51 protein-coding genes are annotated in these 55,541 nt (G+C 65.7%); 31 read left to right on the plus strand and 20 right to left on the minus strand.

Annotated features, from left to right (window positions below):
- Nucleotides 1-177 precede the first annotated feature (177 nt).
- A complete protein-coding gene (locus I8J29_RS18750) occupies nucleotides 178-1,155 on the plus strand; it encodes an ABC transporter substrate-binding protein (protein ID WP_240546308.1) in 978 nt (325 codons plus the stop codon).
- Between the two features lie 106 nt (nucleotides 1,156-1,261).
- The gene (locus I8J29_RS18755; protein ID WP_208849041.1) at nucleotides 1,262-1,582 is read left to right on the plus strand and encodes an antibiotic biosynthesis monooxygenase family protein; all 321 of its coding nucleotides are present in this window, start codon (nucleotides 1,262-1,264) and stop codon (nucleotides 1,580-1,582) included.
- Between the two features lie 299 nt (nucleotides 1,583-1,881).
- On the opposite strand, the gene I8J29_RS18760 is transcribed toward I8J29_RS18755, so the two are convergent.
- Nucleotides 1,882-2,616: an SDR family oxidoreductase gene (locus I8J29_RS18760; protein ID WP_208849042.1), complete on the minus strand. Its 735-nt coding sequence runs from the start codon at nucleotides 2,614-2,616 to the stop codon at nucleotides 1,882-1,884.
- Between the two features lie 146 nt (nucleotides 2,617-2,762).
- Between I8J29_RS18760 and I8J29_RS18765 the strand changes: the two genes are divergently transcribed.
- From I8J29_RS18765 to I8J29_RS18785, 5 genes are all read left to right on the plus strand, one after another.
- Complete coding sequence (locus I8J29_RS18765) at nucleotides 2,763-3,602, plus strand: helix-turn-helix transcriptional regulator (RefSeq protein WP_208849043.1); 840 nt, start codon at nucleotides 2,763-2,765, stop codon at nucleotides 3,600-3,602.
- Between the two features lie 31 nt (nucleotides 3,603-3,633).
- A complete protein-coding gene (locus I8J29_RS18770; RefSeq protein ID WP_208849044.1) occupies nucleotides 3,634-4,593 on the plus strand; it encodes a D-2-hydroxyacid dehydrogenase in 960 nt (319 codons plus the stop codon).
- 283 nt (nucleotides 4,594-4,876) lie between these two features.
- Complete coding sequence (locus I8J29_RS18775; RefSeq protein WP_208849045.1) at nucleotides 4,877-5,290, plus strand: MarR family winged helix-turn-helix transcriptional regulator; 414 nt, start codon at nucleotides 4,877-4,879, stop codon at nucleotides 5,288-5,290.
- Nucleotides 5,291-5,350: 60 nt separating this feature from the next.
- Nucleotides 5,351-6,478 carry a Gfo/Idh/MocA family protein gene (locus I8J29_RS18780; protein ID WP_240546316.1) on the plus strand — a complete coding sequence of 376 codons (1,128 nt, stop codon included), beginning with the start codon at nucleotides 5,351-5,353 and terminating at the stop codon, nucleotides 6,476-6,478.
- Between the two features lie 285 nt (nucleotides 6,479-6,763).
- On the plus strand, nucleotides 6,764-7,789 hold the full coding sequence (locus I8J29_RS18785) for an ABC transporter substrate-binding protein (protein WP_338113221.1): 1,026 nt from the start codon (nucleotides 6,764-6,766) through the stop codon (nucleotides 7,787-7,789).
- Nucleotides 7,790-7,903: 114 nt separating this feature from the next.
- On the opposite strand, the gene I8J29_RS18790 is transcribed toward I8J29_RS18785, so the two are convergent.
- Nucleotides 7,904-9,358 carry a serine hydrolase domain-containing protein gene (locus I8J29_RS18790; protein WP_208849047.1) on the minus strand — a complete coding sequence of 485 codons (1,455 nt, stop codon included), beginning with the start codon at nucleotides 9,356-9,358 and terminating at the stop codon, nucleotides 7,904-7,906.
- Between the two features lie 189 nt (nucleotides 9,359-9,547).
- Between I8J29_RS18790 and I8J29_RS18795 the strand changes: the two genes are divergently transcribed.
- From I8J29_RS18795 to I8J29_RS18820, 6 genes are all read left to right on the plus strand, one after another.
- Nucleotides 9,548-10,165 carry a hypothetical protein gene (locus I8J29_RS18795; protein ID WP_208849048.1) on the plus strand — a complete coding sequence of 206 codons (618 nt, stop codon included), beginning with the start codon at nucleotides 9,548-9,550 and terminating at the stop codon, nucleotides 10,163-10,165.
- A gap of 95 nt (nucleotides 10,166-10,260) precedes the next feature.
- Complete coding sequence (locus I8J29_RS18800; RefSeq protein WP_208849049.1) at nucleotides 10,261-10,959, plus strand: M50 family metallopeptidase; 699 nt, start codon at nucleotides 10,261-10,263, stop codon at nucleotides 10,957-10,959.
- 55 nt (nucleotides 10,960-11,014) lie between these two features.
- Complete coding sequence (locus I8J29_RS18805) at nucleotides 11,015-11,917, plus strand: aldo/keto reductase (protein WP_208849050.1); 903 nt, start codon at nucleotides 11,015-11,017, stop codon at nucleotides 11,915-11,917.
- 182 nt (nucleotides 11,918-12,099) lie between these two features.
- Complete coding sequence (locus I8J29_RS18810; RefSeq protein WP_208849051.1) at nucleotides 12,100-12,621, plus strand: DinB family protein; 522 nt, start codon at nucleotides 12,100-12,102, stop codon at nucleotides 12,619-12,621.
- Nucleotides 12,622-12,730: 109 nt separating this feature from the next.
- Nucleotides 12,731-13,600, plus strand: a complete 870-nt coding sequence (locus I8J29_RS18815) for an AraC family transcriptional regulator (protein WP_240546317.1) — start codon at nucleotides 12,731-12,733, stop codon at nucleotides 13,598-13,600.
- Between the two features lie 263 nt (nucleotides 13,601-13,863).
- On the plus strand, nucleotides 13,864-14,571 hold the full coding sequence (locus I8J29_RS18820; protein ID WP_208849053.1) for a tyrosine-protein phosphatase: 708 nt from the start codon (nucleotides 13,864-13,866) through the stop codon (nucleotides 14,569-14,571).
- A 122-nt stretch (nucleotides 14,572-14,693) separates the two neighbouring features.
- Here the strand turns inward: I8J29_RS18820 and I8J29_RS18825 are convergent, their stop codons facing one another.
- A complete protein-coding gene (locus I8J29_RS18825; protein ID WP_208849054.1) occupies nucleotides 14,694-16,127 on the minus strand; it encodes a cytochrome P450 in 1,434 nt (477 codons plus the stop codon).
- A gap of 184 nt (nucleotides 16,128-16,311) precedes the next feature.
- Here I8J29_RS18825 and I8J29_RS18830 point away from each other — a divergent pair, with 184 nt between their 5' ends.
- Complete coding sequence (locus I8J29_RS18830; RefSeq protein WP_208849055.1) at nucleotides 16,312-17,148, plus strand: RMD1 family protein; 837 nt, start codon at nucleotides 16,312-16,314, stop codon at nucleotides 17,146-17,148.
- A 143-nt stretch (nucleotides 17,149-17,291) separates the two neighbouring features.
- Here the strand turns inward: I8J29_RS18830 and I8J29_RS18835 are convergent, their stop codons facing one another.
- Complete coding sequence (locus tag I8J29_RS18835) at nucleotides 17,292-17,615, minus strand: 2Fe-2S iron-sulfur cluster-binding protein (RefSeq protein ID WP_208849056.1); 324 nt, start codon at nucleotides 17,613-17,615, stop codon at nucleotides 17,292-17,294.
- Nucleotides 17,616-17,776: 161 nt separating this feature from the next.
- On the opposite strand from I8J29_RS18835, the gene I8J29_RS18840 reads away from it, so the two are divergent.
- Nucleotides 17,777-18,157, plus strand: coding sequence for a hypothetical protein (locus I8J29_RS18840; protein WP_208849057.1), 381 nt, complete (start codon nucleotides 17,777-17,779; stop codon nucleotides 18,155-18,157).
- Nucleotides 18,158-18,415: 258 nt separating this feature from the next.
- Nucleotides 18,416-20,785 carry a glycoside hydrolase family 3 N-terminal domain-containing protein gene (locus I8J29_RS18845; RefSeq protein WP_208849058.1) on the plus strand — a complete coding sequence of 790 codons (2,370 nt, stop codon included), beginning with the start codon at nucleotides 18,416-18,418 and terminating at the stop codon, nucleotides 20,783-20,785.
- 137 nt (nucleotides 20,786-20,922) lie between these two features.
- Here the strand turns inward: I8J29_RS18845 and I8J29_RS18850 are convergent, their stop codons facing one another.
- Both I8J29_RS18850 and I8J29_RS18855 read right to left on the minus strand, forming a co-directional pair.
- Entirely contained in the window at nucleotides 20,923-22,002 is a 1,080-nt protein-coding gene (locus tag I8J29_RS18850; RefSeq protein WP_208849059.1) for an ABC transporter substrate-binding protein, read from the minus strand.
- A 102-nt stretch (nucleotides 22,003-22,104) separates the two neighbouring features.
- Nucleotides 22,105-22,941, minus strand: coding sequence for a helix-turn-helix transcriptional regulator (locus tag I8J29_RS18855; RefSeq protein ID WP_208849060.1), 837 nt, complete (start codon nucleotides 22,939-22,941; stop codon nucleotides 22,105-22,107).
- Nucleotides 22,942-23,139: 198 nt separating this feature from the next.
- Here I8J29_RS18855 and I8J29_RS18860 point away from each other — a divergent pair, with 198 nt between their 5' ends.
- Entirely contained in the window at nucleotides 23,140-24,126 is a 987-nt protein-coding gene (locus tag I8J29_RS18860; RefSeq protein ID WP_208849061.1) for an aldo/keto reductase, read from the plus strand.
- A gap of 251 nt (nucleotides 24,127-24,377) precedes the next feature.
- Here the strand turns inward: I8J29_RS18860 and I8J29_RS18865 are convergent, their stop codons facing one another.
- Nucleotides 24,378-27,305 (minus strand): S-layer homology domain-containing protein, encoded by a 2,928-nt coding sequence (locus I8J29_RS18865; protein ID WP_338113224.1) that lies wholly within the window; start codon nucleotides 27,303-27,305, stop codon nucleotides 24,378-24,380.
- A 304-nt stretch (nucleotides 27,306-27,609) separates the two neighbouring features.
- Here I8J29_RS18865 and I8J29_RS18870 point away from each other — a divergent pair, with 304 nt between their 5' ends.
- The 3 genes from I8J29_RS18870 to I8J29_RS18880 are packed head-to-tail and all read left to right on the plus strand — an operon-like array spanning nucleotide 27,610 to nucleotide 30,291.
- Nucleotides 27,610-28,677, plus strand: coding sequence for an ABC transporter substrate-binding protein (locus I8J29_RS18870; protein WP_208849062.1), 1,068 nt, complete (start codon nucleotides 27,610-27,612; stop codon nucleotides 28,675-28,677).
- Nucleotides 28,670-29,272 carry a hypothetical protein gene (locus I8J29_RS18875; protein ID WP_208849063.1) on the plus strand — a complete coding sequence of 201 codons (603 nt, stop codon included), beginning with the start codon at nucleotides 28,670-28,672 and terminating at the stop codon, nucleotides 29,270-29,272. The genes I8J29_RS18870 and I8J29_RS18875 overlap by 8 nt, the downstream gene beginning before the upstream one ends.
- Nucleotides 29,185-30,291 carry an AraC family transcriptional regulator gene (locus tag I8J29_RS18880; RefSeq protein WP_208849064.1) on the plus strand — a complete coding sequence of 369 codons (1,107 nt, stop codon included), beginning with the start codon at nucleotides 29,185-29,187 and terminating at the stop codon, nucleotides 30,289-30,291. The genes I8J29_RS18875 and I8J29_RS18880 overlap by 88 nt, the downstream gene beginning before the upstream one ends.
- Nucleotides 30,292-30,464: 173 nt before the next feature.
- Here the strand turns inward: I8J29_RS18880 and I8J29_RS18885 are convergent, their stop codons facing one another.
- From I8J29_RS18885 to I8J29_RS18895, 3 genes are all read right to left on the minus strand, one after another.
- A complete protein-coding gene (locus tag I8J29_RS18885) occupies nucleotides 30,465-31,172 on the minus strand; it encodes a histidine phosphatase family protein (protein WP_208849065.1) in 708 nt (235 codons plus the stop codon).
- A gap of 103 nt (nucleotides 31,173-31,275) precedes the next feature.
- A complete protein-coding gene (locus I8J29_RS18890; RefSeq protein ID WP_208849066.1) occupies nucleotides 31,276-31,722 on the minus strand; it encodes a VOC family protein in 447 nt (148 codons plus the stop codon).
- Between the two features lie 156 nt (nucleotides 31,723-31,878).
- Nucleotides 31,879-32,238, minus strand: coding sequence for a DoxX family protein (locus I8J29_RS18895; protein WP_240546310.1), 360 nt, complete (start codon nucleotides 32,236-32,238; stop codon nucleotides 31,879-31,881).
- 169 nt (nucleotides 32,239-32,407) lie between these two features.
- Between I8J29_RS18895 and I8J29_RS18900 the strand changes: the two genes are divergently transcribed.
- On the plus strand, nucleotides 32,408-33,019 hold the full coding sequence (locus tag I8J29_RS18900) for a TetR/AcrR family transcriptional regulator (RefSeq protein WP_208849067.1): 612 nt from the start codon (nucleotides 32,408-32,410) through the stop codon (nucleotides 33,017-33,019).
- A 639-nt stretch (nucleotides 33,020-33,658) separates the two neighbouring features.
- On the opposite strand, the gene I8J29_RS18905 is transcribed toward I8J29_RS18900, so the two are convergent.
- The 4 genes from I8J29_RS18905 to I8J29_RS18920 form a co-directional block, all read right to left on the minus strand.
- Entirely contained in the window at nucleotides 33,659-34,630 is a 972-nt protein-coding gene (locus I8J29_RS18905) for an aldo/keto reductase (protein ID WP_208849068.1), read from the minus strand.
- A gap of 82 nt (nucleotides 34,631-34,712) precedes the next feature.
- Nucleotides 34,713-35,567, minus strand: coding sequence for an NAD-dependent epimerase/dehydratase family protein (locus I8J29_RS18910; protein ID WP_208849069.1), 855 nt, complete (start codon nucleotides 35,565-35,567; stop codon nucleotides 34,713-34,715).
- Between the two features lie 57 nt (nucleotides 35,568-35,624).
- The gene (locus tag I8J29_RS18915) at nucleotides 35,625-36,563 is read right to left on the minus strand and encodes an aldo/keto reductase family protein (protein ID WP_208849070.1); all 939 of its coding nucleotides are present in this window, start codon (nucleotides 36,561-36,563) and stop codon (nucleotides 35,625-35,627) included.
- 287 nt (nucleotides 36,564-36,850) lie between these two features.
- The gene (locus I8J29_RS18920) at nucleotides 36,851-37,195 is read right to left on the minus strand and encodes a DUF3243 domain-containing protein (RefSeq protein WP_208849071.1); all 345 of its coding nucleotides are present in this window, start codon (nucleotides 37,193-37,195) and stop codon (nucleotides 36,851-36,853) included.
- Nucleotides 37,196-37,414: 219 nt separating this feature from the next.
- Here I8J29_RS18920 and I8J29_RS18925 point away from each other — a divergent pair, with 219 nt between their 5' ends.
- A complete protein-coding gene (locus tag I8J29_RS18925) occupies nucleotides 37,415-38,686 on the plus strand; it encodes a serine hydrolase domain-containing protein (RefSeq protein WP_208849072.1) in 1,272 nt (423 codons plus the stop codon).
- Between the two features lie 253 nt (nucleotides 38,687-38,939).
- Here the strand turns inward: I8J29_RS18925 and I8J29_RS18930 are convergent, their stop codons facing one another.
- A complete protein-coding gene (locus I8J29_RS18930; protein ID WP_208849073.1) occupies nucleotides 38,940-39,770 on the minus strand; it encodes a hypothetical protein in 831 nt (276 codons plus the stop codon).
- 164 nt (nucleotides 39,771-39,934) lie between these two features.
- Here I8J29_RS18930 and I8J29_RS18935 point away from each other — a divergent pair, with 164 nt between their 5' ends.
- Nucleotides 39,935-40,645, plus strand: a complete 711-nt coding sequence (locus I8J29_RS18935; RefSeq protein ID WP_338113226.1) for a response regulator transcription factor — start codon at nucleotides 39,935-39,937, stop codon at nucleotides 40,643-40,645.
- On the plus strand, nucleotides 40,642-42,042 hold the full coding sequence (locus tag I8J29_RS18940; protein WP_208849075.1) for a sensor histidine kinase: 1,401 nt from the start codon (nucleotides 40,642-40,644) through the stop codon (nucleotides 42,040-42,042). The genes I8J29_RS18935 and I8J29_RS18940 overlap by 4 nt, the downstream gene beginning before the upstream one ends.
- A 280-nt stretch (nucleotides 42,043-42,322) precedes the next feature.
- Here the strand turns inward: I8J29_RS18940 and I8J29_RS18945 are convergent, their stop codons facing one another.
- Both I8J29_RS18945 and I8J29_RS18950 read right to left on the minus strand, forming a co-directional pair.
- Nucleotides 42,323-43,312 carry a LysM peptidoglycan-binding domain-containing protein gene (locus tag I8J29_RS18945; protein ID WP_208849076.1) on the minus strand — a complete coding sequence of 330 codons (990 nt, stop codon included), beginning with the start codon at nucleotides 43,310-43,312 and terminating at the stop codon, nucleotides 42,323-42,325.
- A 316-nt stretch (nucleotides 43,313-43,628) separates the two neighbouring features.
- Complete coding sequence (locus I8J29_RS18950) at nucleotides 43,629-44,201, minus strand: NAD(P)H-dependent oxidoreductase (protein ID WP_208849077.1); 573 nt, start codon at nucleotides 44,199-44,201, stop codon at nucleotides 43,629-43,631.
- Between the two features lie 120 nt (nucleotides 44,202-44,321).
- Here I8J29_RS18950 and I8J29_RS18955 point away from each other — a divergent pair, with 120 nt between their 5' ends.
- Both I8J29_RS18955 and I8J29_RS18960 read left to right on the plus strand, forming a co-directional pair.
- Nucleotides 44,322-44,759: a MarR family winged helix-turn-helix transcriptional regulator gene (locus I8J29_RS18955; RefSeq protein ID WP_208849078.1), complete on the plus strand. Its 438-nt coding sequence runs from the start codon at nucleotides 44,322-44,324 to the stop codon at nucleotides 44,757-44,759.
- Nucleotides 44,760-45,006: 247 nt separating this feature from the next.
- On the plus strand, nucleotides 45,007-45,411 hold the full coding sequence (locus I8J29_RS18960; RefSeq protein WP_090647252.1) for a VOC family protein: 405 nt from the start codon (nucleotides 45,007-45,009) through the stop codon (nucleotides 45,409-45,411).
- 766 nt (nucleotides 45,412-46,177) lie between these two features.
- Here the strand turns inward: I8J29_RS18960 and I8J29_RS18965 are convergent.
- Entirely contained in the window at nucleotides 46,178-46,840 is a 663-nt protein-coding gene (locus I8J29_RS18965) for a GntR family transcriptional regulator (RefSeq protein WP_208849079.1), read from the minus strand.
- A 251-nt stretch (nucleotides 46,841-47,091) separates the two neighbouring features.
- Between I8J29_RS18965 and I8J29_RS18970 the strand changes: the two genes are divergently transcribed.
- Complete coding sequence (locus tag I8J29_RS18970) at nucleotides 47,092-48,210, plus strand: mandelate racemase/muconate lactonizing enzyme family protein (RefSeq protein ID WP_208849080.1); 1,119 nt, start codon at nucleotides 47,092-47,094, stop codon at nucleotides 48,208-48,210.
- Nucleotides 48,211-48,411: 201 nt separating this feature from the next.
- Here the strand turns inward: I8J29_RS18970 and I8J29_RS18975 are convergent, their stop codons facing one another.
- Entirely contained in the window at nucleotides 48,412-49,062 is a 651-nt protein-coding gene (locus tag I8J29_RS18975; protein ID WP_208849081.1) for a GntR family transcriptional regulator, read from the minus strand.
- Nucleotides 49,063-49,252: 190 nt separating this feature from the next.
- Complete coding sequence (locus tag I8J29_RS18980; RefSeq protein WP_208849082.1) at nucleotides 49,253-50,332, minus strand: ABC transporter substrate-binding protein; 1,080 nt, start codon at nucleotides 50,330-50,332, stop codon at nucleotides 49,253-49,255.
- A 396-nt stretch (nucleotides 50,333-50,728) separates the two neighbouring features.
- Here I8J29_RS18980 and I8J29_RS18985 point away from each other — a divergent pair, with 396 nt between their 5' ends.
- The 4 genes from I8J29_RS18985 to I8J29_RS19000 all read left to right on the plus strand — a co-directional run bounded on the left by I8J29_RS18985 (nucleotide 50,729) and on the right by I8J29_RS19000 (nucleotide 55,336).
- Nucleotides 50,729-51,760 (plus strand): FecCD family ABC transporter permease, encoded by a 1,032-nt coding sequence (locus I8J29_RS18985; protein WP_208849102.1) that lies wholly within the window; start codon nucleotides 50,729-50,731, stop codon nucleotides 51,758-51,760.
- Nucleotides 51,761-52,795, plus strand: coding sequence for a FecCD family ABC transporter permease (locus I8J29_RS18990; RefSeq protein WP_208849083.1), 1,035 nt, complete (start codon nucleotides 51,761-51,763; stop codon nucleotides 52,793-52,795).
- A 297-nt stretch (nucleotides 52,796-53,092) separates the two neighbouring features.
- A complete protein-coding gene (locus I8J29_RS18995) occupies nucleotides 53,093-54,634 on the plus strand; it encodes an MDR family MFS transporter (protein ID WP_208849084.1) in 1,542 nt (513 codons plus the stop codon).
- Between the two features lie 36 nt (nucleotides 54,635-54,670).
- On the plus strand, nucleotides 54,671-55,336 hold the full coding sequence (locus tag I8J29_RS19000; RefSeq protein WP_208849085.1) for an acyl-CoA-like ligand-binding transcription factor: 666 nt from the start codon (nucleotides 54,671-54,673) through the stop codon (nucleotides 55,334-55,336).
- The last annotated feature ends 205 nt before the right edge of the window (nucleotides 55,337-55,541 follow it).

A 55,541-nucleotide genomic window follows, 5' to 3' on the forward strand; every position in this document is an offset into this window, starting at 1 on the left:
GCTTACGAAAGATATTCGCCGGCCAGCGGCGGAATCATTCTTTTCCGGCGCGGCGGCGGGCCGATTTCTTGCCTTGACAGGATTGAGCCTCGACTCTATATTGATAATAATAATCATTATCAATTAAAAAGCATCGAGAGGGGTTTGGCAGTGACAGCTATGAGAGGGACCTTATTTATGGGGCTGGCCTTGGCCCTCGCCGTCATGCTCGCGGGGTGCGGCGCGAACGGGCAGTCGAACGGGACGGCCGCCGCGGACAAGCCGGCTAACGGAAACGCGGCGGCGCCGGAGAACGGGCAGGCGCGGACGGCCGGGGAGAAGGCGGCCAAAAATTACACCGACGCCAAGGGCAGAGAAGTCGAGGTGCCCGTCGATCCGCGGCGGATCGTCTACGTCGGCAGCGACCCCGGCGATCTGCTGGCGCTCGGCGTCCAGCCGCTCGGGGCGTCGCTCAGCGTCATCGCCTCGCAGGTGGCGTACCCGGATTTGCTCGCGGGAATCGAGGACGTCGGCTATCCGGCGAACACGGAGAAGGTGCTTGCGCTCGCGCCGGATTTGATCCTGTTCAGCGATTGGGACGAGAAGGCGCTCGAGCCGCTCGCCAAGATCGCCCCGACCGTCGTCATGGGCGGCGACGGCACGTTCGAACGGATGGGCCAATTCGCCGAGCTGCTCGGCAGGCAGCAGGAAGCCGCGGCCTACAAAGCGGATTACGACGCGAAGGCCGATCAGGTCAAGGAGCGGCTGAAGGACCGGATCAAGCCGGGCACGACGGCGACGGTGCTGCTGCAGCTGGGCAAGGATCTCTACGTCATGGGGCATCAAGGGCTGTCGGTCTCCCTGTACGACATGCTGGATCTGAAGCCGTCGGGCGGCGTGAAGCAGTTGATCGACAAGGACGAGCGCTTCAGTCTCGTCTCCGAGGAAGTGCTGCCGAGCTTCGCGGGCGACGAGCTGTACGTGCTGACGGATGAAGCCGAAGAGACGGCGACGGCGACGAAGGCGCTGCTGGGGAGCCGCGTCTGGTCCACGATTCCGGCCGTGCGGAACGGGCGCGTCACCGTCATGAACAGCCGCTGGAATTTCGACGACCCCGTGACGAGGGAACGGCTGCTGGACGAGCTGGGCAAGGTCATGGCGGAGAAGGCGGAGTAGCCGGCGAGGGGGCTAGCGGTCGGTGCTGGAACGGATCCCGCTTTCAAGGGTATACTGATTAGCGGCAAGGACTAGCAACCCCCAGGAGGGAAAGGAGCCGCGAACCATGTCCGATACGTTGATCGCCGTCGCCCTGTATCGCCCGCATCCCGGCAAGGAAAGCGAGCTGCGCGGCATCGTGCTGGAACACGAGCCGGCGCTCCGCGCGGAAGGGCTCATCACGGAGCATCCGCTGCTTCGGATGGAGGCGGAGGACGGCACCGTCATGGAGATTTTCGAGTGGAAGTCGGAAGAAGCGAAGGACCAGGCGCATCGCTCGCCCGTTGTTTGGCCGCTCTGGGAACGGATGATGGCCGTGGCCGAGATGACGAATCTCGCTTCGCTGAAAGAAGCGCAGAAGCCGTTTCCGGTGTTCAAGCGGCTGTAGGCCGCGCAGGCGGCAGAACCGGAAGAGAAGTGCCTGTAACGGCTGTAGGCGTGCAGCAACGCAAGAATAGCAAGAACGCTAATACGCAAGAACGCAAGAATAGCCATGCTCCCCCGAGGAGCGTGGCTCTTCTTCATGATCGGGCGACCTGCCCGCACAAGGCGCGGACGGATGCACGCGGGCGGTCGATTTTTCGGCACCCTCGCTCCGCTCCCCGCGTGCGTCGCGGCGGCGCGTGAAGACTGTCAACTTCACGCGCCCCGATCAGCCTGCCGCCCCGCGGCGCCTTCGGCGCCGGCTTAGCCGCCGTTCAACTGCCGGAAGATCTCGTCGCGTTCCGCGCGCGAGGCTTGCGAGGTGAGCGCCGACCAGCCGTAAGGTACTTCCCGCCGGCCGTCCGCGAGGCCCTTCATCGCTTCGTCCGCGAACAGCGCGAGCGGAATGCCGTCGCCGTTCGTGCCCGGAATGCCGATGTCGGTGTCCGTGTGCGGCGGGCAGATTTCGAGGACCTCGATGCCTTGCGGCTCCAGCTGCTTGCGCAGCGTCAGCGTGAACGCATGCAGCGCCGCCTTCGTCGCGCTGTAGACGGGAGCCGCCGCGAGCGGGACGTGGGCGAGCCCGGACGTGACGTTCAGCACCGCCGCGTCCGGCCTGCCCGCCAGATGCGGAGCGAACAGCATCGCCAGGTGGATCGGCGCGGCGAGGTTCGTGGCGAGCTCGCCTTCCGCTTCCCGCCACGCCTCCGGGCCGTCCAGCTTCAGATAGCGCATCACGCCGGCGTTGTTCAGCAGGACGTTTACGTTCGGATGCGCGCTCGTGACGCGTTCGTACAGCGCGACGCGGCCCTCTTCTTTCGAGACGTCGGCTTCATAGGCATGCAGACCCGGCAGGGCCGCTTGCGCTTCGGCCAGCTTGTCCGCCCGCCGTCCGCAGACGATGACGGTATTGCCCGCCGCGATCAGCCGCTCGGCCAGCGCAAGGCCGATGCCGGTCGCGCCGCCGGTGATGAGAATCGTGTTTCCGTTCATATTCATACGTAGATTGCTCCTTCTCGCGTAAATTGATTTCTTGGGCCGCTTCCCCTAAGCTAGTGTAAAGCGGAATAAAAACGGCAAGAAGGCGGCTGGTTATACGGGTATAATCACTCCCCCCCTTGCGCGCGGAGAGGAGCGGCGAGACGATGGACAAAACGGCGGAAGCGGTCCGAAACCGCGAGCTGGCCCATTTCCTTCGCAACCGGCGGGAGCGCATCACGCCCGCGGAGGCGGGTCTTCCCCAGGCCGGACGGCGGCGGACGCCGGGCCTTCGCCGGGGCGAGGTCGCCCAGCTCGCGGGGGTCAGCCTGGAATGGTACACCTTCCTCGAGCAGGGGCGGCCGATCCAGGCGTCCGCGGAGGTGCTCGAGAGTCTGGCGATCGCGCTGCGGATGGATGCCGCGGAACGGCGGCATATGTTCCTGCTTGCGCACAAGCAGCCGCCGCCGGAGAAGCCGGCGGCGCAAAGCGAGGTCGGCTCCGGCGTGCGCCTGCTGCTGGACGAGCTGGCGGCGAGTCCCGCCTGCGCGATGGACGCCCGGATGAACATCGTGGCCTGGAACGCCGCGATGCGGGTGCTGTACGGCGATCTCGACCGGACGACCGAGACGGAGCGCAACCTGCTCTGGCACACGTTCCTGTCCGCCGATTTCCGGCGCCTGAAGGGGGACGAATGGGACGAGCACGCGCGGCGGACGGTCGCCCAGTTTCGCGCGGAGATGGCCCGCCATCCCGGCGACCCGTGGTGGAGCGGGCACGTCGCGGCCGTGTCCGAGGCCAGCGCCGAGTTCCGGGACCTCTGGGAACGGCACGACGTGCTCGACTACTCGAACGCCCGCAAAATCATGCATCATCCCGTCGCCGGACCGCTCGCGTTCGAATACGTGGCTTTCCAGCCGCTCGACGCGCCCGATCTGCAAGTCGGCATCCATGTTCCGCTGGACGAAGAGACGAAACGCAAGATTCGCAAGCTGCTCGCGCTTTAACCATCTTCGATTGGCCAAGGAGGAATGCCCCATGACAACGATGCTTTGCCTGTACCCGCTCAGCCCGGAGCAGGAAGCGGCCGTGCGCGCCGCCGCGCCGGGCGTATCGATCACGTTCGGACGCCCGGGCGGCCAGGACGACGAGGCGTACCGCGAGGCGGAAATCATTTTCGGCTGGGACGCGAAGGTGAAGGAGGTCGCCCTGCAAGAGGGGACCAAGCTGCGCTGGATCCAGAGCTGGTCCTCGGGCATCGACAGCCTGCCGCTCGACCGGCTGGAGGCGCGCGGCGTGCGGCTCACCGACGCGAGCGGCGTGCACGCCCGCTCGGTGTCGGAGACGGCCGTCGCCATGATGCTCGGCCTGTCGCGCGGCATCGCGGCCGCCGTCCGCAACCAGCGGACCGGCGCCTGGGAGAGCCCGGAGACGCTGGCCGAGATGAACGGCGGCACCGTCGCGATCGTCGGCGCCGGCGAGATCGGCCGCGAGGTGGCCCGGATCGCGCGCGCGTTCGACATGCGCGTGCTGGCCGTCCGCCGTTCGGGCGGCGCCGTGCCGGAGGCGGACGCGGCGTACGCGGCCGACCGGCTGGACGAGGCGCTGCGGGAAGCCGACTACGTCGTGAACATTTTGCCGCTGACGAACGAGACGGCGCATCTGTTCCAGGCGGAACGGTTCGCCGCGATGAAGCGCGGCGCGTACTTCATCAATGTCGGGCGCGGCGGGACGGTGCGGACGGAGGACCTCGTCGCGGCGCTCGAGCAGGGCGTCATCGCGGGCGCGGGACTCGACGTGTTCGAGCAGGAGCCGCTGCCCGCGGACCATCCGCTCTGGGCGCTGCCGAACGTCATCCTCACGCCGCATAACGCCGGCGGCCTGACCGCGCGCAACGTGGAGCGGCTCGTCCGGCTGGTCGCCGCCAACCTGGGCATCTACTTGTCCGGCGAGCCCGAGAAGCTGCGCAATCTCGTGGATTACGGCAAGAGATATTGAACGTTTGCACGAATACGTTGATTGCGGAGGCGCCCGGGCCTAGCTCGGGCGCCTTTGCCGCGTCCCCGGAGATCTCTGTCGGCGCGCGCGGCAAGCATGCCGGCATATTCGTGCGCTTCGGCACGCGGGCACGCGGGCAAGCGAGGCGGAGAACGGCATGCGGACGCCGGGCGGAAGCGGGCGAGCGGGGGATCCGCTTTACAAGCCGCGTGCCCTATGCTATAACTGGTATGAATTATTATTTAGTCGGCTAACTAACAGTCGCGACAAGGAGGCTTCGCAAATGGAAGACGAAATCCGGGAGCTGCTTTACAAAGTAGCGGGCCAGCTGCGCCGAACCTACGACGAGCTGCTGCGCGAGGTCGACCTGCACGTCGGGCAGGATCAGCTGCTCTGCCAGCTGTGGCGGGAAGAAGGCGTGACGCAGGCGCAGCTGTGCGAGCGGCTGAACGTTGAGCCGCCGACCGTCACGAACATGTTGATCAAGCTGGAGAAGAAGGGGATCGTGTCGCGCAAGCGGGATGAAGCCGACGGCCGGGTAAGCCGCGTGTACGTCACGCCCGAAGGACGTGCCTTGCTGAAGCCAGTGGAAAGCATCTGGCACAGCGTAACCGAGAAGCTCCTGGCGGATTTTCCGTCCGAAGAGCGTGCGCGGTTGGTGGCGATGCTGCGGCGGATGGACCGGAATCTGGAGTGAATCTTTTTAGTTTATTATTTGGCTGGCTAATTATATCGCGAACAGGAGCGTGAATGATTGATGCATAATTCTGCGATCGGAGTCGGTATTATCGGCGGTTCGATCAACAACGGCTGGGCGAAAGGGACGCACGTCCCGGCGATCCGGGAGCTGCCCGGACTGACGCTGGCGGCCGTGGCCACGAGCCGGATCGAGAGCGCGGAGGCGAGCGCCCGCGAGTTCGGCGCGGCGCATGCGTTCGCGGACGCGGGCGAACTGGCGCGGCATCCGGGCGTGGATCTCGTCGTGGCCAGCGTCAAGGTGACGGAGCACGACGAGGCCGTGAAGGCGGCGATCGGAGCCGGCAAGCACGTCTATTGCGAATGGCCGCTGGCATCCGACACCGCGCGGGCCGAGGAGCTGCTGCGCCTGGCCGCGGAATCCCCGCGGCTTCATGCCGTCGTCGGGCTGCAGGCGAGACAGGCGCCGGAGATTAACTACGCGAAGGACCTCGTCGCGGACGGCTACGTCGGACGGGTCCTGTCCGTCAATCTGCGCGTCAACGCGGAAATCATGGGCGGCTTCGCGTTCGCTTCCAGCCGCTATACGCTCGACAAATCCGCGGGCGGCAATTTGTTCGCCATTTACGGCGGCCATACGCTCGACGCGCTGACGTACATGCTCGGCGATTTCACGGAGCTGTCCGCGACGGTCGCGAACCGATATCCGCAAGCGGAGATGATCGGAGGGAACGGAGAGCTCGCCGACAAATCGTCCGACGACCAGATTCTCTTGCACGGCAAGCTGGCTGGCGGTGCGATGGCGAGCATCCACATCCAAGGCGGCGTACGGCACGAGATTGGCCTCGCCCTGGATATTTTCGGCGATCGCGGCACGCTCGCGCTGCGCAATGCGAAGGGCAGCATCCAGATGGGCCCGTACCAGCTGCTCGGCGCGCGAAGGAACGGGCTGGACCCGTCGTCCCCGCTTGAGCCGCTGGCCGTGCCGGCGGCCTACCTCCGCGTGCCGGAGTCGCTTATCCGCCAAGGCGGCCCCGTCGTCAACGTGGCAGGGGCGCTCGGCAGACTGGCCGAGGACATCCGGGAGGGTACGTCCCGGCTGCCGACGTTCGCGGACGCGGTGAAGGTGCACCGCCTGCTGGACGCGGTCGCAAGGGCGGCCGAGACCGGCGAACGCCAATTCGTATAGGACCCGGCTTGCGGGAAGCAAAAGAGACCTGCCGCGTTGAAGCGGCAGGTCTCTATTGGCTATGCGGCCGTGAACGTCCCCGGGCATAGCCCCATTCGCAGCGGTCGCTGCAGGACGTCCGAAACGGACAAACGGGGAGAAATGAATTGACAGCCTTTAATTGATAATGATAATCTTTATCAATGTCAGCCGATTCCAGAACTTCCGCGCGTCCGGCAATTGCCTGCGGCGCCGGCGGCACGGATCGCGCTGCATTTAATCGTCATACCTGGTGGGAGGGTTACCGTGTTCAAGAGAAACCGATTGATCGGCATCGTTCCGATGCTGCTGCTCGTCCTGCTGCTGGCGGCATGCGGGAACGCGAACAACGCGCCGGAGAACGCCGCGGCGCCGGCCGGCGAAGAAACGTCCGCACCGGCGAATGAGACGTCCGCGTCCGATGGCGGCGAAGCGTCCGGGGAAGGCGCCTCCGCGAAGCGCGTCTTCAAGCACGCGCTGGGCGAAACCGTCATTCCCGCTCATCCGGAGCGGGTCGTGACGCTGCAATACGTCAGCCAGATGCTGTCCGTCGGCGTGAAGCCGATCGGGGCGCTCGATTATTTGCTCGACGGCCAGGATCCGGCCTTCCAGGGCATCGAAGAGGTCGGCAGCTCCGAATCGGTCAACTACGAGAAGATTTTGTCGCTGAAGCCGGACCTTATCATCGCGGCGGACCTGGAGCAGGCCGACTACGACAAGCTGTCCAAGATCGCGCCGACCGTCAGCGTGCCGTGGATGGGCTACGACGTCTTCGGCCACGTGAAGGTCGTCGGCGACATCTTGAACCGCCAGAAGGAAGCGGCCGCATGGCAAGCCGGGTTCGACGAGAAGATCAAGGCGGCGAAGGAGCAGATCGCCGGCGCGATCGGCGCGGACAAGACGGTGGCGATCTACCGGATCGATCCGAAGGAGTTCTACGTCTACGGCGTGCGGAACATCGGCTTCACGCTGTACAAGGCGCTCGACCTGAAGCGGCCGGCGCTCGTGCAGCAGGAGATCGACAAGGACCCGAACCTGTGGGCGATTCCGATCTCGCTCGAGCTGCTGCCGGATTACGGCGCGGATTACGCGTTCGTCACGCTGCTGCCGGGCGAGGACGCCGAGAAACGCTTCGAGGAGATTAAGTCGAGCGCGCTGTGGAAGAACATCCCCGCCGTCAAGAACGGCCATGTGTTCCAGATCAGCATGGATACGTGGCTCGGCTATACGCCGCACGACATCGAGACGCAGCTGCAGGAGGCCGTGAAGCTGCTCACGCAGCCGCAGCCTTGACGGCGCGGCGGATCGCGCATCACGCGAACAAGGACAACCCGGCATCCGGGTTGTCCTTGTTTTGATTCGGCCGTCCGCGGGCTTGACCGCCCGCAGGCTTGACCGTCCGCAGGCTTACGCCAGCGCTGCGGCTTGGCCGCGGATCGTCAGCACCTTGTCCGGGTCCCAGCCGACGTTCGCCGTGAACGTCAGCTCGAGCGCGTCGCCGTCCAGCCGGCAGGCGAGCGCGTACGTGAACGGCGTCTCCACGAGCATCAGCCGGATGTCCAGCGTATCGTCGTTCCGCCAGGCGAAGCTGCCTTCGACGCGCTGCTCGGCGCCCTGCTTCACGTCTCCGACGCGCAGGCGGCTCGCCGTCCACGCGCCGCGTCCGAGCTTCGCCGTCTGCTCGCCGAGCTCGTCGTTGCCGATCGTGAGCTCCGCGCCCTGCTCCGAGAAGCGCACCGCGAGCGAATCGAGGCGCAGCTCGTTCGGCTCGAGGCGGAAGACCCGGCCGTCCAGCCGCGCTTCGGCCGGCGAGGACGCTTCGGCCTGCGGCGGGTCGAGCCGCAGCGCCGCGAGCCGTTCCTCCAGCGCCGCTTGCGCCGCGGCGTCCGGAGCGGGAGCGGCGTCCGCCGACAGCGCCGGCAGCAGCTCGGCCCAGGCGGCGTCCAGCACGGCCTGCATGTCGGCGACGCCGGACGTAATCGCGAGCACCGCCTCCTGCTCGGGCAGGACGACGCAGAATTGGCCGAACGCGCCGTCGCCGCGGTACGCGCCGTGGCGGCAGCGCCAGAATTGGTAGCCGTAGCCCTGCGTCCAGTCGTTGGCCCGGCCGTCGTCGTTGTCGATCTGGAAGCTCGTCGCCTCGTCGATCCACGCCGCCGGCAGGATTTGCTCGCCTTCCCAGACGCCGTGCTGCAGATACAGCTGGCCGAACTTGGCGATGTCCTCGGTCGTGACGTTCAGGCCCCAGCCGCCGACCTCGATGCCGCGCGGACACGTCTCCCACGTGCCCTCGGTCAACCCGAGCGGCGCGAACAGGCGCGGCTTCAGGTACGCGAGCAGCGATTGGCCCGTGACCTTGCGCAGGATGGCGGACAGCATGTACGTCGCCGCGCTGTTGTACGCGAAGTGCGTGCCCGGTTTGTGCTCGACCGGTTCCGCCAGGAACGCGCGGACCCAGTTCTCGTCCTTGCGCAGGCTGCCGGTCACGTCCGCGGCATGGCCCGTGCCCATCATGAGCAGATGCCGGATCTGCATCGCGGCGAGGTTGCCCGTCACCGTCTCCGGCGCCTCGTCCGGAAAGAAGCCGACGACCGGGTCGTTCACCGTCAGCAGCCCCTCCGCGGCCGCGAAGCCGATCCCCGTCGACGTGAAGCTTTTGCTCAGCGAGAACAGCATATGCGGGTATTCCGGCTTGTACGGCGCCCACCAGCCTTCGGCGGCGACTTGTCCGCGGCGAAGCAGCATGAAGCTATGCAGCTCCAGCTTCCGGTCCCGAATGGCGTCCAGGAAGCCGAGGACCGCTTGCGGCGCGATGCCCGCCGCCTCCGGCGTCGATCTTGGCAGACGTGTTTGGTGTTCCATGGTCCGATTCCTCCCAATACGAATAGTGTCGTGCGGGTCAATTGGCATGAATGCGGTTGCATAAAGCGGATGCGACGGTCGGCGGTACGCGAGAGAACGGTGCGGGGACGGTTCGTTTGCGGTTTCTAGCAAGAATGTTATCGTAATAGGGTAACCGTGTAAAGCGGACTTCGGGAGGGATTTGGGGATATGCGATTGTATCGGGTAATTGCCGGGCAAGAGGGAAGCCGCGGGCTGCCGGATTTTCTGAATAGCCATTACGTCAGCTGCGGCTTGCCCGGCTTAGGCGATCTGGGGCTGGTCGGCCGGTCGGAGCTGCAGGCGAAGCTGCGGCAGGCGCACGGCTTGGACGGGCGCGAGCTGGAGCGGCGGCTGGAGGAACACTGGAATTTCGCGCACGCGCTCGAGGACGGGGATTACGTCGTGGCCGGCGACGGGGAACGGCTGTATCTCGGCGACCTCGGCGATTACTATTATCTCGAGGAATTCGACAATGCCGAGGAACGGAGCGGGCACCGGCGCGGCGTGACGTGGCTGCGCCGGCTGGAGCGCGGCCAGCTGCATCCGGAGCTGGCGGCGTTCCTCGGCGAGGACGGGGAGACCGGGCTCTTCGGGCGTTCCGTCGCCCGCGAGGAGCTGGAGCGGCTGCTGTCGCCCCCGTCCGCGGCGGAGGGCGCGCCGCTCGTCGACGAAGCGACGCTGCGCGAAGCGCTGGACGTGCTGAAGGCGGCGCTGCGCAGCGACGATCCGGAGCGGCGGGAACGGGCGGCGGCCGCGATCGTGCGGGCGGCGACGCTGCGGGTATAGCGGCTGGACCGGGGCTTCCCGGTCCGCGGTCCGGCGGCTTTGCCCGCGCCCGCGTGCTATAATGGGAGAAAAACCAAACGGAACGGAGCTGACGCATGAACTGGAAATTCGCCGGTTACATTGTCGTGGCGCTGATCGTCATTCATCTGCCGTTCGTCGGCCTTTTCTTCAAAATCGCCAACACGCTCGTGCACGAGTCGGCCCATGCCCTGACGTCGCTGGCGATGAAAGGGCAGGTCGGCCAGATTCAGCTGTACGCCAACACCGAAGGCGTCACGTACACGGCGTCGCCGAGCAAGCTCGCCTCCGTGGTGACGAGTCTCGCGGGCTACGTCGGCTCGTCCTTGTTCGCCCTGCTGCTCGCCGTGCTCTGCGCGAGGCGCAAGCATGCCGTCATCCTGTGGCTCTTCCTCGTCCTCGCGGTCGTCAACGCGCTGCTCTGGGTGCGCAATCCGTTCGGCATCGGCTGGCTGCTCGTCTTCACCGTCCTGCTGGCTTTCGCGCTCTGGCGGAGAGGCAGCTGGGCCTCCGCCTTGGCGATCGGTCTGTTCGTGTTCGTGCTGGCCGAATCCGTGTCGAGCAGCTTCGCGATTTTGTGGCTTAGCCTGTACGCGCCGGCGGGCGCCGGAGACGCGGCGAACCTGGGCAGGGACACGGTGCTGCCGACCGCGTTTTGGGGCTTCTTCTTCCTCGTCCAGGCCTGCGCGTTCGGCTTCGTCAGCGCCCGGACGGTACTCTGGCGCGGCAGAGGCAAAGGCGGGGGCGCCGCGTTCCCGCGGCAGCTGTCCTCCTAGCCCGGCCCGGTATTTTCGCTTTCTCCTACATCGACTTAAAGGAGCGTGACCATTCATGAAGATGAACGAAATCGGCCGTTCCGGCCTGCGCGTCGGCGAGATCGGCCTCGGCTGCATGTCGCTCGGCACGGAGGAACGGACGGCGGCCGCCATCCTTCACGAGGCGCTCGAGCGGGGCGTCAACCTGCTCGACACCGCCGATCTCTACGACGGCGGGCGCAACGAGGAGCTCGTCGGCAAGGCGATCCGCGGCCGCCGCGACCGGGTCGTGCTGGCGACGAAGGTCGGCAACCGGCGCGTGCCGGGACAGGACGGCTGGGTATGGGATCCGTCGAAGGCGTATATTTTGGCCGCGGCGAAGGACAGCCTGCGCCGGCTCGGCACGGACTACATCGATCTGTACCAGCTGCACGGGGGCACGATCGACGACCCGATCGACGAGACGATCGAAGCGTTCGAGCAGCTGAAGACGGAAGGCGTCATCCGGGCGTACGGCATCTCGTCGATCCGGCCGAACGTCATTCGCGAATATGCCGCGCGGTCCGGCATCGCCAGCGTGATGAACCCGTACAGCATCGTCGACCGGCGGGGCGAAGAGACGGTCTTCCCGCTGCTGGCGGAGAAGGGCATCGGCGTCATCGCGCGCGGACCGCTCGCGAGCGGCGCGCTGGCGGCCGGCCGGCAGCCGTCCAAGGGCGTGCCCGACTACGAGCTGGCGGAGCTGGAAGCGCTCCGCGCCGGGCTCGGGACGCTGGAGGCGGAGGGCCGCGGCCTGACGCAGCTGGCGATCCGCTTCACGCTGAGCCAGCCGGTCGTGGCGGCCGCCGTGCCGGGGGCCAGCTCGCGCGAGCAGCTGCTGCAGAACCTGGCCGCGGCGGACGCGCCTCCGCTGACGGAGGCGGAAGCGGCGGCGATCCGCGGCATGAGCAAGGCGAACCGGTACCGGCTGCACCGCTAGGGCGGGCTTCGGGGGTTCGCGTTTCGCCGGGACGGCCGGTCCGGGCGGCTGCGGCGCAAGGACAACGGATGCGGGCTAGGCGGAACGAATACGCGGGCAGGGGGGCTGTGACAGCGAGGGCAAGCGGGCTGCGCGGCCCCCTTTATGCGCGGCAGGGAATCAGGAGGGAGAGGGGCGGAACGATGAATTTCAAGCTGGAGGAAGCAGTTGAGGTGCTGGAGCGCACTCCGCGCACGCTGGAGACGTGGCTGTCCGGGCTGTCGGAGGGCTGGCTGCGGAGCAACGAGGGCGAGGGCACTTGGAGCCCCGTCGAGGTCGTCGACCATCTCATCGAGGGCGAGCGGACGAATTGGCTGCCGCGGCTGGCGTTTCTGCTGGAGGAGGGCGAAAGCAAGCCGTTTCCGCCCTTCGACCGGTTCGCCCATCTGGGCCGGGGCGAGCAGTCGCTAACGCGGAAGCTGGCGGAATTTCAGGCGGCGCGCGCGGAGAGCCTCGCCAAGCTGAAGACGCTGCTCGATCCCGAACGCGACTTGGAGCGGACGGGGCGGCATCCGTCGTTCGGCGCGGTGAAGGCGCGGGAGCTGCTGTCGACGTGGGTCGTGCACGATCTGACGCATATCGCCCAAATCGTCCGGGTCATGGCCGAGCGGTACCGTGCGGACGTCGGGCCGTGGACGGCGTTTCTGGGGATTTTGAAGAAATAAAGGCCGCTCCCGTCCGCGACCCGTCACGATCGGGCAAGGAATGTCGGATGGCCGCGGACGAGACCTGTTAATCTGGGATGGAAGGAGGCGGCAGAACGTGGAGCAGCCGATGAACATGAACGGCGCGCTGCGCTACATCGAGGAGCGACTGGCGGACGAGATCGACGTGAAGGAAGCGGCGCGGCGGGCGTACTGCTCGGAGTACCAGTTTCTGCGGATGTTCTCGTTCCTGGCGGGCCTTCCGCTGTCGGAATACATCCGCCGGAGACGCTTGACGCTGGCGGCGTTCGAGCTGCGGGGCGGCGGCGCGAAGGTCATCGACGTGGCGCTCAAGTACGGGTACGGCTCGCCGGACGCGTTCGCGCGGGCGTTCCAGCAGCTGCACGGCGTCACGCCGTCGGAGGCGCGGAGCGGCGCCGGAACGGTGAAGGCCTACTCGCCGGTCTCCTTCCAGTTAACGGTGCGGGGAGGCAGCGAAATGAACTATCGGATCGTGGAAAAGGACGCATTCCGCATCGTGGGCATCATGAAGCGGGTGGCGGTCGTGTTCGAAGGGGTCAATCCGGACATCGCGGCGATGTGGCAGAGCTTGGACATGGCGACGATCACGGCGCTGAAGGACGTGTCGAACGTCGAGCCGCGGGGGCTGATCAGCGCGTCGGCGAATTTCTCGGAGGACCGGATGGAGGAACGCGGCGGCCTGGATCATTATATCGGCGCCGCGACCACGGAGCCGGCGCCGGACGGCATGGCGCGGCTGGAGGTGGCCGCTTCGGACTGGGCGGTATTCGAGGCCGTCGGGAAGTTCCCGGAGACGCTTCAGGAGGTATGGGGACGCATCTATTCGGAATGGCTGCCGTCGGCGGCGTACGAGCTGGTGCCGGGACCGGAGATGCTGTGGAACGAGGGGAAGGACACGTCGTTGCCGGCATTCCGCAGCGAGATTTGGATTCCGGTGCGGAAGAAGCAGGCGCGATAAGCATGAAACAAGGAAGAGCATCCGCGGCGGCCGACGCTTCGGATGCTCTTATTTTGCGCTTCCGGCGATTCGCGCCCGCCCTCCGTCCAAGGACGTCAGTCCTCCTTGGGCAGCCGCGCCTTCGCCAGCAAGCGCGACGGCCCGGCATGCCGCGCCGATCTCCTTCGCACGCCGGAATCGTCCGTTTTGCGCGGCCGCCCGTCCGTTGCCGATAGCGGGAGCCTTTGCTACGATGGGAAAAACGGAAGAGCGGGGGACCCGAAATGATCGATATTCATTGTCACATACTGCCCGGCGTGGACGACGGCGCGAAGGATCTGGCGGAGGCGGTCGCGATGGCCCGCATCGCGTACGAGGACGGCATCCGGGACATCGTCGTCACTCCGCATTTCAACAGCGTCTACATGACGACGGCGGACACGATGCGGCGGAAGCTGGACGAGCTGCGGACGGAGCTGGACCGGCAGCGCGTCGCGATCCGGCTGCATCCGGGCAACGAGCTGCGGATCGAGAGCAAGGCGTTCGTCGAGCGGCATGCCGCCCGGGGCAGCTTCGCTTATTTGGGCACGCCGGCGAAATTCCTGCTCATGGAGGAGCGCTGGACGGACTACGATCCGGATACGCCGGAGATTGTCGCGCGGCTGCTGGACGCGGGCGTGACGCCGGTGATCGCGCACCCGGAGCGGCATTTTTTCTTCCGCGAGAATCCGGAGCTGCTGCCGACGCTGATCGAGCAGGGCATCTGGACGCAGGTGTCCGCGGACAGCCTGGTCGGCAACTTCGGCGCGGAGGCACGGGAGTACGGCCGCAAGCTGATCCTGGACGGCCACGCGCACACGCTCGCGACCGACGCCCATAACGTGACCCGGAGGCCGAACCTGAGCGCGGGGATGGCGGTGTTCGAGGAGCTGGCCGGCGCGGGGGCGCGGGCCGAGCTGGAGGTGCGGATGCGGAGCATTCTCGAAGCGTAAGCGCGGGGGGCGCGGAGAAAGGCCGAGAGCGCGGAACGCAAAGAAGGGCCGAGAGCGAGGAACGCAAAGAAGGGCCGGGAGAACGGCGCGCATGCGCGCCGTTCTCCCGGCCTTTGCCGTTTTTACGGCGCCGGCGCGGAGCCGCGCGCCGCTTCCGCCTCCGGCCGTTCCGGCGCGGAAGCATCGGCCCCCGCCGCGGGGCCGGCCGCGGTCCGGCGGCGCGGAATCATCATCCGCCCGCCCTTGATCCGCAGCGAGACGAGCGGCTCCGGCACGGCGTCGCCCTGTCCCGGCGCGGAGGCGAATTCGAAGCGTTCCGCCAGCGCGGCGAGAATCAGCACCGCCTCCATCAGCGCGAACTGCGAGCCGATGCAGCCGCGCGAGCCGCCCCCGAACGGGAAGTAGGCGAAGCGCGCCCAGCTCGATGCGCCTCCGTCCGCGAACCGGTCCGGCCGGAACGCCGCGGCGTCGCCGAACACCGCGTCGTTGCGGTGAATCGCGTACGGGCTGATCAGGAAGCTGCTCCGGGGCGGGAATCGGTCGCCCAGCATCTCGAGCCCGCGATCCGCTTCGCGCAGGATCGCCCACGCCGGCGGATACAGCCGGAGCGTCTCCTGGATGACGTGCCGCGCGTACGGCAGCTCCCGGTACAGCTCGCCCGCCGGGAGAGCCGCGCCGCTCTCGCGTTCGCGGAGGCGCACCGCGTCCAGCTCGCGGCGCAGCGCGGCGGCGGCTTCGGGCGCGCGCTCCAGCGCGTACCAAGCCCAGACGAGCGCGTTGGCCGTCGTCTCGTGGCCGGCGAGCAGCATCGTCATCATTTGGTCGCGGATCTCCTCGTCCGCGATCGGTTCGCCGTCCTCGTCCTTCGTGTCGAGCAGCAGGCCGAGCAGGCTGTCCGCGTACGCGTCCGGCGCGCGCCGGGCGGCGGCGATGGCGCCGTAGATCATCGTTTCGAGCGTGCGGATCGCGCGGCGATGGGCCAGGTTGCCCGGCGTCGGCCAGCCGAAGGGGAGAATGAGCGGCGAGAAGATCGTGGCGGCCGTGCGCCGGATCGTCACGTCGACGGCGTCCGCGAGCGCGGCCTTGTCCGCTTCGACTTCGGTGCGGAACATCGTCTTCGCGATGATCTCGAGCGTCAGCTGCATCATGACGTCGTGCATCGGCGCCGGCACGCCTTCGCGCAGCGACTCCGCGGCCTTCCGCGTCTCGGCGAGGACGGTCTCGGCGTAGGCGTTGATCCGCTCCTTGTAGAACACCGGCGTCAAATACCGCTTCTGCCGGCGGTGCGCGGTCCGGTCCGCGGTCAGGAGGCCGTCGCCGATCGTGCGCCGCAGCACGCCGGCGCTCCGGCCCTTGCGCAGCTTGTCCTCCTGGTGCACGAGGAGCTCCTGGACGAATTCCGGCGCATTGACGATGAACGTCGGCTGGAACGAGCTGGTCCGGAGCGACACGACGTCGCCGAGCGGCAGGGCGTCGACCAGGAAGCCGAGCGGGTCCCGCTGGAACCGGAAAAAATTCGATACGCGGGACGAGGGAATATCGACGACGCGCGTCATATGGGGTAACGCCTCCTTCGGGCGGCCGCTTCTCTCGAACGGCGGTTCTTGTCCCCTGAGTCTAGCACGTTTACCGAAGCGGCTTCAAACGGCGGCCGCCGTTTGCCGCTAAAGGGGCGCATAATCGGGAAGAATGGAAGCATAGGCTACATTAAACGCTTGTCTGGAAAGAGTGATCCGATACATGACGGCCATTACGTTCAAAGCCTACGCGGTCGCGAACGAAATCGACTTGAACAAAATCGCCATCCACTGCGGCATCCCGAAGAAATACACCTGGGAGCAGCCGCTCGTGTTGAAAGGGGAGACCCTGCAGCAGATCGTGCGGAAGAAGACGGACGACGCGCAGCAGGTGCTCGTGTTTTCCTTCGGGAGCGTCGTCTTCGTCAATCAGGCGCACCCGGGCGACATCGCGCGGTTCCTCGCGTACGTCCGCACCTTCGAGCCCGAGATCGACATCGAGCAGCGGGACCGGTATGCCGACGATTACAGCCTGCATACCGGCGAAGCCGACCATTTCGAGCTGACGGACGAATACGTCGTCGTGCCGGAATACGAAGCGTTCCACCCGGAGCTGATCGCCACCGTGCTCGCCAAGTCGGTCGCCCTCGAGAAAATCGAGGAGCAGCTCGGCAAGATCCACGACCGGCTCGAAACCATGATCGACCGGCTGGAAAAGGGCCGGCTGCGGATCGGCAACAAGGAGCTGGCCCGCACGACCGCCAACATCATCCGCCACGAGTACAACACGCTCGCGTACATCATGATTTTGGATAAGCCCGACATTACGTGGGCAAGCAGCAGCGCCGGGGAATTCTACGACCGGATGCTGGAGTTCTTCGAGCTGAACGACCGGTACAAGATCATGAAAAGCAAGACGGAGGTGCTCTATCACCTCATGGAGGGCTTCTCGACGATCAGCCATTCGATCCGGGGCCTTTTCGTGGAGTGGATCGTGGTCGCGCTGATCGTGATCGAGGTCATCCTCTCGGTCCTGCAGATCGCGGGCGTGCTGCCGTAGGACGGCCCGGCCGGGCGTAAAGCCGATAGGCCGCGGTAAGCCGCGGTAAGCGCAGCCTGCCCCGCCGCGCGGGCATGACGAAGAAGCCCGGAATGCCGCAAGCGGCGCTCCGGGCTTCTTTCGTTTCTTCCCCGCGGACGGAATTAGTCCTGCGGGCGCGGCCCCGCGTCCAGTCCCGTCGACTCGACCGTCTTGATCAGCTTGACCGTCAAGTCGCCGTGCACGTTGATTTGGCAGGACAGGCGGATCGCCGGATCCGTGATGCCCTTGTTGCCGCGAACCGTCGCTTCCGCTTCGCCGATCTCGCCGGCGCTGCCGCCGACGACCTCGACCGCGCACGTCGTGCAGCGGGCATTGCCGCCGCAGCGGTGCAGCACGTCGACGCCGCCGTCCTCCAGCGCCAGCACGAGCTTTTGGCCTTCCGCGGCCGTTACGGCTTCGCGGCCTTCGATTTGTACCGTTGGCATGAGCGTTTCCTCCTCGTTTTGGCTTGTTCTCATTGTCACTATTCACCGGATTGCTTGTCCATTAAACCATGCCCGCGCATAGTTCCTCAAGAGGCGGAACACACTAGTGGCGATATTGGCACGACATGCCAACAAACGGACAAGCGGAGGGAGCAGGCGGTATGGCGGAAAGATCGGTATTCGCGTATTTCAACACGCCCGATCAGGCGAAGGAAGCGGTGGAGCGGCTGAAGCCGCTGAAGCTGGTCGATTACGCGATCGAGCGGATCGACGGCTACGCGGGCCCGGGCTACCAGAGCCTGGACCGGCTCGGCGGGACGATAACCGGCGACTTCAAGGGGCTCGGCAATTTGACGCTCGGCGGCGACTTCGACAGCCTTGACGCAGGCATTCTCGCGGCGGCCAGCGTCAGCGCGAGCGGCTACGGCTCGGGCGGGCCGGACAACCGGGTCACCGGCAGGGACATCATGCTCGTGGCGATCGTGGAGGAAGCGGACTACGAAGAGGCGGACCGCATCGTGCGGGAGTCGGGGGCGCTGTAAGGCGGCGGGGTCGGGCACGGTACGGCCGGGCGGCTCGCGCCCGGCGCTGAAGCCGGATACGACGGCGATGCGGCGAGCGAGTTGAGTGTACGGAAGAAACGGAACGCCGGGCGGCCGCAAGCCGCCCAACGGAGCCGGCCGAGACCGATTGGTCTCGGTCTTTTTGCCATGCGCCGCGGCCGATTTCCATCGGAACAACAACTTTTTCAATTCCTGGGCGTCTAAGATGGAGAATTTGTAAATCGGGAGTTGAAGCAAGTGCACAGCAAGCAGGCCAACATCAAGGTGGGGAACATCAAGCAAGAGAACATCAAGCAAGCGAACATCAAGCAAGCGAACATCAAGCAAGCGAACATCAAGCAAGCGAACATCAAGCAAGCGGCGATCGGCATGGCAGCGGGGATTCTGGGCGCAGTCTTCCTGTGGGCGGGGAGCGCCGGCGCGGAAGAGCGGTTCTCCGATCTGCGGCATGCGCAGTGGGCGGCGGACAGCATCGCCTACTTGGCGAACCGGGGGACGGTGGCCGGCTACGGCGGCGGGCAATTCAAGCCGGACGGGGCGGTGACCCGCGCCCAGGCGGTGGCGTTCATGGCGCGGGAGCTCTACCCGGACGAAGTGCCGGAGAAGGATCCGGCCTACGCGGACGTTCCGCCGACGCACCCGTTCTACCGCGAAATCGCCGTTGCCTCGGCCAAGGGGCTGGCCGGCGGATTCCCGGACGGCTCCTTCCGCCCCGACGCGCCGGTCAGCCGCGCGGAGACCGCGGCCTTCCTTGCCCGGGCCTATGCGCTTCAACCGGGCGAGGGCACGGCCGAGCCATCGGACATCGGGTCGCACTGGGCGGCGGCGCCGATTCGCGCCTTAAGCTCCAATGGCCTCATCGGCGGCTATGCGGAAGGCACGTACCGGCCCGACCGGCCGGTGACGCGCGCGGAATACGCGGTCTTCCTGACCCGGGTGATCCGGTTCGAGCGGGACGCGGCGATCCGGGCGAAGGATTGGGACAAGCTGATTTCCTACATGACCGTCAAGGAGCAGGCCGGCCAGATGCTGATGCCGGATATCCGGATGTGGAACGGCCAACCGACCACGACCGTGCACGACGGTCTGAAGGCGATCGTTCGCGAGCAGTCGCCGGGCGGATTCATTTTGTTCGATAAAAACATCGTCAATGCGGAGCAGGTTGCGACCTTCACGCATCGGCTGCAGGCGGAGGCGGGGGACATTCCGCTGTTCCTCGGCGCGGACCAGGAGGGCGGCGTGATCAAGCGGATCCCCGGCGGCACGAATCTCCCCGGGCAGATGGCCCTGGGCGCAACGGGCGACGCGGCGCTGGCGGAGACGGCGGGCAAGCTGACGGGCGAGGAACTGAGGGCGCTCGGGCTGCAGCTGAACTTCGCCCCGGACCTGGACGTGAACCGCAACCCGGATAATCCGATCATCGGCATGCGGTCGTTCGGGTCGGACCCGGACCTGGTGGCGCGACTCGGTCTCGCGTCGATCAAAGGGCTGCGGGAAGCGGGGGTCGTCGCGGCGGTGAAGCATTTTCCGGGGCATGGCGACACGGCGGTCGATTCTCACCTGGGCTTGCCGGTGCTGCCGTACGGCCGCGACCGGCTGGAAGCGGTCGAGCTTAAGCCGTTCCGGGCCGCGATCGAGGGCGGCGTAGAGATGATCATGACCGCCCACATCGCGTTCCCGGCCATCGACGACGAGCGGGTCGTCTCCGCGAAGGACGGAACCGAGGTTCCCGTGCCGGCGACGCTATCGAAGAAGGTGATGACCGGACTGCTGCGGGAGGAGCTCGGCTTCAAGGGCGTCGTGATCTCCGACGCCTTCACGATGCAGGGAATCGCGGAGCATTTCGGCGAGGCGAACGCGGTCAAGCGCGCGGTCGCGGCGGGCGTGGACATCATCCTGATGCCGCAGGACCCGGCCGCCGCCCGGCAAACGCTGGTCGACGCGGTCAAGGACGGTACCGTTCCGCGCGAGACGATCCATGCGGCGGTCAAGCGGATTCTGGCGCTGAAGGACCGGTACGGGCTGTTCGAGCGCGGCGGCGAGAGCTTGTCCGCGAAGCTGGCGGCCGTGCGAACCGTCGTCGGCTCCGCGCCGCACCGCGAAGCCGAACGGGAAATCGCGGAGCGCGCGGTCACGCTCTTGGCCGGCCGCGACGGGAAGCGGCCCGACGCGATTCAGCCGGGGGACCGGGTGCTGATCGCCGCGGCAGACCAGGAACAGGCCGGGCAGCTGAAGCGTCAGCTGGCGGCAGCGAATCCGGAGCTGTCTCTGCGAATCGAGACCTCGGTGCTGGGAGCGGGCGGCGCGGCCGGCCTTCGGGCGGCGATCGACGGCGCGGATTACGTCATCGCGGCCTCCTATCAGTTCCGCAATAACGCCAGCCAATTCGGTTGGGCCGATTACCAGGCCGTCATCGACGAGCTGAACGCGCGCGGGAAGCGGTACGCGCTGTTGTCGCTGGGCAATCCGTACGAGCTGCTGCATCTGAAGAACGTAAAATCCGGCCTGGCGCTGTACGGGAAGCAGGAGCCCAATACGGCGGCGGGCGTCAAAGCGCTGCTCGGGCTGCTGGAGCCGGCGGGCACGCTGCCCGCGGCGGCGACTTGACCGGCATGCGGCGCGCCGGCTGTCCGCCTTCAAGCCGCGGCCGATACGACGTTAACGATTAAGGCGCTAAACGAAATAGGCCGAAGCCGCACCGTTCCGGTGCGCTTCGGCCTGTTTCGGGCTTGCGGGACTTGCGGCTACGGCGTTTGTTCGCCGGTCAGCGCGTCGAGCACGGCCTTCACGCCGTAGGTCTGGCCGATCGGGCCGTAGCCGAGTCCGAGCGCGCCCTTGAAGCCGTAGACATGCTTGTCCTTTACGGCCTTCAGCGTGTTCCAGACGCCGCTCTTCTCCCATTCGTCGGTCGCCGCGGGCATCGACTTGTCCTCGTAATTGAAGTAACCGAGGAAGAGGTAATCGGGATTCACCTTCGCCAAGCCCTCGAGGCTGATCTCCGCGCCGTCCGCGGTCATCGCCTCGGAGGCCGGCGGCTTCAAGCCCATGCCGTCGTAGTATTCCGGCATGTACTTCGTGCCCTGCAGCCAGACGGTCTTGTCGCGGACCTGCACGAACGCCACCGAGCCGTTCAGGCCGGCCAGCTTCTCTTTCGCCGCCTTCAGCAAGTCGTTGAACCGCGCGACGTATTGGGCGGCCGTGTCTTCCTGGCCGAGGATTTCGCCGAACTTGGCGACGAGCGCGGGCCAGTCCGTCCAGACGTCCGTTGCCTGCTCGTCGATCATGACGGTCGGGGCGATCTTGGCGAGCTCCGCCGCGATGTCCTTGTTGGTGGCGTTGCCGGCGATGATCAGATCGGGCGCGTACGCCAGCAGCTTCTCCATATTGACCTGCGTGTTCTCGCCGACCGTCTCGATTTCCTCGAAATTCGCGGCGAACGGCTTGTATTCTTCGGTTTTCAGCGAGGACTGGGCTTCCGTGAACGGCAGCGAGAGGCCGATCGAAGGCAGATGGAACACGAGCATCGGCTCGATGTAGCCCCAGTGGACGACGGCGACCCGTTTCGGCTGCGCTTGGATGGTTACGTCGCCATTCGCGGTCTGGATCGTGCGGGGGAACGCGGCTTTGTCCGTGCCGCTGCCGTTGGAAGCCGCGTTGTTCTTGGCCGCGTTGCCCTCCGTGCCGGTACCGGCGGACGTATTTTCGGAGGCATTGCCGGCCGCGCCCGATTTGCCGGCGTTATTCGCGCCGGAGCAAGCGCCGACGACCAGCATCAGGCAAATCAGGCTGATCAAGAAGGGAAGAAGGTTGAATCGAACGGACATGACGGGCATCCTTTCTATGCGCAAGGTTAACGATAACGATTCTCATTATCATTAACACTGTACCATCCGCCGTCCGGGATGAGAATAGACCATTTCCTCCCGTCACGATGGACGATTTCCCGATGGGCGCGGCCCGGCCTGGCCCGGCGGCACGCCCTTGTACTTCTTGAACAGCCGGCTGAAGTAGTAGGCGTCGGGGTACCCCACGCTCCGCGCCACGGCGGCGACCGTGAATTGACCCGTCAGGAGCAGCTCGTGCGCCCGGTTGATCCGGTAGCGGATCACGTAATCGATCGGGCCGACGCCGACGTAATCGCGGAAGAGGGACGAGAAATATTTCGGCTTCAGTCCGTAGCGCGACGCCAGCAGCTCCAAGGTGACCGGCTCGGCATAGTGCGCATGGACGTACCGGATCGCGTCGTCGAGCATGGGGTAGCTGCGGCGGTTCCGCTCGTGGCGCTCCGCCTGCAGCGCTTTGTTCAGCAGCCGGTAGAAGAGCGTCTTCTTCTCCAGCAGCATCATGCTGTCGGGGGACGAATCCGCTTCGATCAGCCCCTGCAGGAGCAGCCGAAGCTCGGGATCGGGCGCGGCATGGAGCAGCGACACCTCCGTCAAGAGCGGCGCGCGGCCGTGCGCCGGGTCCGCGGGCATGTAGTGGACGAGGCCGTACTCGAACCCTTCCGGTCCGGTTCGGATGAACAGCCGCTTGCCCAGGCCGCCGAGCAGCGCCCTGCCGGGCTCCAGCCGATGCGTCTCGCGTCCGTCGAAGGTAAAGTCCGCCTGTCCGCGCAGGCCGACGATCAGGGCGCATTTCTCCGTCGGCCGGTTGAGGTGCCCGTCATAGACGAGCTCCGGCTCCAGCGTCGTCCGGTAGACGCCGTGGACGTCCAGCGGCGAGCGGGCGAACGCCTGCGCCAGCGCTTCGTAGGAGGCCGTCATGTCATCACGCTCCGTCATGCCCGGGGATCGCGCCGCCGGGCGGGGTTTGTCCCAGTATACCACGCTTCTGCCGTGTAGTTATTGTAAAGACGGTCCGCGGGGCGGGCGGCGCTTTGCGCGAGGGCGGAGGGAGAGGTAAACTATTCCTATACGGCAACCGGACAAGGCAAAACCCAAACCGAAGGAGGATGCGGCGATATGGAAAAGCGTACGCTTGGCAAGGAAGGATTGACGGTATCGGCACTGGGGCTGGGCTGCATGGGGATGTCGGACTTTTACGGCGGACGGGACGACGACGAATCGCTCCGCACGATTCACCGGGCGTTGGAGCTCGGCGTCACGTTCCTCGACACGGCGGACATGTACGGCGTCGGACGGAACGAGGAGCTCGTCGGCCGGGCGATCCGGGGGCGCCGCGGCGAGGTGACGCTCGCGACGAAGTTCGGCAACGTGCGCGACGCGAGCGGCAAGAGCCTTGGCATCAGCGGCAAGCCGGACTATGTCCGGTCCGCTTGCGAAGCGAGCCTGCGGCGGCTCGGGGTCGACCATATCGACCTCTATTACCAGCACCGGGTCGATCCCGATACGCCGATCGAAGAGACGGTCGGCGCGATGGCCGAGCTGGTCCGCGAGGGCAAGGTGCGGTACCTCGGCTTGTCCGAGGCGTCGCCGGCGACGATTCGCCGTGCCCATGCCGTTCATCCGATTACGGCGCTGCAGACGGAATATTCGTTGTGGAGCCGCGACGTGGAGGACGAGATCCTGCCGCTCTGCCGCGAGCTCGGCATCGGCTTCGTGCCGTACAGCCCGCTCGGGCGCGGCTTCTTGACCGGTCAGATCCGGTCGTTCGAGGATCTGGCGGAGGACGACTACCGCCGCCTGTCGCCACGCTTCCAAGGCGAGAACTTCGCGAAGAACCTGGCGCTCGTCGACCGGATCAAGGAGATCGCCGCCGAGAAGGACTGCGAGCCGTCGCAGCTGGCGCTGGCCTGGCTGCTCGCGCAGGGCGGCGACATCGCGCCGATTCCGGGCACGAAGCGCGTGAAGTACCTGGAGGAGAACGCCGGCGCGCTCGCGGTCCGGCTGACGGACGCGGACCTCGCGCGCATCGAGGAGACGGCGCCGAAGGGCGCCGCGGCCGGCACGCGGTACCCGGAAGCGGGCATGCGGACCGTCAACCGGTAGGCGTGCGGGGCGCGGGCATGCAGGCCGGCGGCGCGTCGCCGTGACGGCAACCGGCCGAGTGCCGGATGATGGATGTCAACATAGACGGGCGATGGCAGCGGCGAACGGCAACGGCGAGCGGCAAACAGCAGACGGCAATGACAACCGGCAAACGGCAATAGCAAGCAGCAGCGAAAAGAACTAGCGCGAAACGCAAAAAGACCCTCCTGCGCGGAGGGTCTTTTCGTTGCCTGCCTAAACGATCAGCATCGTTAAATATTCAGCGCGTCCAGCAGCGCGTAGACGATCTTCGCGGCCTCGGCGCGCGTCAACGTGCCGTCCGGCCGGAAGGCGCCGTCCGGATAGCCGTCGACGATGCCCGCTGACGCGGCTTGGCCGATCGCTTCCGCGGCCCAGGCCGGGATGCCCGCCGCGTCGGCGAACGTCTTGTCCGCGCCGCCCGGGGCGATGCCGCCGGCCTGCAGGACGCGCGCGGCCATGACGGCGATTTCCGCGCGCGTGATGCGCTGCGACGCCTGGAAGACGGAGCCGCCGCTTGCGGCGAAGCCGGTCACGTAGCCGGCGTCGGCGGCCGCCTTCACCTGCGCCTTGGCCCACGCCGGGATCCGGGCGTCGTCGGCGAAGCCGGTCGTTCCCGCCGCGGCCGGAAGGCCGAGCGCGTCCGCGAGCAGCTTCACCCACTCGGCGCGGGTGACCGGACGTTCGGGACGGAACGTGCCGTCCTCGTAGCCGGAGACGACGCCGAGGCCGATCAGCCGGTCGGCGTACGGCTTGGCCCACGAGGCGCCCAGATCCGCGAACGTTTGGGGCGCGTAGCCGAACACTCCGAAGGCCGCGGCATGCTTCGCGGCGACCGTAATGGTCGCGCCGTCGGCTTTGCCGCCGAGGAAGATCCATTTCTTGAGCGTGTCGTTGTAGTAGTAGACGGCCGGCTGGAGGGCCGAATCCTTCGCGTAGTTAAACGTCAGCTCCACCGGCTTGCCGAACGTCGCGCCCGCGGTGCTCGTCAGCTCGACGATCGGGCCGAGCGCCTGCAGGCTGCCGAGCGGCGGCTGCTCGGCGGCGGCCAGGACGCGCGCGCCGACCTTGCCGCCGGACGCGACGGCGCCTGCCGGCACCTTGAAGGCGACGACGTCCTTCAGGCTGCCTTCGGCGCCCTTGGCGGGATCGACGTCGACGGTCACGGACGCTGCAGGCGTCTCGGGCTCGTCCGGCGTTGCCGGCGGCGGGCTGCCCGGCGTGGACGTCGTCGGGAGCGCCTTGACCGTGACGGCGAACGTCTTGGTCTCCGACGCCGTTCCGCGCGATACCGTCGCCTTCAGCGTCACGGACGCGTCGGATTGCCCCGCGCCCGGACGGGTCACCTTGGCGGCGCCGTTCTCGATCGCGACGGCGTTCGCGCTATCGGCCGTCTCTTCCCAGGCGATCGACGCGCCGTGCTTGCCCTCGGCGGGCAGCGTAAGATCGGCCGTCACCGCGCCGGCGTCGCCGAGCGTCAGCGTGCCGAGCGTATCCGCGACGGCCTGCTCGTCGCTGTAGGCGGCGCTATCGACGAAGATCGGGTTGGAATAGAACCACAGGTCCTTGTAATTGCGATCGTTAATCTCGTTAAAGCGGGTCGTCGGGTCCTCCGTCGTCGTTTTCGGATCGATCAGCGGATTGCCGTCCTGCGTCTCGCCCGGCACGTTCGCGCCGAGGTTCGTGCCCCGCAGGCGGAAGTACTGATCCTTGCTCGCGCGCGGCAGCTCGTACGTGATGACGTTGTAGCCGTTCGCGTCCGTCGTCCAATCCTCGCTCGTGAACGTGGCGACGACGCGGGTCGAGTCGTTCGTATCCTTGTCGTAGGCCGCGGTTCCCTTCTCGGCCGGTCCCGTCACGTCCCCCGCGATCAGGTCGACGTGGTCGACGGCCGGCTTCACGCCGGCGGATTGCCCGCTGTCGATCGGGGATTCGTAATGATTGGTCCCGGGGCTCTTGAACTTGATCGTGAGCGTCAGCTTGTCTCCTTCGGTCGCCTGCAGGTTTCCGCCCATCCCGGCATTTGCGTCGCCGTCCGCGATGCGGAAGTCCAGGGCGTCGATCAGATCGCCGAAGACGGAGAACGATTGGCCCGAACGCATGCCGTCCAGGATATCCTGCGCGGAGCGGCCGTCCGTCCAGACGTAGTTCTTGGCGTATTCGCCCGGCCAGTAGCCGCTCGAGTTGGTGCCGATCGTCTTGAAGTGGTAGTCGGAATTGGCGAAATTCCAGAAGCGGCGTCCTTCGCCGAGCAGGGCGTCCCAGACGCCGCCGACCTTCGCGACCATGTAATCGACGCCGCCGTAGGAGCGGTTCTTGTAGTTGTCGTTGGCCGTCGGATCGGCGGGATCGTACGCCGTGTTATAGCCGCCGCGGTCCGGCTCCATCTGGTTGCCGAGCATGCCCTCGAAGCCGAACGCGATGTCCGGCGCGGCGCTATTGAAGTCGCGGAAGTCCGAAATCTTGTATTTGCCAACGCCGCGGGAAGGATGGTTGACGATCATGTAGCTGGTGTCCGGGTAGTTGCGCTTCAGCCAATCGATCGCGGTCAGGCTGTCCGCGTGCGTCGCGTACGCCCGGTCGTCGCCGGCTTCCCATTGCGCGACGTCGGCGGGATCGAACCAGCTCGCGTCGCGGTTCGTGAAGAGGTACTCGAATCGATTCGCGGCCTTCAGCGCCGCGTCGGAGCCCGGCGCGCCGGTCAGGATGCCGACGGAGCCGTGCTCATGCGACGGGATATCCCATTCGAAGCCGGAGAAAATCGTTTTGCCCGCGTACTTGCCGGCCGCCTGCAGCTCCTTCGTCTTCGGCACCTGGTAGTCGAGCAGTCCCTTGGACAGCGGAGTCGGCCCGCCGGGAATGTCGGCGCCCGTGTCGTCCCGCTTGGAGTAACGCAGATGATCCGCCAGGAAGAGGAAGTCGAGGCCGTTCGTCGTAAGGCCGTGGTCGAGCACCGATTCCAGCGAGCTCTGGGCATCGTCGGATTCGAACGTATGCGCGTGGAACTCGCCGGTCAGCCACTGGCCCTGCGGGGCGCCGGCATCGGCGCCGCCCTCCGCGGCCGCCGCCGAAGGGAGAGGAACGGCGAGACCCGTCGAGAGGAGGCCGGCCGAGAGCGACAGGGGGAGCAGCATCCGGAATTGCTTATTGAACTTCAACACGAAATCCACCGCCAGTCTGCGAAAGTGTTGCCCGCGGGTGAAGCAAGGGCAGTTTGAGTGTACAAGCCCACTGTCAGCGGGATATTCGGGGCGGAGGCCGTTTTGTTAATCGGGCGTTAAATTGTTGGAATCGGTACCAGATTCCAAGCGCGGCAGGTCCGGAGATGACCGCGGGCGCGAAAAAACAGCCGAAATGCTGCCGTAGCCGAAAAGAGCGCACAATCGGTTATTCACAAGGGAGGTGGAAGGCACTATACTAGTCGTAGATAATGATAATCAATCTCAATTACAGGAGCCGTCGAACATGAACCGAACGTCTGTCACCCGCTTTGCGCAGCTCGCGCTCATGGTTTTGCTGATCGCCGCGTTGTCCGCCTGCGGCAACGCGAACAACGGAAATAACGGGGGCAACGCGTCCTCGGCCAATAACGAAACGCAGCAGCCGGCGAACGCCGGCGGCACGACGAACGCGAACGCGGGCAACGCGAACGCGGGCAACGCGAACGCGAATGGCGGCGCGAATGCCGCGCCGGCCGACAACGCGGCCGACCAGGGCGTCCGCGTGCTGAAGGACGCGATGGGCCACGACGTGAACGTGCCGGCCCGCCCGCAGCGGGTCATCGCGCCGTTCCTCGAGGATTCGCTCGCCGCGCTCGGCCTGAAGCCCGTCGCGCAGTGGGGCGCCGCCGGCGTGCCGCAGCAATATTTGCAGGACAAGCTCAAGGACGTGCCCGTCCTGAGCATGGAAGGCGGCCTGAAGCCGGAAGAGGCGCTGTCCTACAGTCCGGACCTGATCATCTTCATGGCGCCGTCTTACCTGGCGAACGCCGACTATGAGTCGTTCGCCAAAATCGCGCCGACGTTCGTGCTGTCGGGCAACGAGTCCGACTGGCGGGGCAACCTCGAGAAGCTCGGCGCGCTGCTGAACGAGGAGGAGGCGGCGAAGACGGCGCTTGCGGACTACGACAAGAAGGTCGCGGATGCGAAGACCCGGCTCGGCACGCTGCCGGCCGGGAAGACCGCCGTGCTCCTGCAATCGGGCGGCGAGAAGGGCTTCAAGCTGTTCGGCCCGAAATTCTACGGCGGCGAGACGCTGTACGCGACGCTCGGCTTCAGGCAGCCGGCCGTGCTGAAAGGCGACTACGAGACGTATTCCATCGAGAAGCTCGCCGACCTGAAGGACGTCGACTACCTCTTCGTCATCTCCGGCCCGGGCCGCGAGAAGGCGCCGGTCGACAACCCGCTCTGGAAATCGCTCTCCGCCGTGAAGAACAACCGGGTGTTCGACGCCGATTCCGGCCACTGGTTCAATGCGAATCTGATCGCGAACGGCCTGATCATCGACGACGTGCTGAAGGACGTCCATGAATAAGCACTCCTCCGCCGGCTCGCAGCCTCCCGCTGCGGCCGGCCTTTCCTATCGTTTGCTGGACGTGCGGATGCTGCGGGACGATGCGGGGGACGCGGGAGGGGAGCGCTCGTTCATCGAGGCCGGGACGCATCTGCTGCTGCTGGCCGGCACGGGCGGCGGCCGCCTCGTCATCGACGGCCGGGTGCGGCTCCCGCGTCCGGGCTCGCTGTACGTCTGCGCTCCGGGGCAGCTGATCGAATGGACCAATTATACGGGGCATCCGCTGGAGCTGCTGCTCCTGCATTTCGACGTGGCCGCGCCGCCGGGCGGCGAGCCCGCGGCGGACGCGCCGCCGCGTTTCCCGTTCCTCGGCGAAGCGGCGGCGCCGTCGGCCGTGGCGGCCGGCCAGCTCTTCGGCGCGATCCGCGCGGGCTGGGAGCAGGGTACGCCTTCCGGCCGGCTGCGCGCCGAGGCGGGGCTGCTCGAGCTGCTCAGCCTCGCGCTCGGCATCAGGAGCGCCAGACGGAGATGGCGCTCGAAGCGGCGCGCCTGGAGCTGGAGCGGCATTACGCGAGCGAGATCACGATCGTGGAGCTGGCGAAGATCGCGGGGCTGAGCCGGTTTCATTTCATGCGGCTGTTCAAGGAGCGGTTCGGCCGCGGCGTCATGGAATACCGGACGGAGCTGCGGCTGAAGGAAGCGAAGCGGCTCATGTGCGAGGCGAACCTGTCGCTGACGGAGATCGTCGAGCTCGTCGGCTACACGAGCGAGACGTATTTCGGCACGCTGTTCAAACGGGAGGTCGGCTTCGCCCCGGCCGTCTACCAGCGCAACCAGAAGCGGCGGATCGCGGCGTACAGCTGGATCAACGTCGGCCAGCTGCTGGCGCTGCGGACGATGCCGTACGCCGCGCCGATGGATCAGTATTGGACGGACTACTACCGCGATAAGTGCGGCTACGAGGTCAAAACGCCGCTCAGCCATCATTACGCGTTCAACCTGAGCGCGCTGCGCGGGGCGAAGCCGGACCGGATCGTCGGCATGGCGGAGCTGCTTCCGCCGGAGGAGCAGGACAAGCTCCGGGAGATCGCGCCGTCGCTCTTTCTGCGCTCGGACGACGATTGGCGCGGTCACTTGGCGCAGCTGGCCGCGTTCCTGGACCGGGACGACGAAGCCGCGGCATGGCTGAAGCGCTACGACCGCCGCGCGGCGGCGATACGGGAACGGCTGGCGCCGATCGCCGGAGGGGGCGCGCTGCTGGTGCTCTCCGTCGACCGCAAGGGGCTGGCCGTCGTCGGGCGCCAGGCGGGCACGGTGCTGTACGACGATCTCGGCTTCGCCTTGCCGGCAGCGGCCCGCGACGTGGGCTGGGGCCGGCCGATCGCGCCGTCTGGACTGGCCGGCTTGGAAGCGGACCGAATCATCGTGCACGTCGAACGCGGCGCCGCCGCCGAGGCAAGGTGGCGGAGCCTCGCCCAGAGCGAGGCGTGGCGCGGGCTTCCGGCCGTCCGGGCCGGCCGCGTCCATGCGGCGTCCGGCCTCGGCTGCTTCGAGGCGCCGTGGAACGAATACGCGGCCGACCCGCTCGAACGGTTCCTCGGCGAGATGCCGGGCTTGTTCGGGCTTGAAGGCTAGCGGGAGGGGCGCTCCCGAATCCGATGGGCGTTCAAGATCCATACGCTCTGCGCACAACGAACGGTGGTTAACGAATAGCGCATAACGAATAGCGCATTACGAATAGGCAAAACGCGCCCCGCTTGACGCATCGCATCAAGCAGGGCGCGTTTTTTGGCGTTTTCGCCGCCGCGTCAGTCCGCGTTGTCCGCGAACAACCCGGCCCGGCTGACCGGCAGCCCGGCGCGGTACAGATGCCCGACGTCGCCGACGCCGTAGCAGCGCGGCGCGGCCCAACCGTGCCCGCGCTCTTCCATGACGACGGTCGTCACCGAGCTCGGGGCAATCCAGAAGCCGGACCATACCATGGAGAGCGGCAGCTCGAGCAGGTGGGACAGCCAGGCCAGGCCGAAGCCGAGGTGACAGAAGACGGCGACCGCTTCCCGGTTGCGTTCGACGATCCGGTACCGGCCGTCTACGCGCGCATAGCCGAACCCGCGCATGAAAGCATCGGAATCCGCCTGTAGCCGCTCGTAGTTCGCCTTGAAGGCGGGATCGTCGAACGGGGGCCGCTCGTGCCAATCGCTGCTCGACGGATACGGCCGCTGCTCCCGCACCCAGGTATGATCGGCGTTCCAGGCGACGACCGACCGCCCGGACGGCTCGGTGACCTGCCATCCGTCCAGCTCGGCCGTCCATGGCAGGACGACGGGATGAAGTCCGATCGCGTCCGCGGTATACTGCATCGTGTCCCGCGCGCGGCCGAGCGGGGAGCAGAACAGGCGGTCGATGCGCGTGCCGGACAGCCGTTCGGCCAATGCCTTCGCTTCCAAGCGGCCGGGCGGCGTGATCGTGTTGTTGGGGTAGTCCGGTTCCGCATGGCGAATGATATACAATTTCATGGTTCGTTCAGCCTCCGCAAATCGTAGTGGCAGCGCTTCCGGCGGGCATGACGGCACGCATCAATCGGGAGCGCGGGAATAGCGGCACGTTGACGCGATAAGGTCAGCCGTTGCGCGCGATTACCGCGCCCCACGCTTCCGGGGCTACGTCCCGCACATGCTTGGCGAACATCCACGGATGCCCCTCGGGATCCTCCGCGACATACTGCCGCTCGCCGTACTCCGTATCGTTCGGCGGCTCCGCGATGCGGGCGCCGGCCGCTTCGGCGCGCGCGAAGTGCGCGTCGATCTCCTCGACGAACAGCATGACGTTCTGCGTATAGCCGCCGATGCGGGCAGGGCTTGCCGCGGCGCGTGTCAAGCTCTTCAGCATCACGTGCGCTTCGCCCAGGCGGACGAGCGCGCCGTGCACCGTTCCGTCGGGCAGACTGAAGCGGTACTGCTCTTCGAAGCCGAACGCATCCCGCAGCCAGGTCAGCGCCGCGGCGACGTCTTCGTAATACACGTGGGGCAGGATTGCGTTTACGGGTACGGATCGATTGGAAATCACGGGAAGCACCTCCGTTGAATTCGGTATCCTCCTCAGCATAGCATAGCGGGGACGGGCATAGACGGATCCGCGTCAATTTCCTTCCGCGGGCATGCAAAAAGCCGCCCCTTGGCGGAGCGGCTTTCCGATGGCTGAACGTTTGTCTGAGGCGCCGGTTCAGTTCGGGAAATTGCCCAAATCGGAACCTTGCAGGCAGGCGAGCACGATCGCCAGGATCGCCAGCACGAGGGCGGGCACCATTTGGCCGAACGCGTCCTTCGCGCGGATGTGGGCGATCACGCCGCACACCATGATGAACGCGAGCCCGACGGCCGCCCAAGCGGACCAGCTCGCGTACCAGAAGCCGACGACGAGGCCGGCGACCGCAACCAGCTGCAGCAGTCCCGTCACGACGCGGAACCATTGCGGCAGGCCGAGCTTGTTGAAGCTTTCCACTTGCATTTTGGCGCCGGCGGCCTTGCTGAGGCCCGATCCGAGGAACGCGAGCGCGAGTAAAATTTCGATGACGATAGCCATGATGGCAATCCCCTCTCTATAAATAAGTAAGCAACAACTGTTGCGTAAGTTATGATAAAATAAAGCGGTCTTCCGAACAACCATCAATCCGGCGGTTTAGTCGCTTAGGCAACAACATCGCGATATTGTAGAATAAGTCGGCCCCGAAGGGCCAAGAAGGAGGAACCACATGCAGCCGCAAGAGGAGAAGCCGGACCCGCGGGTGCTGCGCACGCGGCAGCTCATTCTGGACGCGTTCCGGTCGCTCATCCAGACGAAGGATCTCAAGGACATTACGGTCGGCGACATCACCGAACGGGCGACGATCAACCGCGCGACGTTCTACGCGCATTACGCGGACAAGTACGAGCTGATGGACGCGACGCTGACGACGATGTTCTGGGAAGGCATTCAAGGGAAGCTGCAGTGCCACGCCGAATTCAGCCGTTCGTCGCTGGCAAGCATCGTCGTGACGGTGTGCGAGTTCCACCGCGACCTCAGCACGCATTGCCTCAAGAACTACGAGGCGACGGGCCCGCTGCTGGAGAAGAAAGTCAAAGCGCTGCTGCAGGAGGTGCTGTTCCAGCTGATGCGGCAAAGGGACGCGCGCCGGCCGGCCGGCTTCGACGAGGCGACGGCGTGCGCGGTGTCGACGATGCTCGCCTGGAGCATCTACGGCCTCGCGTACGCGTGGAACGCGGACGGACGCCGCGTGCCGCCGGCCGAGCTGGCGGAAACGTCGCTGACCGCCCTCGCGCACGTGGTCGCGGGCATCGTCATGGCGGAACACCCCGCGGTGTAGAGCCGGCCGGCGGGAGCGATTAGCCGGCTGGCGCGGTGAAATTGTGCCAGAGCGGTACGCGGTGCGGTACATGAGCCGTTCGGCGGTTCATACGCTGCAAGAGCGTTACGTAGTACGGTACAAGAGCCGACAGACGGCAATTTTGCTGCAAGAGCGGTACGTAATACCGTACAAGAGCCGTCGAACGGCCAATTTGTCGCAAGAGCGGTACGTAGAACGGTACATGAGCCAACGGACGGCCATATTGCCGCAAGAGCGGTACGTAATACCGTACAAGAGCCGTCGAACGGCCAATTTGTCGCAAGAGCGGTACGCGGTACGGTACAAGAGCCGACAGACGGCAATTTTGCTGCAAGAGCGGTACGTAATACCGTACAAGAGCCGTCGAACGGCCAATTTGTCGCAAGAGCGGTACGCGGTGCGGTACAAGAGCCGACGGACGGCCAAATTGCCGCAAGAGCGGTACGTAGTACGGTACATGAGCCGACAGACGGCAATTTTGCCAAATGAGCGGTACGTAGTGCGGTACATGAACGGCCATGCAAAAAGGGCTGCCCCACAGTCATGTCTATGACTTCCGGGGCAGCCCTATTCTTATGTCTGCGCGCGCACGGCCGCGAGGCCGCCGTCAGACGCGATTTATGCTTGGTAAAAATTCCGGTCCCAGCGGTGCTTCTTCAGCGTGGCCAGCTGCTCTTGGGACAGGCCGCGGCCGTCGCCGACCGCCATGTTGCGCTCGACGTTGCGGACGGTCCGCATGCCCGGAATGACCGTGGACACGGCCGGGTGGCTGAGCACGTAGCGCAGCGCGGTCTCCGCCATGTCGTCGACGCCGATGCCGAGGTCGGACGCGATCGCTTGCACGCGGTCGTATACCTGCTGCTTGCGGTCGCCGCGGAAGTAGTTGCCGCGGAAATCGTTCGGCGCGAACGTGGTGTCCGGCGTGATTCTGCCCGTCAGGCCGCCTTCGTCGAGCGCGACCCGCACGATGACGCCGACGTTATGCGCCTGGCATGCCTGCAGCAGCCCGTCCTCCGGGCTTTGGTCGAACACGTTGTAGATGACCTGCACGGTATCCACGACGCCGGTTTCGATCAGTTTGATCGCGTTGCTCGCCTGATGGTCGTTGATCGAGACGCCGAAATAGCGGATCTTGCCCTGCTCCTTCAGCCGCTGCACGGCCTCGAGCCAATCGCCGCGCCCGACCCACTCGTCGGACCAGACGTGGAACTGCTGCACGTCGATCGTCTCCAGCCCGAGGTTGCGCAGGCTTTGCTCGGTGCAGGCGATCACGTGCTCGCCCGGATACGCGTCGTCCGGCGAGATGCCGGCCGGCGCCGGCCATTTGCCGTTCTTCGGCGGGATCTTGGTGGCGACGTAGATCGGCTGCTTCTGCTCCCGGACGACTTGGCCGACGAGCCGTTCGCTATGGCCTTCGCCGTACGCGAGCGCCGTATCGATGAAATTAAGGCCGAGCTCCACCGCGCGGTGCAGCGCTTGAAGCGACTCGCCGTCGTCCGCGCCGATCCAGCCGGATTTGCCGATGCCCCAAGCGCCGTAGCCGATCTCGGAGACGTCCAGTCCCGTTCTTCCCAGCGTGCGATAATGCATGAATGGTTCCTCCTCGTAATCCAATAAGTTTAGGCGAGCCGCAGCCCGCCCGATCGGTGTTGAAATTCGCCCGTCCGGCGGTTCAGGCCTGGCCGGGGACGTAAGTCCGCCAAGCATGCTTCGGCTCCCAGCCCAGCAGCGCCTTCGCCCGCTTGTTGCTGAGCAGCGATTCGTGGCCGTCCAGCGGCTCGCGGAAATCGGTTGTTTCCGGGAATTGCTCGGCCAGCAGCTGCCGGCTCGGAATCGCCATGCTCGTATCGTCGGCCGCGAGATTGATCGCGACGGAGCCGAGCCCGTCCTTCTCGATCGCGAGGCGGCACGCTTCCGCGATGTCCCGCGTGTCGACGTAGCTCCACAGGATGCGGTCGCGCTCCGCGCTGTTATGGATGAACGACGGGAATTGCGCATAGCGCTCCGGCGGAATGACGTTGCCGATCCGCAGCGAGACGACCTGCATGCCGGTGCGGCGGTGGAACATGTCCGCCGTCTGCTCGTTCACGACCTTGGACAGGCCGTAGCTGTCCTGCGGCAGCTGCGGATGGTCCTCGTCGACCGGCACGTACGACGGGCCGAACCGGTTGACCGCGAACACGATGCCGTACGACGATTCGCTGGAGGCGATGACCGCCTTGCGGATGCCGAGGCCCGCGGCGGCTTCAAGCACGTTGTAGGTTGACATGACGTTGTTCTGGAACGTCACTTCGCTCGTCTTGATGTGCGCGGCCGGAATCGCCGCCAGATGGACGACGGCGTCCGCGCCCGCGAGCGCGCCGTACACCTCGCCCAGGTTCTCGAGATTCGCCAGGATCGTCGGGCAGAGCCACTCCTGCGGGCGTACGGAATCCACGTTCACCACTTCATATTGCCGTTCCACGAAATGCTTGACGACCCACCGGCCGAGCATGCCGCTTCCGCCGGTTACGACGACTTTTGCCAAATGCTTGTCCTCCTTCGATCGCTTCGATGTTGATGCTGCCGGGTTCCATGCTAGGAATTAGGCCAGGATGTCTTCGATCCGCGCCGCGACGTCCGCCGAAAGCGCGACGCCCGACGCGCCGGCATTTTCCGCGACCTGCTCCGGACGGCTGGCGCCGACCAGGGCGCTCGAGACGTTCGGCTGGCGCAGCGTCCACGCCAGCGCCAGCTGGCCGATCGTGACGCCGAGCTCGGACGCGACCGCGCCGAGGCGCTGCACCTTGGCGATTTTGTCCTCGGTGATATTGCCGCGCATCCGTTCGATCTTCGCCGCGCGGCTGCCGGCCGGAATGTCGGTCGCCGAGGCGTATTTGCCCGTCAGCAGGCCTTGCGCGAGCGGCGAGAAGACGACTTGTCCGATGCCGTTCTGCTCGCTGATCGGAATGATGTCCTTCTCGATGTAGCGGTTGAACATATTATAAATCGGCTGGTTGACGACGATGCGGTCGAGCAGGTACCGGTCCGCGGCGGCCAAGCCTTCCGCGATGTTCGCCGCCGTCCATTCGCTGATGCCGGCATAGAGCACCTTGCCCTGGCGGATCAGGTCGTCTATGGCGCGCAGCGTCTCCTGCACCGGCGTCTCCGGATCGAAGCGGTGGCAGTAGAGAATGTCCACGTAGTCCAAGCCGAGCCGTTTCAGGCTGGCGTCCGCCTGCTCCAGGATGTGCTTGCGCGAGAGGCCGCGGTCGTTCGGGCCGTCGCCCATTTGGCCGAAGACCTTCGTCGCCAGCACGTACGACTCGCGCGGGTAGGCGCGCAGCGTCTCGCCGACGACCTTCTCCGCCTCGCCGCGCTCGTACACGTTGGCCGTATCAAAGAAATTGATGCCCAAGTCGTAGGCGGTCTCGATCGCCTTGACCGCGTTTTCCTTTTCCACGTAGCCGCCGTAAGTCAGCCAGCTCCCAAGGCTGATCTCGCTGACCTTCAGACCGCTGCCGCCCAATCTCCGATATTGCATCGTATCCAGCTCCATTTCGTCCGATCGTAAGCTTGCGATAAGCCCCCCTTCAGTATAAAGTTCCGCCGAAACGATCGAAAGTAGTGAATATATGTTCAATATCTGATACCCGGTATATCTACTATACTTTCGGTGCCGCGCGGTACCGCGGACGATCGGCGGCCGTATTGCCCCGCAATCGCGCGCAGCCCAGCAGGCCGGGCGCTCCGTCACGGGGCGTCCCGGCCTGCTGGGCGGTAACGGTTAACGCGTCGCCGGCACCGGCTTCAGCGCTCGCGAACGGCGAATTAGGAAGCCGTCTTCGCCAGCTTGACGAGCAAATGGGCGAGCTTGTGCTGCTCATCGGCGTCGCCGGCCTTCCACAGCTCGCGCAGCAGGTATTCCTCGCGGTTGCGCGGTTCCTCGTGCTCGGCCAGGTAGGCGGCTACTTTCTGCGCGATGACGGCGATCTGCTCGTCGCCGAAGCCCAGATTCTCCGCCATCTCGATCCGTTTGGCCAGGTAGGAACGGAAGGCTTCGAAGTTTTCCAAAATCCGTTCGCCGTCTCCGCCGCTGAGCGCCTGCACGGCTTTCTCGACCTTGTCCGTTGACGTGTCCTGCTCCTTGCTCAAGATTTGGCTTCTCTCGTTCATGGCGCATTCCTCCTCGCGTAATCGGTCGTGCGGTGGTACGTTCTCTTGTTACCCGGGGCGAGGGGGGACGAATCCGGGAGGCGGCCGCGGCGGTACGGCCCGATCTCGCGATTCCGCTTGACGGCCGGCGCGGGCAATGGCTATAGTAGTATCCCGCATTCAGGAAACGACGATACGGCAAGTTCGCGGCGACACCCATCCGAAAGGAGCATGAGACCCATGACGCTTACCCAAACCATCCGGGCCTACGTCGACGAATACGCGGCCCGATGGCCGTTCTCGGGCGCGGTGCTGGCCGCGCAAGGCGGGGAAATCGTTTTCGAGGCGGCTTACGGCATGGCCTGCCTGGAATTCGCCGTCCCGAACCGGACGGACACGCGCTTCGGGCTCGCGTCCGTGTCAAAGCAGCTCGCGGCGTTCGCCGCGATGCGGCTGCACGACGAAGGCCGGATCGACATCGACCGGCCCGTGAACGACGGCCTGCCCGCCGAGCTGCGCGTCGATCCGCGCATCACGGCGCATCAGCTCATGACGCATACGTCGGGCTTGCGCACGTTCCACCACTTGCAGGAGGATTTCTTCGGGGAGCGGGAGAAGCTGCCGTACGACCGGGAGCTGCTGCTCGGGTATTTCCGGCAGCGGCCGTTGAACTTCGAGCCCGGCACGCGGTTCGAGTACTGCAACGCGGGCTATCACCTGCTGGCGTTCCTGATCGAAGCGGCGAGCGGGCGGCCCTACAAGCGCTACCTCGCGGAAGCGGTGTTCGGCCCGCTCGGCATGGCGGATACCGAGGTCGACGACGGCAGCGCGCTGCTGGCGCGGCGGGCATTCGGCTACGGCATGAACGGGGAGCGGATCGTGCCGGCGGAATACCATCATCCCGGCTACAGCATCGGCGCCGGCGGCATCGTCTCGACCTGCGGCGATCTGCACGCGTGGCACCGCGCGTTGAAAGAGCGCCGGCTGCTGGGATCGGCGGCGTACGAGCGGCTGTTCGCGCCGAACCTGAACGGCTGCGCCGGCGGTCTGTTCTCGGACGAATTCCGCGGACGGCCGCGCTGGCGGCACGACGGCGCGCACCTCGGCATCGGCGCGTACGTTCAGCATTTCTTCGCGGACGACGCCTGCGTGATCGTGCTCGCCAATTACGACTTCGCGAACGTGACCCGGGTCGGCGACGCCGTCGCCGAGCTGATGTTCGGCGGCCGGCCGGCCGTCCCCGGGAAGCCGCCGGCGGTCGAGCCGGACGAGGCGCTCGCCCGCCGGTACGAAGGCGTCTACGTCCCGGGCCGCGCGGAGCTCAAGCGGACGGAGGAGGGATGGTCGTTCGTCCATCTCGGCCGGATCGAGAAACCGCTCTATCCCGTCGGCGGCCACCGGTTTCACAGCACGTGGCTCGATCACGCGTATACGCTGCGGGAGGGCGAGGACGGCGAGTTCGAGTTTTTGGGCGTGCGGCGGCCGCGCGGAGAGGGCGCGCCGACGTCGTGAAAGAAGCGGCGACGCGGCCGGTTCTCTCGCCGAGCGAGCCGGGCCGGCGGCATCGGCGGTGCGGCGCTCGGGCGGTCGTCGCGCCGTAACCCCAACCCCGCCCCCGGCTTACGCGCGGCCCCCCATGCCGCGAGCGCCGGCCGACGCAGTCGTCGCGGATCGAAGCCGCACGAAAACGGGCGCACCCTTGCGGGTGTGCCCGTTTTCGCGTGCTAAGCGAGCTTGCCGGACGCCATACGGCGTCCGCCGCCGCTTATTTGTCGGCTTGCTCTTGCTGCTGCCGCAGCTTCGCGATCTCGTCTTGGTACAGCCCCAGCAGGCTGGCCAGCGCCTGCTTGATCGCTTCCCCGTCCTTGGATTCGGCGGCTTTGCTCAGCGCGAGCTGGCCCTTGATGAGCGGATTGTCGATCGCCACGGCCTGAAGCGTGCCGACCTTCGCGCCCGCAGGCAGCATGCCCGCGTCCTTGAGCGCGACCGTGACCTTCGCGCCGCCCTCGAACGTAACGGCTTTGCCGGCTTCGGCCTTGACCGCGTCCAGCTTGCCAGCCGGCACGAGGGTCGTGCCCTCCGCCGGCACGGCCGGGGCGGCTTTTACGGCGACGGCCGCGCCGTCCTTCAGCTTGATCGTCTTCAGCTGATCGGGGGAGATCGGTCCGACGACCTTCAACTCGCCGTCGGCCGCCTTCGAAATCGTGATCGTCTGCGGCTTGCCGTCCGGACCCGGCTTCGTCACCGTCGTTGCCGACCCGGCGACGACCTTCACGGCGTCCTTGGCCAGCGCCTGGAACTGCGCGAGCGTCTGCTCCCACGCTTCGACCGTATCCGGCGCGTACTGCTTCGCCAGCTCCACCGGATCGGCCTGGTTCATGAACACGGCGACCGGCTTGGCATTCTTGTCCGCCGCGGCCGTGCTTGCGGCGATCGTCACGTTGGCCGGGACGGTCCCTTCGCCGGCTTCGGTCAGCGCGGCGGTGTAGTAGCTCGCGAGCGGCCCGGTGGCGGCGTTGGCGGCGAGCGGGCTCGCGAAGGCGGACAGCATCAGGGCGACGGCGGCGACTTTGGTGACGGTGCGTTTGTTTTGCATGATTGAACACTCCTATCGGATTGGGTATGGGCGGTACGGTTCCCATCTTAGCGCCCAAGTGTGGCAAGCCGTTGGTGAAAGTGTGGAAAAACGATGGCACGCGCTTCGGGGCGCCGATGAGTTGGTATAATGGGGGAGACATTCCGAAGCGGGAGGATGGAACCGTGAGCGAGTATACGATCGGCGTCGTGGACGACGACTTGAATATCCGGGGCCTCGTCGAGGCGTATTTGCATAAAGAAAACTACCGTACCGTAGGGCTCGGCTCGGCGGAGGAAGCGTGGGAGCTGTGGCGCAGCGACCCGCCGGACCTGTGGGTGCTCGACATCATGCTGCCCGGCATGGACGGCTACGAGCTGTGCCGGCGCATCCGCGGCGAAGCGGACGTGCCGATCATCATGATTTCCGCCAAGGACAACGAGGTGGACAAAATCCTCGGGCTCGAGCTCGGCGGCGACGACTACCTCGTCAAGCCGTTCAGCCCGCGCGAGCTCGTCGCCCGCGTGAAACGCCAGCTGCAGCGGTGGTACAAGCACCGCGGGCAGGAGGAGCCGGCGCCGGCCTCGCCGGCGAACGCCGTCGACGTCGGCGCGCTGCGGATCCTGCCGGGCGAACGCCGTGTCTTCCTGGGCAAGGACGAGCTCGACCTGACGTTCAAGGAATTCGATCTGCTGCGCGCGTTCGCGGAGCATCCGAACCGCGCGTTCACGCGGGAGGAGCTGCTCGTGCTCGTGTGGGGCGACGATTATTTCGGCAGCGACCGGGCGGTGGATCACTTGATCAAACGGTTGCGCAAGAAGGCGGACGGGCTGCCGATCGAGGCGGTCTGGGGACACGGCTACCGGCTGCGGGCCGGGGGAGGGGACGAAGCATGAAGCTGCTGCATCAAATCAATTTGGCGTTCGGTCTGCTGCTGGTCGTCGTGCTGGGCATTACGGCGGTGATCATCCACTACGTGCTCATGGACCATTTCATTACCGCGCAGAAGCAGGAGCTGCGATCGCTCGGCACCTCCATGGCGTCCACGTTCTCCGTGCAGACCGCCGGCAAGCCGGTCGTGGTGCAAGGGTGGACCGCGTCGGCGGGACCGCTGCAGGCGAAGCTGACGGCCGCGGCGCCCAAGGGCGTCGAAGTGTACGTCGCCGACGCGGCGGGCAAGGTCGTGCAGAAGACCGGTCCGGCGAACGCGTTCACGAAAGCCGGCTTGCTGGACTCGGCCGCGATCAAGGCGCTGCCGGGCGAAGCCGCGACGGATCTGAAGACCATCACCGCCGTCGCCAAGAGCAGCGATTACATCATCAATACGAGCGTCATTCCGCAGGGCACGCTGACGCTGATGACCCCGCTCAGCAAAGTGAAGGCGGTCGAGCAGGACCTGTTCTTCCGGCTGCTGATCGCGCTCGGGGTGGGCGGCGCGCTCGCGGTCGCGCTCAGCCTGCTCATCACGCGCAAGCTGATCCGGCCTTTGATGGAGCTCCGGGACGAGCTGAAGAAGGTGCGGGAGCGCAAATTCGGCGAGGTCGGGCTCGTGCGGGCCGGCGGCGAGATCGGCGCGGTGGCGCGGACCGTCCACGAGCTGGCCGGCGAGCTGGAGCGGCATAACCGGGCGCAGAAGCAGTTTTTCCAAAACGCCTCCCACGAGCTGAAGACGCCGCTCATGTCCATCGCCGGTTACGCGGAGGGAATCCGCGACGGGGTGTTCGAAGGGGAGAGCTCGCGCAAGGGGCTGGACGTCATCCTCAGCGAGAGCGGGCGGCTGACGAAGCTCGTGACGGAGATGACGCTGCTCGCCAAGCTCGACAGCGAAGAGGATATTTTCCATGCGGCGCCCGTCAGCGCCGTGGAGATCGTCACGGAAACGATCGAGCGCATCAATCCGCTCCTGGCGGCAAGGGGGCTGGAGCTGCGGACGGTGTACAAAGGCGGCGCGGAGGAGCGGCGTCCGACGGTCAGCGCCGACCGCGACAAGCTGCTGCAGGCGCTCCTCAACATCGTCTCGAACGCGGCGCGCTACGCGAAGCGCGTCATCGTCATCGAGGTCGGCGCGGAGGGCGGGCACGTGTCGCTCGCGGTCGCCGACGACGGCAGGGGCTTCCCGGACAGCCTGCTGCCGCATCTGTTCCACCGGTTCGTCAAAGGCAAGGACGGCGAGACGGGGCTCGGCCTCGCGATCTCGCGCGCGATCGTCGAGCGCTGCGGCGGGCGGATCGCGGCGCGCAACGGCGAGGCGGGCGGCGCGGTCATCTCGCTGCGCTTCCCGCAGGCGACGTAGAGCGGCCCTCGGGCTGCGGGCAGAGCGGCGCGGAGCGGGAGCGGTTCCTACGGCACGCGCGGGTCAAGGAGGCTTGGCGCAGCAGGGAGAGCACCTGTTTGGCATGCAGAGCGGCGGGGGGCCGCCGAGCGTCACGGCCGCCCCCGCGCGGGGCCGGCGCGCAAGCCTCGCTTGCCGACAGGCGAGCCGACGCATGGCCGCAAACCGACAAGAGGAGCGCTTCCGCGCGTCATGACGACGCGGGAGCGCTCCTCTTTCGTTGCTGCGGATTCGGTTAGGCTTACTTCGAAGCGGGCTTTTTCGGAATCGTGAGGGACATGCCCGCCTTCAAGCCTTCGTTCTCGTCCAGGTTGTTCTGCTTCGCCAGGAAGCCTGCGTAGCTGCCGCTCTTGTAGAACTGCATGGAAATCCGGTAGAAGGTGTCGCCGGGACGGACCAGATAGGTCGCCGGCAGATTGACCTTCGAATAATCCTCGGCGTCCGGCTTCCCCGCATTCGACCCGGCGCCGGCCGGCAGCGCGGGGATCTTGATCGTGTCGCCGGGCTGCATATCGTTCACGAATACGATGCCGTTGCGCTCTGCCAGGAACGCGACGTACTGCTTGGAATGATAAAATTTCATGGAGATCGTCGACAGCGTGTCGCCCTTCTTCACGACGTACGAGGTCGGCAGCTTCGTGCCCGAGCCGCCGGACGAGACGGTCTTCGTGCCGCCGTCCGCCGCCGTGTCCTTCGGCGGGGTTGCGGGAGCTTGTCCGCCGTTCGAGCCCGAAGCGGCGCCGTCGCCGGCGGGTTTGTCCGATGCCGGAGGCGCGTCCGGCGTGTCCGTGGCCGCGCCGCCGGCGGCATCGCCGCCTGTCCCGTTAGTGCCTGCGCCGGAGGCACCCGCGCCGCCGTCCGCGGACGCGCCGTCGCTGCCGGAGGCGCCGCCTCCTGCGTTCGTGGCGCCGCCTGTGTCCGTCGCGCCGCCGGTTCCCGCGCCGCTTGCCGCGTTGGCGCCGTCGGACGACACCGGCGCGTCCGGGTCGGAGCCGGCGTTCTGCTGCGCGTCCGCGCCGTTCGCGGCCGATTGTTCGTTCGCGGCCTTGCCGCCGGCCTCCAGCGTCTTGTCCGAGTCTCTATGCGATGAATAAATGCTGTATAATACGACGCAAACCACGATCAGAAAAGCCCCGGTCGCGAGCAGCGTGCCGCTGGACACGGCCTTCTTTTCCCGCGCGCGCGCGGTCCGGGAGCGTCTGCCGCTTTCTGTCGAATGATTGTTCTGCATGGTATCCTCCCCTTGCAAAGCTTGTTTTGGCGTCCATGCTTTATATTACTATAATTTGCTAACCCGCGAAGCCGCACCCGGAAAATCAGTCCGTTGGCCCTATTCGCCGTCCGCGCGTCCGGATGCGGGAGCACGGACGCGGCGAAAGCCGGCAGGAGCCTGCCGGCTTTCGGACTAGGCAGCGATGCTTGGCTCGCTGTCGAATGCCGTCGCGCGGCGGGGCCGTTTGGCTTGGCTGCCAGCGGCGAGGGTGCGGCTTAAGCCGGGGCGGCCTGGCCCGTTGCCGTGCGGCGTCCCGGCCCGCGGCCCGCAAAGCTCAGCCCGCGACCGTTTTGAAGTACCGGTACACCTTCTCCAGCTTCCTGGCCTGCGCGCCGCCCGGCGTCTCCATCCGGCCGAACTCGAAAAACTTCGCCTTCCGGATGCCGACGAACCGGAACAGCGCCTTGCGCATCAGCACCTTGTGCGCGTTGTTCAGCCAGAAGAGCGGGTAGAGCGGCGGTCCCTTCATCGTCGAGACGCAGACGACGGATTTGTTCCGCAGGAGCCCTTCCGGCAGCAGGCCGCCCTGATCCCGGTAGGCGAAGCCGGACGCGAACATCCGGTCGATGTAGCCGAGGAGCATCGCCGGCGGGCGGCCCCACCAGATCGGATAGACGAAGACGATTTTGTCGGCCCAAAGGAGCTGCTCCCGGTGCGCCGCGAGCTCGGGATCGAGATGCATGTCCCGCCTGCGCACAAGCACGGGGTCGAAGCCGGATGCGTACAGGTCGAGCACTTGGACGTCCTTGACGGCCGCGTTTTCACCGCTGCCCCGGATCACCTGCTGCAGGAAGGCATGGCTCAAGCTTTCGTGCGTGGGATGGGCGAAGACGACGAGCATGTTCATAACGGCACCTCTTTTGTTATCATTTGATAATTAAACAATAGCACTGCCGCCGGATTGTTGTCAAATGATAATTGTTATTTGATAATAAGTTTGCTATGGTAGCGGGAAGAGGTGGTCCGCATGGACAAAAAAGCGCTGTTCGGCCAAGCGGTGGCTTTCATCACGGCCGTGCATCAGACGACGTTCGAGATGACGAAGGACTTTTCGCTCGGGGACGTGACGCCCGTTCAGTACGGGATCTTGGAATATATCGCGGTGTCGCAGCCGGTGACGCTCAGCGACATCAGCGACTGCAAGCACCTGTCGATGCCGAACGCGAGCCGCGAGCTCAAGAAGCTGACCGACAAAGGGCTGTGCGAGAAGCTCGGCGCCCCTGGGGACGGGCGGAAGCAGCATATCCGGCTGTCGCGCGAAGGGCAGGCGTTCATGGACGCGGCGTTCGCGCACATGGAGGCGCGGTTCAACCGGCAGCTCGCCGGCGCGACGGACGAACGGCTGGCGCGGCTGTCGGAAGCGATGGCGGTGCTGCGGGAGACGTTGTTTCGCGAAGAGCGGTGAACGGGCGGGCGCAGATGGTGCGGCTCGGCCGCATCGAACGGGATGGACGATAGCTAGGAAACGCCGGGAGAAGCCGGGAGAAGCCGAAAAAGCCGGAAAAAGCCGAAAAAGCCGGAAAAAGCCGAAAAAAGCCGAGAAGGGTTCGCCGGGAGCGGGCCGCTCGGTTTTTTGCGTTTGGCGTGGCGCGTCCGGGAAAGGTTGGCTACAATGGAGATAAAACGGCCCATCGGCCCAAGGAGGAGTTCGCATGAACTCGAATTCGCAAGGAGTCAACCGGCCTGGCACGGCCGCGATCGCCCCGTGGCTGGCGGTTCCGGACGGCGCGGCGGCGCTGGCGTTCTACACGGCCGCATTCGGCGCGGACGAGCTTTACCGGCTGGAGGAAGAGGCGGGGAAACCCGTCATCGCCGAGCTCTCCGTCGGGGGAGCGGGCTTCTGGATTCAAGAGGACCCGGCGGCCAGCCCGGCGCAAGGGGACAGGGGCTCGGTCCGCATGATTTTGACCGTGGCCGACCCCGATGCCGTCTTCGGCCGGGCGCTGGCCGCGGGGGCGGCGGAAATCGTGCCCATCGGCGAGGGTCACGGCTGGCGCATCGGACGGCTCGCGGATCCGTTCGGCTACCATTGGGAAATCGGGCGGCGGCTCGGCTGAGTTGACCGGAAAGTCGCAGGGGGCGGCGGCAGTAGGGCCGCCGTCAGGCCGCGAGACGTGCGCGGGCGGTGTCTCGCGCTGGGGGCTGCGGCAGAGGGACTGCCGTCAGGCTGCGAGTCATGCGCGGGCGGTGTATTGCGCTGGGAGCTGCGGCAGTAGGGCCGCCGTCAAGGCCGCGAGACGGCGCGGGCAACGGCAATGGGGCCGTCAGACTGCGAGATGTCCGCGATTCGTTTATCGCACCGGGCGAGGCGGCTTGAACGTTGGCTCGAGCCGAGGAGCATGCAGGAGCGGTTGCTTTGATCCGGCCCCGCCCGTCTTGTCGGGCGGAGCGGCGTCTCCTGCGCTGGGCGCCGGGGTGAGGGCTTTGTGCGGCGATGGGTTCGTTTTGCGGGCACAGGCGCCGCTATTTCGGCAAAACGGGCTCGTTTGGAGATGAAGCGGCCACACGTTCCGCTATTGCGAGGTTTTCGCGCGCGAAATAGGAGTTTTCCGGGCAATAGGTGCACCTGTGTCCGCCAAACCGCGTCAATCGCCGTAATTGTACCCAATAACGGCTCTCCTATCCGCTCGTTCGCGCGCCACGTCTTGGACAGCTTGCCGGCGAGGGGACTTGGCGGGAACTTGGCATCGCTATTCGCCTCCCGCAGCCTAAGGCGGGGCAAGCTCTAGTCCGAATAACGCCTTGCGGCATTTCATCATCCGTCGTCCCTCTGCCCGAGGCACTGAGGCATAACCAAACAAGGCAGCCCCCTCGGGGGCTGCCTTATTCGCGCATGAAGCAGAGCAGGTTGTCGTCGCCCTCGAGGTGCTTGACGATCGCTTCCCGGATCGCGCCCGAATCCTTCGTCCGGAACGCGTCCAGCAGCGCCCGGTGGTCCGTCTCCATATGCGCGAGATCGTAGAACGGCAGGTTCTTCGTGAAGTGGAGGCGGATTTGGTTCACGATGCTCTGCCACGTCAGCATGACCGTGCGTTCCGTCGCGAGCTCCAGAATCGTCTGGTGAAACCGGAGGTCGAGCTCGATCAGCCGGTTTTGCCCGCCGCTCGCGACGGCGTCGCGCATCTCGTCCGCGATCGCCGCGAGCTTCGCGAAGAAGCGCTCGTCCATGCTGCCGAGGTAGCGTCGGACGACGAACCATTCGATCTGGAACCGGACCGGAATCAGCAAATCCCGCACTTCGTCGAGGTTCAGATCCGCCACGACGGTTTCCTTGTAAGGATGCGAGACGAGCAGCCCTTCGCGCTCGAGCTGGCGGATGGCCTCGCGGATCGGTCCCCGGCTGACGCCCATTTGAGACGCAATGTCCATCTCCTTGATTCGCGCTCCCGGCGCCAAGTGGCCGTTCAAAATCGCTTCCCGCAGATCGGTCGTCACTTTCTCGCGCAGCGAGACGTTGGCTTGGGGCTTAAAGATGAAATCGGGCATAACGCCATCGCTCCTCTATCGGATCCGGCACGCGCCGGCCTCGTTATGACATGCATTATAAGGGAAGCCGGCGGAAAAAGCATCCCATTGTCGACGGCCGACAGTCAAATTAATATTGTTGACAATATACAAACCGGGAAACTACAATGAAGCCAAAATGAGAGCGCTCGCAAGCGTGCGTTTTAGCTTTCATGAATGCCGCGCGTACGCGAACCGCTTTCCACTTTCGCCGAAGGATGGGGATTGTCCGCATGAACATTACCGAAATCGAATCGATCTATTTGCGCTTGCCGGATTTGGACGCGGAGCGCTGCGACGGCACGCAGGATACGCTCCTGATCCGCGTGCATACGGACGAGGGCATTACCGGGTACGGCGAAGTCGACTCGGTCCCGCTCGTGGCGAAGGCCGCGATCGACGCTCCGCCGTCGCATGCCATCGCCACGGGCTTGCGTTCGCTCCTGATCGGGGAAAATCCGCTCGAGATCGACCGCCTGTGGGACAAAATGTACCGCGGCACGATTTATTTCGGCCGGGGCGGTCCGGCGATGCACGCGATGAGCGGCATCGACATGGCGCTGTGGGACATCGCCGGCAAGAAGGCGGGGCGTCCGGTGTCGGAGCTGCTCGGCGGAACGTACCGCAAGACGCTGAAGGCGTACGCCAGCTCGCTCATGCCGGACACGATCGAGGAAGCCGTGCGCTTGGCGGAGCAGTTCGTCTCCGAAGGCTACAAGGCGATGAAGTTCGGCTGGGGCCCGATCGGCCGCGACGCCGGGTTCGACGCCGAGCAGATCCGCGCGATCCGCGAAACCGCAGGCGCCGGCATCGACGTCATGATCGACGGCGGGCTCGCCTGGGATCTGAAGGGCGCGCTGCGGATGGCCGAGGTCTACGAGAAATACGGCGTATACTGGCTCGAGGAGCCGCTGCACCCGGAGGACCTCGCCGGCTACAAGGAGCTGTCGTCGCGGACGACGCTGCGCATCGCCGGGGGCGAGCAGGAGAGCGGCGTGACGGCGTTCCGCCGGCTCATCGAGGACGGCGGGCACGACATCGTGCAGCCGGACCTCGGCCGCTGCGGCGGGTTGACCGAAGGCAAGCGGATCGCCTATATGGCGAACGAGCGCCATAAGAAGGTCGTGCCGCATGCCTTCAAGACGGGCATCCTCGTGGCGGCGAGCACGCATTTCGCGGCGGCCATACCGAACGGCTTCATGATCGAGCACACGACGTCGGCGTCGCCGCTCGCGCGGGATCTCGTCTCCGAGCCGGTCGCGTTCAAGGACGGCTACGTGCACGTGCCGGACCGTCCGGGTCTCGGCATCACGGTGGACGAGGCCGTCATCGCCAAGTACCGGGTAGGCTAGGAGGCGCCTCGCAAACGGGCGAAACGGCCGTCATACCTCCGGTTCGCGGCAAACGGACCGCGATCCTCGTCATCCGCTGGAACGTTCAATTTCAAGCGAACGGCATTCCGTTGCGCTGAGCCGCGGACTTCGGCGCGCGCGAAAAAAACCGCCGTCTCCGCGCGGGGGCGGAAGCGGCGGCCGGGCACGGGACGGCCGGGCTCAGGTCGAATACCCGTGCCGGAGCATGTCCTCGCGCATCATGCGCTTTTGTTTGAAAATCGCTTCTTTCGCTTCCTGGTACTTCCCTTCGCGGAGCTTCTCGTAGATGGCCTCGTACAGCCTGCGTCCCGTATAAGGCCGGTTGCCGCCCTCCATCAGGCGGTAGGTGACCACGAAGAACAGCAGCTTGTCCTTGTGAAGCCGGAAGATATCGGTCATGTACCGGTTCCGCACGGCTTCGAGCAGCGTGAACATGAACAGGAAGCCGTTCTCGTAATAATCGCGGTACCGTTTGTCTTCGCTGGCGGCGATCAGTTCGTCCAGGTGACCGCGGGCTTTCGCGAGATCCAGCTCGTAGCCGAATTCGTCGATGGAGTCCAGGGCGTGCGAATACAGGGCGAACAGCAGGTCGAAAATATCGTACAGGTCCTTCACGTCGATGCCTTTGACGAGAATGCCCCGCTTATAGAGCGTCTGCACGAAGCCTTCCTTCTCGAGCAGCGCCACGGCCGAACGCACCGGCGTTCTGCTCATGCCGAGCCTGGCGGCCAAATCGCTTTCCGTGAAGACGGCGCCGGGCAGCAGTTCTCCGTCGAGGAGCTGCTTGCGGATCGATCGATAGGCGACTTCGACGAGCGGTAGGTCGGTCATGGGATAGTGCTCCTTTGTCGGGATCGGCGCAATTGCGTATACCCTCTAGTATATAGCGCCGTCTTCAAGCGCCGCAACCGGATGGCTATAGCCATAATCGGAACGATGCAATCGAAAACGCGGACGCCAAAGGCCGCGCCGCCCCATCCGGCAAACGGACGAGCGGCGCGGCTTACGTGCGCGGGGCGGGTTATGCGGGTTGCAGCAGCTTGTCCGTCAGCGCGCCGATCTGGCCGAGAACGGAGACGGGATCGAAGTAGAAATACGTCTTGTAGTCGAGCGGCACGACATGGCCCTGCTTGACGGCCGGAAGGCTCTGCCACACCTTGCTGCCGGTGATCGCCTTCAGCTGCTCTTCCGTCGTATCCGCGTAGGTTGAGAGGAAGATGTAATCCGCGTTCCCGATCTCCCCGAGCTTCTCCATCGAAATCTCCACGTACTGCTCGCCGTTGTCGATGACGTTCTGCCGCACCCAGTCCGGCGCCTCGAACTTCAGCGCATTGTAGATGACCTCGCCGCCGCGGCCGTAATTGTCGCCCATGATCGCCAGCGTCTTGCCGTCGGCCTCCAGCAGGACCGCGGTCGCGCCCGGCTTGATTTTGCCGGCCAGCTTCTCGCGAGCTTGCGCGGCCTTGGCGTCGTATTCCGCCTGCCAGGCGTCGGCTTCCTTCGTCCGGTTCAGCAATGCCCCGAACTGCTTCACCTCGTCATGGATGTTCTTGACGGAGGCGTATTCGATGAACACCGTCGGCGCGATTTTGGACAGGCTGTCGTATTCCTCGGCCAGCGTGTCGTTAATGACGATGAGATCGGGCTTTAGCGCCAGCACCTTCTCCGCGGAGGCCGGGGAGCCGATGTCGGTCATCGCGGCTTCCTGCTCCTTCAGGAACGGGCTGCCCATCCACCATTCCTTGCTGCCGCCGATCGGCCGGATGCCGAGCGACAGCAGCGTGCCGTGGTAGTAGCCCGCCACGATCCGCTTCGGGTTCGCCGGGATTTCGATATCGCCCTTGGCGGTATGGACGACGCGGGTCGCGTTCTCCGCGTTCTCCGCCGCGTCGCCCGCGTTCGCGTTCGCGCCTTTCGAGGCATTCGCGGGCGCGTTCGCTGCGGCCCCTTTGCCCGACGGGTCCGCGGTATTTCCGTTCCCGGCGGAGGTGCCGGCGTTCGCGCCGCTCCCGGAACCGCCGTTGGCGCCGCACGCGCCGAGGATGGCCACGGCGCCGAATAGCGCGACCGTCAGGATGGACAAGCGTTTGAATTGCGTCATGAATGCTGTTTCTCCCCTCGATATTGATAATCATTCTTACTCGAATGATAACAATTCTCACCGGAGGCGTCCATCCGTATTTTTCGTGGGAGCAATGCGCCGGCCCGCGAGCATGCTGCGGTTTGACCGTCGGGACGCGCGAAACGCCGCAGCAACCGCCGCAGCAACCGCCGCAGCGGCCGACGCTCACGTCGCGCGGCCGCGGGATCCTTGCGATTCATCGCCGAAAACATTCGGCGGGACGAACATTCGGCATTGACACTGAGAATCATTATCAATAGAATTGGATAGAGACCGGCCTTCCTGCGCCGGAAGGCCCATTCAAGAGAGACTGGAGAATTTCCTATCGTGAAAACCTTGTCGCATTCCCCTCGGCACGACGCGCCGGATGGCGCGCTGCCGGATCATGGCACGCAGCCGAAACGCCTTCATTCCCGGCCCAAGACCGCCGTCGCGGTCCTCTTCTTCGGCTTGCTCGCGCTCGTGGCCGGCGTCGGTATTTCCGTCTCGTTCGGCGCGGCGGACATCGGCTTCCTGACGGTATGGGAAGCGGTCTTCCGCTATCATCCGGACTTGACCTCGCATCAGATCATCCGGGAGCTCCGCCTTCCGCGGGTGCTCGGCTGCGTCATGGTCGGCTTGTGCTTCGGCGTGTCCGGGGCGATCATGCAGGGCATGACGCGCAACCCGCTCGCGGATTCGGGACTGCTCGGCCTGAACGCGGGCGCGGGCTTCGCGCTCGCGATCTGCTTCGCCTTCTTCCCGGGGCTGCCGTACGGGTATCTAATCCTGTTCTCGTTCGTCGGCGCCGCGCTCAGCGCCGTTGTCGTCTTCTCGCTCGGCTCCCTCGCGAAGGGCGGGCTGACGCCGGTCCGGCTCGTGCTCGCCGGGGTGACGCTGACCGCGCTCCTGACGGCGTTCAGCGAAGGGCTGCAGCTCTATTTCCGCATCGGCCAAGACATGGCCTTCTGGTTCGCCGGGGGCGTCGCGGGGACGAGATGGACGCATCTTAAAATCATGGCCCCGTGGATCGGCCTCGCCTTGGCCGGCGCGATCGCGCTCTCGCGGTCCGTCACGCTGCTCAGCCTCGGCGAGGACGTCGCCAAGGGACTCGGGCTGCGCTCCGGCCCCGTGAAGGCTGCTTGCACGATCATCGTCGTCGTGCTGGCCGGATCGGCCGTGTCGGTCGTCGGCGCGGTCTCTTTCGTCGGCTTGCTCGCGCCGCACGTGGCGCGCAAGCTCGTCGGCATCGACTACCGGTGGATCATTCCGGCGTCGGGCGTGCTCGGCGCGGTGCTGGTCACGTTCGCGGACCTGGCCGCGCGCACCGTCCGCCCGCCGTACGAGACGCCGATCGGGGCGTTGATCGCGCTCATCGGGGTTCCTTTCTTCCTCTACCTTGCGAACAAGGAAAGGAGGGAGCTGTAGATGCGCGCCTATGAACCGTCCGCAACGGAGCTGCGCAAGCGCAAACGCAACGCGCTGACCGTCATCGTGCTCCTCGCTTTGATCGCCCTGGCGTTCGTGCTCAGCATGGACACCGGCTTCATCCGGCTCTCGCCGCTCGATCTGCTGCGCACGCTGTTCGGCGCCGGCACCGATCAGCAGCATCTCATCCTGTTCGACTTCCGCCTTCCTCGGATCGTCATCTCGATCCTGATCGGGGCCGGCCTCGCCGTCTCCGGCTGCGTGCTGCAGGCGATCTCCCGCAACGCGCTCGCCGACCCCGGCATTCTCGGCATCAACGCCGGCGCGGGGCTCGCCGTGCTCGTGTTCGTCGCCTTCTACTCGTCGGCCGCGGCGGCGCCCGCGTTCGTGCTGCCGGTCTTGGCATGGATCGGCGCCGGCGGCGCGGCGCTGATCGTGTTCGCCATCTCGTACCGCCGGCACCGGGGCTTATCCTCGAACCGCCTGCTGATGAACGGGATTGCGATCAACTCCGGCATCTCGGCGCTCACGATCGTCATCTCGCTGCGGTTGAACCCGGATCAGTTCCAGTTCGTCGCGACCTGGATGGCCGGGAGCATCTGGGGCAAGGACTGGAGCACCGTGCTGGCGCTGCTGCCGTTCATCGTCGTCCTGCTGCCGTTCGTGTTCTACAAGGCGCACACGGCGAACGTGCTGAACCTCGGCAGCTTCACGGCGACGGGGCTCGGCGCGGCCGTGGGCCGCGAGCAGATCCTGCTGCTCGCGGCGGCGGTCGGCCTCGCGGGTTCGTGCGTCGCGGTCAGCGGCAGCATCGGCTTCGTGGGGCTCATCACGCCGCACTTGGCGCGCCGGCTCGTCGGCGCCCGCTATCAGATCCTGCTGCCGACGACCGCGCTCGCGGGCGCGCTGCTCGTGCTCGTGGCCGATACGCTCGGCCGGTGGATGCTGCAGCCGTCGGAGATTCCGGCCGGCCTCGTCGTCGCCGTCATCGGCGCGCCGTACTTCCTGTACCTGCTCGTCCGTTCCAAAAACTAGCCTTGTATGGATGAGAAGAGCTTGCTTCGTTCATTTTCCGTTCATAATCGGCGGGTAACCTTGATCTCGAAACGCGAGATGGGAACCCGCCGCGGCATGGCCATGCCGAAGGCGCCCGCGCGCTTCCCGATAAGCACGCGGGCTTTTTGTCTTTCGGCGGCCGTCGACCGGCGCAACTCGTCCGGGGCTGCGGGCTTCACGGAAACGAAATAATTTTGACAGTTAATTTAAATTGACAGTCACTCTTATTTTGAATACACTCTCACTTAGACGCGCGAAAGCGAGGAGGGCAAGGTTTTGACACGTACCAACAATAAAGCACTGATCGTGATCGGGCTCATTATCGGGATTATTTTCTCGGAGCTGGACGAGACGGTCGTCAGCACCGCCATGCCGACGATTATCCGGGATTTGAACGGATTGTCGCTGTACGGCTGGGTGGCCGGCATTTACATGCTGACGATGACGTCCTTCATGCCGATTCTCGGCAAACTGGCCGACCTGTACGGCCGCAAGAAAATTTATATGCTCAGCATGGGGCTGTTCATCGCCGGCTCGATCGTGAGCGGCTTCGCGGAAAACATGCCCGTGCTGCTGCTCGGGCGCGGCATTCAGGGGATCGGCGCCGGCGGCCTGATGCCGCTCGCGATGGTTATCTTCGGGGATACGTTCACCGTGGAGGAGCGGGCGAAGACGCAGGGGATCTTCGGCGCGATCATGTTCGTGCCGCAGCTGCTCGGTCCGCTGCTGGGCGGTTATCTGACGGAGCATATCTCGTGGCACTGGATTTTCTGGGTCAACATTCCGGTCGGCGTCCTCGCGGCCATTGTGCTGTCGGCGGGGCTGAAGGAATCCAAAGGCAACAAGAACGCCAGCATCGACTGGGCGGGCGCGTTCCTGCTCGTCGGCGCCATCGTGGCGCTGCTGCTGACGCCGGTGCTGCACGAGACGGAGGGCTACGCCTGGAGCTCGCCGGCGCTGATCGGCCTGTGGGCGGCCGGCGGCCTGCTGCTGCTCGTCTTCGTCTTCGTGGAGCTGAAGGCGAAGGAGCCGATTCTGCCGATGCATCTCTTCAAGAACCGGACGTTCGTCGTCCTGTCGCTGATCGTGTTCACGCTCGTCTGCGGCGTCATGGGCTCGTTCGCGTCGTTCCCGTTCTTCGCTCAGAACGTGCTCGGCCTGACGCCGATCGCGTCCGGCTATCTGACGCTGCCGCTCATGGTCGGCGCCGTGCTGTCGAGCGTCGTGTCGGGACGGCTCATGACGAAAGTGCCGTACCGCAACATTTTCGTCGTCTCCATGCTGCTGCCGGCGCTGGCTTTCTTCCTGATGACCGGCGTCGACATGCATACCAAGATTATCGCGCTCGTCGGCTGCTTCGTTATTTTGGGCCTCGGGTTCGGGGTGCTGTTCAACAACAACCTGATCGTGCAGGAGTCGGTCGCGAAGGAAAACAGCGGCGTCGCGCTGACGTCCGTCACGCTGTTCCAGTCGTTCGGCATGACGATCGGCGTCAGCATCTTCGGCAGCCTGCTCGCGGCCAAGATCTCGTCGGGCATCGGCGAGCTGGCCGGCAAGGTGCCCGCGGACGCCGCGCAGGAGCTCGGCCGCGCCGCCCAGGGCGGCATTCCGAAAGGGCTTGACCCGACGCTCGTCGAGCAGATCAAAGGCGTGTTCTCGGCGGCGTTCCAGCATCTGTACTGGGTGTCGTTCGCGTTCGCCCTGCTCGTCGTCGTCGTCTGCCTGTTCCTGAAGCGCGAGGTGCTGACGATGTCGTCCAAGGAGAAGGAGCAGCAGCAGGCGGAAAGCGCCGGCGCGGCGCTGGATACGCAAAGCTGATACCTGCTAAAATAGGGGGAAAGAGGTGATGCGGCCATGACCCCGGACCATCCGGAATACGCGAAGCTCGGACTGCGCGAGAAGAAAAAACTGAAAACCCGCCGGACGCTGCAGCAGCAGGGAATCCGTCTCTTCCGCGAGCAGGGCTACGCCGCGACGACGATCGAACAGATCGCCGAGGCGAGCGAGATCTCGCCGAGCACGTTCTTCCGCTACTTCCCGACGAAGGAAGCGCTCGTGCTCGAAGACGACGACGACCCGCTCATGGTCGAAGCGTTCCTGAGGCAGCCCGCGGAGCTGACGCCGATCCAGGCGTTCCGCGCCGCTTTGCGGGAAGGCTTCTCTTCAATGGCCGCGGAGGAGAAGGAAGGCCTTGCCGAGCGGATCAAGCTATTGATTCAAGTGCCCGAGCTGCGAGCCGCCTCGCTCATGCAAATGAACGAAACGCTGCTGATGATTGCGCGGCTGGCGGCGAAGCGGACGGACCGTCCGGAGAATGATTTCGAAATCGTCCTGTTCGCCGGGTCCATCATGGGGGCGATGATGGCCGTGCAGCTGTACTGCGCGGACCACCCGGAAGCCGATTTCATCGAAGTCGTCGACCGGGCGATGGCGCGGTACGAAGCGGGCCAGCCGCTGGGGACGCTCGGCCGCGAGGAAGGCGGGACCGGAGCCGGAGCGGCGGACTCCGGTCGGCGATAAGCCGCATTAAGCCGTTTTGGGCGGCGCATACTAAAGACGATCGTTTTTCGGCATTCGGCCGGAGAGCGGTCGTCTTTTTCGTCGTCATGGTTTGTTTAGTGAACCGTTCATGTCGGGATATATAAAATAGACAAAATATACTTATTTTGTTTACATAGATTAATGCGCGTGATATAGTAAGGGGGCTGCCGGACCTGTAACCGCG

It is taken from the genome of Paenibacillus artemisiicola (genome assembly GCF_017652985.1).
Taxonomy (GTDB): Bacteria; Bacillota; Bacilli; order Paenibacillales; family Paenibacillaceae; genus Paenibacillus_Z; species Paenibacillus_Z artemisiicola.

What these genes read in the sequence shown, in the direction of transcription:
- I8J29_RS18870 (WP_208849062.1), top strand. Translation starts at nt 27,610, where the DNA reads ATGAACCGAACGTCTGTCACCCGCTTTGCGCAGCTCGCGCTCATGGTT.
- I8J29_RS18855 (WP_208849060.1), bottom strand. Translation starts at nt 22,941, where the DNA reads ATGACGGCCTCCTACGAAGCGCTGGCGCAGGCGTTCGCCCGCTCGCCG.
- I8J29_RS18895 (WP_240546310.1), bottom strand. Translation starts at nt 32,238, where the DNA reads ATGGCTATCGTCATCGAAATTTTACTCGCGCTCGCGTTCCTCGGATCG.
- I8J29_RS18940 (WP_208849075.1), top strand. Translation starts at nt 40,642, where the DNA reads ATGAAGCTGCTGCATCAAATCAATTTGGCGTTCGGTCTGCTGCTGGTC.
- I8J29_RS18930 (WP_208849073.1), bottom strand. Translation starts at nt 39,770, where the DNA reads ATGCAAAACAAACGCACCGTCACCAAAGTCGCCGCCGTCGCCCTGATG.
- I8J29_RS18980 (WP_208849082.1), bottom strand. Translation starts at nt 50,332, where the DNA reads ATGACGCAATTCAAACGCTTGTCCATCCTGACGGTCGCGCTATTCGGC.
- I8J29_RS18850 (WP_208849059.1), bottom strand. Translation starts at nt 22,002, where the DNA reads ATGTCCGTTCGATTCAACCTTCTTCCCTTCTTGATCAGCCTGATTTGC.
- I8J29_RS18775 (WP_208849045.1), top strand. Translation starts at nt 4,877, where the DNA reads ATGGAAGACGAAATCCGGGAGCTGCTTTACAAAGTAGCGGGCCAGCTG.
- I8J29_RS18965 (WP_208849079.1), bottom strand. Translation starts at nt 46,840, where the DNA reads ATGCCCGATTTCATCTTTAAGCCCCAAGCCAACGTCTCGCTGCGCGAG.
- I8J29_RS18950 (WP_208849077.1), bottom strand. Translation starts at nt 44,201, where the DNA reads ATGAACATGCTCGTCGTCTTCGCCCATCCCACGCACGAAAGCTTGAGC.
- I8J29_RS19000 (WP_208849085.1), top strand. Translation starts at nt 54,671, where the DNA reads ATGACCCCGGACCATCCGGAATACGCGAAGCTCGGACTGCGCGAGAAG.
- I8J29_RS18990 (WP_208849083.1), top strand. Translation starts at nt 51,761, where the DNA reads ATGCGCGCCTATGAACCGTCCGCAACGGAGCTGCGCAAGCGCAAACGC.
- I8J29_RS18900 (WP_208849067.1), top strand. Translation starts at nt 32,408, where the DNA reads ATGCAGCCGCAAGAGGAGAAGCCGGACCCGCGGGTGCTGCGCACGCGG.
- I8J29_RS18955 (WP_208849078.1), top strand. Translation starts at nt 44,322, where the DNA reads ATGGACAAAAAAGCGCTGTTCGGCCAAGCGGTGGCTTTCATCACGGCC.
- I8J29_RS18835 (WP_208849056.1), bottom strand. Translation starts at nt 17,615, where the DNA reads ATGCCAACGGTACAAATCGAAGGCCGCGAAGCCGTAACGGCCGCGGAA.
- I8J29_RS18880 (WP_208849064.1), top strand. Translation starts at nt 29,185, where the DNA reads ATGGCGCTCGAAGCGGCGCGCCTGGAGCTGGAGCGGCATTACGCGAGC.
- I8J29_RS18820 (WP_208849053.1), top strand. Translation starts at nt 13,864, where the DNA reads ATGATCGATATTCATTGTCACATACTGCCCGGCGTGGACGACGGCGCG.
- I8J29_RS18840 (WP_208849057.1), top strand. Translation starts at nt 17,777, where the DNA reads ATGGCGGAAAGATCGGTATTCGCGTATTTCAACACGCCCGATCAGGCG.
- I8J29_RS18860 (WP_208849061.1), top strand. Translation starts at nt 23,140, where the DNA reads ATGGAAAAGCGTACGCTTGGCAAGGAAGGATTGACGGTATCGGCACTG.
- I8J29_RS18925 (WP_208849072.1), top strand. Translation starts at nt 37,415, where the DNA reads ATGACGCTTACCCAAACCATCCGGGCCTACGTCGACGAATACGCGGCC.
- I8J29_RS18875 (WP_208849063.1), top strand. Translation starts at nt 28,670, where the DNA reads ATGAATAAGCACTCCTCCGCCGGCTCGCAGCCTCCCGCTGCGGCCGGC.
- I8J29_RS18830 (WP_208849055.1), top strand. Translation starts at nt 16,312, where the DNA reads ATGACGGCCATTACGTTCAAAGCCTACGCGGTCGCGAACGAAATCGAC.
- I8J29_RS18760 (WP_208849042.1), bottom strand. Translation starts at nt 2,616, where the DNA reads ATGAATATGAACGGAAACACGATTCTCATCACCGGCGGCGCGACCGGC.
- I8J29_RS18960 (WP_090647252.1), top strand. Translation starts at nt 45,007, where the DNA reads ATGAACTCGAATTCGCAAGGAGTCAACCGGCCTGGCACGGCCGCGATC.
- I8J29_RS18795 (WP_208849048.1), top strand. Translation starts at nt 9,548, where the DNA reads ATGCGATTGTATCGGGTAATTGCCGGGCAAGAGGGAAGCCGCGGGCTG.
- I8J29_RS18770 (WP_208849044.1), top strand. Translation starts at nt 3,634, where the DNA reads ATGACAACGATGCTTTGCCTGTACCCGCTCAGCCCGGAGCAGGAAGCG.
- I8J29_RS18800 (WP_208849049.1), top strand. Translation starts at nt 10,261, where the DNA reads ATGAACTGGAAATTCGCCGGTTACATTGTCGTGGCGCTGATCGTCATT.
- I8J29_RS18805 (WP_208849050.1), top strand. Translation starts at nt 11,015, where the DNA reads ATGAAGATGAACGAAATCGGCCGTTCCGGCCTGCGCGTCGGCGAGATC.
- I8J29_RS18750 (WP_240546308.1), top strand. Translation starts at nt 178, where the DNA reads ATGGGGCTGGCCTTGGCCCTCGCCGTCATGCTCGCGGGGTGCGGCGCG.
- I8J29_RS18945 (WP_208849076.1), bottom strand. Translation starts at nt 43,312, where the DNA reads ATGCAGAACAATCATTCGACAGAAAGCGGCAGACGCTCCCGGACCGCG.
- I8J29_RS18780 (WP_240546316.1), top strand. Translation starts at nt 5,351, where the DNA reads ATGCATAATTCTGCGATCGGAGTCGGTATTATCGGCGGTTCGATCAAC.
- I8J29_RS18920 (WP_208849071.1), bottom strand. Translation starts at nt 37,195, where the DNA reads ATGAACGAGAGAAGCCAAATCTTGAGCAAGGAGCAGGACACGTCAACG.
- I8J29_RS18825 (WP_208849054.1), bottom strand. Translation starts at nt 16,127, where the DNA reads ATGACGCGCGTCGTCGATATTCCCTCGTCCCGCGTATCGAATTTTTTC.
- I8J29_RS18915 (WP_208849070.1), bottom strand. Translation starts at nt 36,563, where the DNA reads ATGCAATATCGGAGATTGGGCGGCAGCGGTCTGAAGGTCAGCGAGATC.
- I8J29_RS18790 (WP_208849047.1), bottom strand. Translation starts at nt 9,358, where the DNA reads ATGGAACACCAAACACGTCTGCCAAGATCGACGCCGGAGGCGGCGGGC.
- I8J29_RS18885 (WP_208849065.1), bottom strand. Translation starts at nt 31,172, where the DNA reads ATGAAATTGTATATCATTCGCCATGCGGAACCGGACTACCCCAACAAC.
- I8J29_RS18970 (WP_208849080.1), top strand. Translation starts at nt 47,092, where the DNA reads ATGAACATTACCGAAATCGAATCGATCTATTTGCGCTTGCCGGATTTG.
- I8J29_RS18810 (WP_208849051.1), top strand. Translation starts at nt 12,100, where the DNA reads ATGAATTTCAAGCTGGAGGAAGCAGTTGAGGTGCTGGAGCGCACTCCG.
- I8J29_RS18815 (WP_240546317.1), top strand. Translation starts at nt 12,731, where the DNA reads ATGAACATGAACGGCGCGCTGCGCTACATCGAGGAGCGACTGGCGGAC.
- I8J29_RS18975 (WP_208849081.1), bottom strand. Translation starts at nt 49,062, where the DNA reads ATGACCGACCTACCGCTCGTCGAAGTCGCCTATCGATCGATCCGCAAG.
- I8J29_RS18755 (WP_208849041.1), top strand. Translation starts at nt 1,262, where the DNA reads ATGTCCGATACGTTGATCGCCGTCGCCCTGTATCGCCCGCATCCCGGC.
- I8J29_RS18905 (WP_208849068.1), bottom strand. Translation starts at nt 34,630, where the DNA reads ATGCATTATCGCACGCTGGGAAGAACGGGACTGGACGTCTCCGAGATC.
- I8J29_RS18765 (WP_208849043.1), top strand. Translation starts at nt 2,763, where the DNA reads ATGGACAAAACGGCGGAAGCGGTCCGAAACCGCGAGCTGGCCCATTTC.